At 63.5% G+C, this 56,743-nt stretch carries 51 protein-coding genes (2 of these 51 running past the window's edge); 37 read left to right on the top strand and 14 right to left on the bottom strand.

The features are described from left to right. The 19 genes from DMO17_RS02285 to DMO17_RS02375 all read left to right on the top strand — a co-directional run. Positions 1–792: the 3' portion of a PIG-L deacetylase family protein gene (locus DMO17_RS02285; RefSeq protein ID WP_110680684.1), read on the top strand. The gene continues 609 nt to the left of window position 1, outside the view; only the last 792 of its 1,401 coding nucleotides appear in the window; the start codon falls outside the window, past its left edge; its stop codon occupies positions 790–792. A gap of 62 nt (positions 793–854) precedes the next feature. After that, positions 855–2,279 carry a bifunctional D-glycero-beta-D-manno-heptose-7-phosphate kinase/D-glycero-beta-D-manno-heptose 1-phosphate adenylyltransferase HldE gene (gene hldE / locus DMO17_RS02290; protein WP_110680685.1) on the top strand — a complete coding sequence of 475 codons (1,425 nt, stop codon included), beginning with the start codon at positions 855–857 and terminating at the stop codon, positions 2,277–2,279. Between the two features lie 154 nt (positions 2,280–2,433). Further along, the gene (locus DMO17_RS02295) at positions 2,434–5,298 is read left to right on the top strand and encodes a lipid II flippase MurJ (protein WP_110680686.1); all 2,865 of its coding nucleotides are present in this window, start codon (positions 2,434–2,436) and stop codon (positions 5,296–5,298) included. Positions 5,299–5,489: 191 nt separating this feature from the next. Then, complete coding sequence (locus DMO17_RS02300; protein ID WP_220034060.1) at positions 5,490–6,563, top strand: DegT/DnrJ/EryC1/StrS family aminotransferase; 1,074 nt, start codon at positions 5,490–5,492, stop codon at positions 6,561–6,563. Beyond that, entirely contained in the window at positions 6,553–7,059 is a 507-nt protein-coding gene (locus tag DMO17_RS02305) for an acyltransferase (protein ID WP_110680688.1), read from the top strand. Before DMO17_RS02300 ends, DMO17_RS02305 begins: the two co-directional genes overlap by 11 nt. 4 nt (positions 7,060–7,063) lie before the next feature. After that, on the top strand, positions 7,064–8,020 hold the full coding sequence (locus tag DMO17_RS02310) for a Gfo/Idh/MocA family oxidoreductase (protein WP_110680689.1): 957 nt from the start codon (positions 7,064–7,066) through the stop codon (positions 8,018–8,020). Further along, entirely contained in the window at positions 8,017–8,994 is a 978-nt protein-coding gene (locus DMO17_RS02315) for an NAD-dependent epimerase/dehydratase family protein (protein WP_110680690.1), read from the top strand. Before DMO17_RS02310 ends, DMO17_RS02315 begins: the two co-directional genes overlap by 4 nt. Beyond that, a complete protein-coding gene (locus tag DMO17_RS02320) occupies positions 8,991–10,088 on the top strand; it encodes a DegT/DnrJ/EryC1/StrS family aminotransferase (RefSeq protein WP_110680691.1) in 1,098 nt (365 codons plus the stop codon). Before DMO17_RS02315 ends, DMO17_RS02320 begins: the two co-directional genes overlap by 4 nt. Next, a complete protein-coding gene (locus DMO17_RS02325) occupies positions 10,085–10,990 on the top strand; it encodes a methionyl-tRNA formyltransferase (protein ID WP_110680692.1) in 906 nt (301 codons plus the stop codon). Before DMO17_RS02320 ends, DMO17_RS02325 begins: the two co-directional genes overlap by 4 nt. After that, positions 10,987–11,730 carry a polysaccharide deacetylase WbmS family protein gene (locus tag DMO17_RS02330; protein ID WP_110680693.1) on the top strand — a complete coding sequence of 248 codons (744 nt, stop codon included), beginning with the start codon at positions 10,987–10,989 and terminating at the stop codon, positions 11,728–11,730. The genes DMO17_RS02325 and DMO17_RS02330 overlap by 4 nt, the downstream gene beginning before the upstream one ends. 26 nt (positions 11,731–11,756) lie before the next feature. Further along, positions 11,757–12,725 (top strand): GNAT family N-acetyltransferase, encoded by a 969-nt coding sequence (locus DMO17_RS02335; RefSeq protein WP_110680694.1) that lies wholly within the window; start codon positions 11,757–11,759, stop codon positions 12,723–12,725. A 47-nt stretch (positions 12,726–12,772) separates the two neighbouring features. Beyond that, positions 12,773–13,522 carry a methionyl-tRNA formyltransferase gene (locus tag DMO17_RS02340; protein WP_258371114.1) on the top strand — a complete coding sequence of 250 codons (750 nt, stop codon included), beginning with the start codon at positions 12,773–12,775 and terminating at the stop codon, positions 13,520–13,522. A 57-nt stretch (positions 13,523–13,579) separates the two neighbouring features. Further along, the gene (locus DMO17_RS02345) at positions 13,580–15,046 is read left to right on the top strand and encodes a lipopolysaccharide biosynthesis protein (protein ID WP_258371115.1); all 1,467 of its coding nucleotides are present in this window, start codon (positions 13,580–13,582) and stop codon (positions 15,044–15,046) included. Further along, positions 15,040–16,548 (top strand): glycosyltransferase family protein, encoded by a 1,509-nt coding sequence (locus tag DMO17_RS02350; RefSeq protein WP_110680697.1) that lies wholly within the window; start codon positions 15,040–15,042, stop codon positions 16,546–16,548. Before DMO17_RS02345 ends, DMO17_RS02350 begins: the two co-directional genes overlap by 7 nt. Beyond that, the gene (locus DMO17_RS02355) at positions 16,545–17,693 is read left to right on the top strand and encodes a glycosyltransferase (RefSeq protein ID WP_110680698.1); all 1,149 of its coding nucleotides are present in this window, start codon (positions 16,545–16,547) and stop codon (positions 17,691–17,693) included. Before DMO17_RS02350 ends, DMO17_RS02355 begins: the two co-directional genes overlap by 4 nt. Then, on the top strand, positions 17,693–18,289 hold the full coding sequence (locus tag DMO17_RS02360) for a sugar transferase (RefSeq protein ID WP_110680777.1): 597 nt from the start codon (positions 17,693–17,695) through the stop codon (positions 18,287–18,289). The genes DMO17_RS02355 and DMO17_RS02360 overlap by 1 nt, the downstream gene beginning before the upstream one ends. Beyond that, a complete protein-coding gene (locus DMO17_RS02365) occupies positions 18,286–18,903 on the top strand; it encodes an acetyltransferase (protein ID WP_110680699.1) in 618 nt (205 codons plus the stop codon). The genes DMO17_RS02360 and DMO17_RS02365 overlap by 4 nt, the downstream gene beginning before the upstream one ends. 52 nt (positions 18,904–18,955) lie before the next feature. Continuing rightward, positions 18,956–20,131, top strand: coding sequence for a DegT/DnrJ/EryC1/StrS family aminotransferase (locus tag DMO17_RS02370; protein ID WP_110680700.1), 1,176 nt, complete (start codon positions 18,956–18,958; stop codon positions 20,129–20,131). A gap of 32 nt (positions 20,132–20,163) precedes the next feature. Then, positions 20,164–22,143: a polysaccharide biosynthesis protein gene (locus tag DMO17_RS02375; RefSeq protein ID WP_110680701.1), complete on the top strand. Its 1,980-nt coding sequence runs from the start codon at positions 20,164–20,166 to the stop codon at positions 22,141–22,143. 20 nt (positions 22,144–22,163) lie between these two features. Here DMO17_RS02375 and DMO17_RS02380 read toward each other — a convergent pair whose 3' ends face one another. From DMO17_RS02380 to DMO17_RS02395, 4 genes are read right to left on the bottom strand one after another with little or no spacing between them, the layout of a single operon-like run. Then, a complete protein-coding gene (locus tag DMO17_RS02380; protein WP_110680702.1) occupies positions 22,164–23,036 on the bottom strand; it encodes a metal ABC transporter ATPase in 873 nt (290 codons plus the stop codon). A gap of 54 nt (positions 23,037–23,090) precedes the next feature. Beyond that, positions 23,091–23,888, bottom strand: a complete 798-nt coding sequence (locus DMO17_RS02385) for an aldo/keto reductase (RefSeq protein ID WP_110680703.1) — start codon at positions 23,886–23,888, stop codon at positions 23,091–23,093. Next, positions 23,885–25,060, bottom strand: a complete 1,176-nt coding sequence (locus DMO17_RS02390; RefSeq protein ID WP_110680704.1) for an NAD(P)/FAD-dependent oxidoreductase — start codon at positions 25,058–25,060, stop codon at positions 23,885–23,887. The genes DMO17_RS02385 and DMO17_RS02390 overlap by 4 nt, the downstream gene beginning before the upstream one ends. A gap of 39 nt (positions 25,061–25,099) precedes the next feature. Beyond that, positions 25,100–25,432, bottom strand: a complete 333-nt coding sequence (locus tag DMO17_RS02395) for a DMT family transporter (RefSeq protein WP_110680705.1) — start codon at positions 25,430–25,432, stop codon at positions 25,100–25,102. Positions 25,433–25,560: 128 nt separating this feature from the next. On the opposite strand from DMO17_RS02395, the gene waaA reads away from it, so the two are divergent. Then, positions 25,561–26,835, top strand: a complete 1,275-nt coding sequence (gene waaA / locus DMO17_RS02400) for a lipid IV(A) 3-deoxy-D-manno-octulosonic acid transferase (protein WP_110680706.1) — start codon at positions 25,561–25,563, stop codon at positions 26,833–26,835. Here waaA and DMO17_RS02405 read toward each other — a convergent pair. Continuing rightward, positions 26,778–27,350 carry a metal-dependent hydrolase gene (locus DMO17_RS02405; protein WP_110680707.1) on the bottom strand — a complete coding sequence of 191 codons (573 nt, stop codon included), beginning with the start codon at positions 27,348–27,350 and terminating at the stop codon, positions 26,778–26,780. The genes waaA and DMO17_RS02405 overlap by 58 nt on opposite strands. Beyond that, on the bottom strand, positions 27,347–28,885 hold the full coding sequence (locus tag DMO17_RS02410; protein WP_110680708.1) for a histidine kinase: 1,539 nt from the start codon (positions 28,883–28,885) through the stop codon (positions 27,347–27,349). Before DMO17_RS02410 ends, DMO17_RS02405 begins: the two co-directional genes overlap by 4 nt. A gap of 146 nt (positions 28,886–29,031) precedes the next feature. Here DMO17_RS02410 and serB point away from each other — a divergent pair, with 146 nt between their 5' ends. Beyond that, positions 29,032–30,246, top strand: a complete 1,215-nt coding sequence (serB, locus tag DMO17_RS02415) for a phosphoserine phosphatase SerB (protein ID WP_110680709.1) — start codon at positions 29,032–29,034, stop codon at positions 30,244–30,246. A 54-nt stretch (positions 30,247–30,300) separates the two neighbouring features. On the opposite strand, the gene DMO17_RS02420 is transcribed toward serB, so the two are convergent. The 5 genes from DMO17_RS02420 to DMO17_RS02440 all read right to left on the bottom strand — a co-directional run bounded on the left by DMO17_RS02420 (position 30,301) and on the right by DMO17_RS02440 (position 37,695). Further along, a complete protein-coding gene (locus DMO17_RS02420; protein WP_110680710.1) occupies positions 30,301–32,367 on the bottom strand; it encodes an EAL domain-containing response regulator in 2,067 nt (688 codons plus the stop codon). 65 nt (positions 32,368–32,432) lie between these two features. Next, positions 32,433–34,244 (bottom strand): molecular chaperone, encoded by a 1,812-nt coding sequence (locus DMO17_RS02425; RefSeq protein ID WP_110680711.1) that lies wholly within the window; start codon positions 34,242–34,244, stop codon positions 32,433–32,435. A 181-nt stretch (positions 34,245–34,425) separates the two neighbouring features. Further along, a complete protein-coding gene (gene asd / locus DMO17_RS02430; RefSeq protein ID WP_110680712.1) occupies positions 34,426–35,289 on the bottom strand; it encodes an archaetidylserine decarboxylase in 864 nt (287 codons plus the stop codon). Between the two features lie 14 nt (positions 35,290–35,303). Continuing rightward, complete coding sequence (locus DMO17_RS02435) at positions 35,304–36,119, bottom strand: rhodanese-like domain-containing protein (RefSeq protein WP_110680713.1); 816 nt, start codon at positions 36,117–36,119, stop codon at positions 35,304–35,306. Positions 36,120–36,165: 46 nt separating this feature from the next. Then, a complete protein-coding gene (locus DMO17_RS02440) occupies positions 36,166–37,695 on the bottom strand; it encodes an HDOD domain-containing protein (protein ID WP_110680714.1) in 1,530 nt (509 codons plus the stop codon). Positions 37,696–37,814: 119 nt separating this feature from the next. Here DMO17_RS02440 and motA point away from each other — a divergent pair, with 119 nt between their 5' ends. Beyond that, the gene (gene motA / locus DMO17_RS02445) at positions 37,815–38,666 is read left to right on the top strand and encodes a flagellar motor stator protein MotA (RefSeq protein ID WP_110680715.1); all 852 of its coding nucleotides are present in this window, start codon (positions 37,815–37,817) and stop codon (positions 38,664–38,666) included. Between the two features lie 13 nt (positions 38,667–38,679). Next, positions 38,680–39,738, top strand: a complete 1,059-nt coding sequence (motB, locus tag DMO17_RS02450) for a flagellar motor protein MotB (protein WP_110680716.1) — start codon at positions 38,680–38,682, stop codon at positions 39,736–39,738. Positions 39,739–39,772: 34 nt separating this feature from the next. Here motB and rsgA read toward each other — a convergent pair whose 3' ends face one another. Further along, positions 39,773–40,804 carry a small ribosomal subunit biogenesis GTPase RsgA gene (rsgA, locus tag DMO17_RS02455; RefSeq protein WP_110680717.1) on the bottom strand — a complete coding sequence of 344 codons (1,032 nt, stop codon included), beginning with the start codon at positions 40,802–40,804 and terminating at the stop codon, positions 39,773–39,775. An 87-nt stretch (positions 40,805–40,891) separates the two neighbouring features. On the opposite strand from rsgA, the gene DMO17_RS02460 reads away from it, so the two are divergent. Beyond that, complete coding sequence (locus DMO17_RS02460; protein ID WP_110680718.1) at positions 40,892–41,662, top strand: class I SAM-dependent methyltransferase; 771 nt, start codon at positions 40,892–40,894, stop codon at positions 41,660–41,662. Between the two features lie 38 nt (positions 41,663–41,700). Further along, positions 41,701–42,246 carry an oligoribonuclease gene (orn, locus tag DMO17_RS02465; protein WP_110680719.1) on the top strand — a complete coding sequence of 182 codons (546 nt, stop codon included), beginning with the start codon at positions 41,701–41,703 and terminating at the stop codon, positions 42,244–42,246. Positions 42,247–42,263: 17 nt separating this feature from the next. Here the strand turns inward: orn and queG are convergent, their stop codons facing one another. Next, a complete protein-coding gene (gene queG, locus DMO17_RS02470) occupies positions 42,264–43,334 on the bottom strand; it encodes a tRNA epoxyqueuosine(34) reductase QueG (protein WP_110680720.1) in 1,071 nt (356 codons plus the stop codon). Positions 43,335–43,398: 64 nt separating this feature from the next. Here queG and DMO17_RS02475 point away from each other — a divergent pair, with 64 nt between their 5' ends. From DMO17_RS02475 to DMO17_RS02530, 12 genes are all read left to right on the top strand, one after another. Continuing rightward, positions 43,399–44,889: an NAD(P)H-hydrate dehydratase gene (locus tag DMO17_RS02475; RefSeq protein ID WP_110680721.1), complete on the top strand. Its 1,491-nt coding sequence runs from the start codon at positions 43,399–43,401 to the stop codon at positions 44,887–44,889. After that, entirely contained in the window at positions 44,877–45,338 is a 462-nt protein-coding gene (tsaE, locus tag DMO17_RS02480) for a tRNA (adenosine(37)-N6)-threonylcarbamoyltransferase complex ATPase subunit type 1 TsaE (protein ID WP_110680722.1), read from the top strand. The genes DMO17_RS02475 and tsaE overlap by 13 nt, the downstream gene beginning before the upstream one ends. 16 nt (positions 45,339–45,354) lie before the next feature. Further along, on the top strand, positions 45,355–46,803 hold the full coding sequence (locus DMO17_RS02485; RefSeq protein ID WP_181418716.1) for an N-acetylmuramoyl-L-alanine amidase: 1,449 nt from the start codon (positions 45,355–45,357) through the stop codon (positions 46,801–46,803). Next, a complete protein-coding gene (gene mutL / locus DMO17_RS02490; protein WP_110680724.1) occupies positions 46,800–48,674 on the top strand; it encodes a DNA mismatch repair endonuclease MutL in 1,875 nt (624 codons plus the stop codon). The genes DMO17_RS02485 and mutL overlap by 4 nt, the downstream gene beginning before the upstream one ends. A 150-nt stretch (positions 48,675–48,824) precedes the next feature. Beyond that, on the top strand, positions 48,825–49,796 hold the full coding sequence (gene miaA / locus DMO17_RS02495) for a tRNA (adenosine(37)-N6)-dimethylallyltransferase MiaA (RefSeq protein WP_110680725.1): 972 nt from the start codon (positions 48,825–48,827) through the stop codon (positions 49,794–49,796). A gap of 99 nt (positions 49,797–49,895) precedes the next feature. Then, entirely contained in the window at positions 49,896–50,150 is a 255-nt protein-coding gene (hfq, locus tag DMO17_RS02500; protein WP_110680726.1) for an RNA chaperone Hfq, read from the top strand. Positions 50,151–50,162: 12 nt separating this feature from the next. Further along, entirely contained in the window at positions 50,163–51,464 is a 1,302-nt protein-coding gene (gene hflX / locus DMO17_RS02505; RefSeq protein ID WP_110680727.1) for a ribosome rescue GTPase HflX, read from the top strand. 96 nt (positions 51,465–51,560) lie between these two features. Then, positions 51,561–52,709 (top strand): FtsH protease activity modulator HflK, encoded by a 1,149-nt coding sequence (hflK, locus tag DMO17_RS02510; protein WP_110680728.1) that lies wholly within the window; start codon positions 51,561–51,563, stop codon positions 52,707–52,709. Further along, positions 52,709–53,578 (top strand): protease modulator HflC, encoded by an 870-nt coding sequence (hflC, locus tag DMO17_RS02515; protein ID WP_110680729.1) that lies wholly within the window; start codon positions 52,709–52,711, stop codon positions 53,576–53,578. The genes hflK and hflC overlap by 1 nt, the downstream gene beginning before the upstream one ends. A gap of 110 nt (positions 53,579–53,688) precedes the next feature. After that, positions 53,689–53,874: a DUF2065 domain-containing protein gene (locus tag DMO17_RS02520; protein WP_110680730.1), complete on the top strand. Its 186-nt coding sequence runs from the start codon at positions 53,689–53,691 to the stop codon at positions 53,872–53,874. A gap of 34 nt (positions 53,875–53,908) precedes the next feature. Further along, positions 53,909–55,096 carry an ATP phosphoribosyltransferase regulatory subunit gene (locus tag DMO17_RS02525; RefSeq protein ID WP_110680731.1) on the top strand — a complete coding sequence of 396 codons (1,188 nt, stop codon included), beginning with the start codon at positions 53,909–53,911 and terminating at the stop codon, positions 55,094–55,096. Positions 55,097–55,151: 55 nt separating this feature from the next. Further along, complete coding sequence (locus DMO17_RS02530; protein WP_110680732.1) at positions 55,152–56,447, top strand: adenylosuccinate synthase; 1,296 nt, start codon at positions 55,152–55,154, stop codon at positions 56,445–56,447. A gap of 177 nt (positions 56,448–56,624) precedes the next feature. Here DMO17_RS02530 and DMO17_RS19665 read toward each other — a convergent pair whose 3' ends face one another. Beyond that, positions 56,625–56,743, bottom strand: partial view of a hypothetical protein gene (locus DMO17_RS19665; RefSeq protein WP_181418717.1) — the 3' portion only. 55 nt of this gene lie beyond the right edge of the window; the window shows 119 of its 174 coding nt (coding positions 56–174); the start codon falls outside the window, past its right edge; the stop codon is at positions 56,625–56,627.

The raw sequence follows: 56,743 nt of genomic DNA on the forward strand, positions 1-56,743 counted from the left end.
ATCGTCACCCTGACCCAGGGCGAGATCGAGGCCGAGCACTACCAGCGCCTGGGCCTGAGCCTGGCCGAGGCGGCCCGCCTCAAGGGTCGCCTGCGCGCCTGGGACAGCCTGGCCATCCCGCTCTGGGGCGGCGTGCCGCAGAACCGTTGCGTGCAGCTTGGCTACTACTGCCTGCAGCTGCCGGCGATGGCCGAGGCGCCGCAGCAGCCCTTCGCCTCGCGCGAGTCGGGCGATTGCGACGTGCGCGGTGTGCGCCGGCACAACCCGCTGGCGCTGCCGGGCGATGCCGACGGCGTACCGAGCTGGAGCAACCTGGTCGCCGACCTGGCCGCGCTGCTCGAGCACTTCCGCCCCGAGGTGCTGGTCACCCCGCACCCCGAGCTGGACCCGCACAGCGACCATGTCGCCGCTACCCGCGCGCTGCTGGAGGCGATCCAGCTCAGCGCCTGGCAGCCGCAGACCCTGCTGCTCTACGCCAACCACCTGCACGACAACGACCGCTGGCCGATGGGCCCGGCTGGCCATGGCATCGCCCTGCCGCCAGCGCTCACCACGCTGCCGGCCGATCTGCTGTGGAGTCCCTGCTTGCCGGCCGAGGTGCAGCTGGACAAGGCCATGGCCCTGGCCATGCAACATGACCTGCAGCTGCCGCTGCCGACCAAGAAGCGCCTGCGCCGCCTGATCCAGCGCCTGCTCGCCGGTCGCCGCTGGCCGGCCACCGGCGAGGACGAGTTCATGCGCAAGGCGGTGCGCCGCCACGAGCTGTTCTGGGTGCGGCCGCTGGGCGAGTGAGCCCCAGCCACGCAGACTCGCCATGCTATGATCCGCCCCGATTTTTCCACCCCGGAGTCCCCATGAAGCTGTCCATGCCCCGTTACGATCAAGCGTCCGTCCTGGTGGTGGGCGATGTCATGCTCGACCGTTACTGGCATGGCGGCACTTCGCGCATCTCCCCCGAGGCACCGGTGCCGGTGGTCAAGGTCGAGCAGATCGAGGATCGCCCGGGCGGTGCCGCCAACGTCGCGCTGAACATCGCCGCCCTCGGTGCGCCGGCCCTGCTGGTCGGCGTCACCGGGCGCGACGAGGCGGCCCACAGCCTGGCCGACAGCCTGCACGCGGCCGGGGTCGAGGCGCATTTCCAGCGCATCGACGAGCAGCCGACCATCGTCAAGCTGCGCGTCATGAGCCGTCACCAGCAGCTGCTGCGCATGGACTTCGAGGAGCCCTTCAATACCGACGCCGCGGCCCTGGCCGAAGATGTCGCGCGCCTGCTGGACGGGGTCAAGGTGCTGGTGCTGTCCGACTATGGCAAGGGGGCGCTGCAGAACCACCAGGCACTGATCCAGCTGGCCCGCGCCCGCGGTATCGCGGTGCTGGCCGACCCCAAGGGCAAGGACTTCTCCATCTACCGCGGCGCCAGCCTGATCACCCCCAACCTCAGCGAGTTCGAGACCATAGTCGGACACTGCCGGGACGAGGCCGAGCTGGTGGCCAAGGGCAATGCGCTGATGGCCGAGCTGGAGCTGGGCGCCCTGCTGGTGACCCGCGGCGAGCATGGCATGACCCTGCTGCGCCCCGAGCAGCCTGCGCTGCACCTGCCGGCGCGCGCCCGCGAGGTATTCGACGTGACCGGTGCCGGCGACACGGTGATTTCCACCCTGGCCGCCTCCATCGCCGCCGGCGAGGAGCTGCCGCAGGCCGTGGCCCTGGCCAACCTGGCCGCCGGCATCGTGGTCGGCAAGCTCGGCACCGCCGCCATCAGTGCCCCCGAGTTGCGCCGCGCGGTGCAGCGCGAGGAAGGTTCCGAGCGCGGCGTGGTCAGCGTCGACCAGTTGCTGCTGGCGCTGGAGGATGCCCGCGCCCATGGCGAGAAGATCGTCTTCACCAACGGCTGCTTCGACATCCTGCATGCCGGCCACGTGACCTACCTGGAGCAGGCCCGCGCCCAGGGTGATCGCCTGGTGCTGGCGGTCAACGACGACGCCTCGGTGGCGCGCCTCAAGGGCCCGGGCCGGCCGATCAACGCGGTGGACCGGCGCATGGCCGTGCTCGCCGGCCTTGGTGCGGTGGACTGGGTGGTGAGCTTCGCCGAGGACACCCCGGAGAACCTGCTGCGCCAGGTCAGGCCGGACGTGCTGGTCAAGGGAGGCGACTACGGTATCGACCAGGTGGTTGGCGCCGACATCGTCCGCGCCTACGGCGGCGAGGTACGGGTGCTGGGTCTGGTGGAGAACAGTTCCACTACCGCAATCGTGGAACAAATTCGCTCAAGCGTTTAGCGAAGAGTGATAATGGTTTTGTGCGGGACTATTGTTTGGAAATATAAGTGGCCGCCGCCTAATTGGCGGTCTTGGTCTTGGTCTTGGTTCGGGTGTTTTTTGTTGTTTGCATTGATTGATTTAATTTGTTTCTCTGTTAAAGAGTTTTTTAAATATGTTGGCTAATGCTTGCTCTGCAGATAAGAGTGTATTGGGGCGCGATTATATATCTGGGCGAGCGCTGCTTCTGCTGTGGTTGGGTGCTTTCAGCTATGCGTTGATTTTGGCGCTGGTTTTGCAAAAGCTTGTGCTTCCTATGATGCCGAGCATGCATGCGGGTCATGGTTTGATGCGAGATGATGCAATCTATTTCCACAGTGTTGCTGTGGAAATGGCTGAGCGTATTCGGATGTATGGTTGGGGGGAGTGGAGGTTAATTGCTTCTGGCTCATCCGCGGGGAATGTTGGATTGCTCGCTGCTTTGTATGCATTGCTGGGGAATGAGCCTGCATTTTTTCTGCCTCTGACATCTGCCTTTCATGCTCTTGGGGCGGTATTGATTTTGCTTATTGCGCTGCAGCTTCTTCCTGCGCGTGAGGGGCTATATGCGGGGTTTGTTGCGGGTTTTTTATTTCTTGCGTTTCCCTCGGCACTAGTCTGGTTTGGTCAGAATCACAAGGATTCTTTTTTGATCGCTGGCTTTTTGCTGACTTTATTGGCTTTTTTGAGATGCTTTGATTGCTCGGGGGGATATAGATTTTTGTGGGGGGTGGCTCTGTTTTTATTGGGCCTGGTTCTTGTTGCTATCATGCGTCCTCATTTGGTTCGTATATATCTTGTTGCTTATTCTTGTGCAATTTTATGCTTGTTTTTTGTGTCGGTGGTTTTTCGAGGTAAGGCATGGGGCTTGGGTCAAGGTAGGGCTGCATTTTTAATATGTCTTGGCTTTATTTTTATGAGTTTCCTGCCTTCAAGTGGTTCCCTGGCTGAGCAAGATTTACGCAATGTCGAGGGGAATTTCCTTGCGGGATGGCAATGGCGGCCATCGGAGTACCTTCCCGCTCGTCTAGACTCGCTTCTAGAGAAAGTTTCTGCGATTCGGGTGCATCTAATTAATTATGGTATTTCAGTGGAGGCGGGCTCCATTATTGATGCTGATGTGAGGCCGGAGACTGCGGCGCATGCTATTGGTTATTTTCCGCGTGCTTTGTTGGTGGGGGTGTTTGCCCCTTTCCCTGAGTTCTGGGTGGAGAAATTTGCTCTGCCTCGAGTTATAGGTGCGCTTGAGGCTTTGATTTTTTATCTTTTCTTTCCGGGCGTGATATTTCTTGCGCTTCGCCATATGAGCAATAAGTTGTTTGTTTGCTTGGTTGTTCTTGGTGTTGTGCTGGTTGTTAATAGCTTTGTAAGTCCCAATGTTGGAAGTTTGCATCGGGTTAGGTATGGGCAATGGCTTGTGGTGCTGCTAATTGGGGTGTGTGGATGGGCTGTTTTTATTAGGGAGGCGGTGTCTCGACTCCGTGCGGCTTCTTCGTCTTCGGTGGTTGAGAAAGTGGTGGTCAATAATCATGCGTCTACGCCAGATGCGTCTCGTGCAGTTGGCGCTGGTGTGCTGGTTATGATGGTTTCATTGGTTGGCTTTTTGGGATTGCTGGTTCGGGATTTGTTGCTTATAGATAAAGTGGGATTTGGTATTTCACTTGATAGTTATTACCTGGCGATAATGTTGCCGACTTTCTTTGTCTCTCTTTTTTCGGTGCCGCTGGGTGATGCTTTTTCTGCTAGGGTTTCTGCGATTCCTGATCGGTTGCAAGTTCAGCGAATGATTGCGGGCATGTCTACTCTTACCTTGCTGTTGTTCGCGCTTTTGGCGGTGGGTATGCTGTTTTTTGCAAGGGAGATTCTCTTGGTCTTTGCCCCGGGGGGGGATATTGATTTAACTGTTAATTTGTTTCCAGTTGCTCTTCTGTTGTTGGTTTTTTCTGGGGTTATAGTGGTTGCTAATAGTGTTCTGAATGTGCATGGTCGGCCGGTAATGGCTGCTTCGGCGCAATTGGCTGTTCCGGCTGTTGTTGTTGCTTTTATTCTGGCTGCCAATAAGGAGAGTGTTGTTGTGGCGGCAATGGTTGGTATGGCCGCTGGGCAGGTGGCTAATCTATTATTGCTGGCTTATTTTCTGCGGCGATGTGGGTTTAGCTTGGTGCCAGGTTCTCTGTGGGGATTGCAGAGGGAATATGGCATGCTTCAAAACCTCAAGTGGCTTGTGCTTTGCGCTCTTCTGACTGGTGCGGCGGTGCCAATGAATTACTGGTTTGCAGGGCAGATAGGTGTAGGGGCGCTATCAACATGGGCCTTGGGTAGCAAGTTGGTGCAGATATCTTCTTTGTTGGGAGCTGCGCTGATGACGGCGGTGTTTGTTCCTTACATGAGTAAGGTTGTGGCTCTTGGGCTGAGTTCTCGGGTGCGTGACGATATTTTTGTATCGCTGGTAATCGGTGGCTGGGGGAGTGCAATAGTTATTATTGGTATTTTTGTATTTGCAGAGCCTATGGTTTATGCCTTTTTGAGTGGTGTTGACGATCTTGGGGTTGCTGAGCGTTTGATCGGTATAGTTAAGCTCGGGGCGCTTCAGATTCCTTACGCGCTATCGGCAATTTTGCTGTTTAAGCTCTGCGCTGTTTCTTCGGTCTCGTTGAGGGCGGCTGGTGCGGCATTGGTCGGTTTTGTGGTGAGTCTTTTACTGAACATCCTTCTTGTTCCGGTTGTGGGGCTGGTTGGTCTTGCGTTGTCTTGGACCTTGTCTAGCCTAGTGGCTACTTTGGTTGTGATTGGGATGACGAGGGAGCAGTCTCATCTCAGTGCTTTCAATATTTTGCTTCTCTTGGCGACTTGGATTGTTCTTGGTGGACTGGCTGCAGCTATTCATTTTCGTAGCTGGTTTGGTGGGTGTGCGGTTTTATTCTTGGCAATCTTGGTTGTATTTTTCCAGTTGCGTTTGGTTTTGCGTCAGCGTCTGGTAGTCACTGCTCCCTCGGTATGACAGTTAAGTAGGCATTAAGTAAGTGGCTTCGTGTGTCTAGGGTGGCGGTATATTTTTATAACCTGACGACAGATCTATGTTGCTGATACATTAAATAAGTGTTGTGGATTTTTCCTTGTCAAGGAGAGTAGAAAATTAACGTTCCCTTTATCGATCTCAAGCGCTTGGAGCCCGGTTTCCACGCGGCACTGATGGAAAAATTCCATGCCATGACCTTGGGCGCCCAATTCATTGGTGGTGCCGAGGTTGCGACGCTCGAAAGCCGTTTGCAGGGCGAACTGCAGGTCGCACATGCGGTGAGTTGCGCCAACGGTACTGACGCCTTGCAGCTAGCGCTGCGTGCGGTCGGCGTGGGCGAGGGCGACGTGGTGCTGGTGCCGAACGTGACCTTCTGGGCGACCTTCGAGGCGGTGGTGAACGTGGGCGCCAAGCCGGTAACGGTGGACGCTGACCTCAGCGATGGCGGCGTCTGCTTCGATGCCTTTACCCAGGCCATTCGCGAGTCCCGGCCCAAGGCAGCGCTGGTGGCCCACCTGTACGGCTGGGGCAGCGCCCGTCTGCTCGAGCTGCGTGCGCTGTGTCGAGAACTGGGCGTGGTGCTGGTCGAGGACGGTGCCCAAGCCTTTGGTGTGCGCTACCAGGGTGAGCCCATCTACAAAGGGGCACACATCTCCACCACCTCCTTCTATCCGGCCAAGGTGCTCGGTGGTGCTGGTGACGGCGGTGCGATATTCACCGACGACGCCGAGCTGGCCGACAAGGTCCGCCGCTTGGGCAACCACGGCCGCACCGCACACTACGGTTACGGCGATGTGGGCTGGAACTCGCGCTTGGACTCGCTGCAGGCGGCTTTCCTAAATCTGTCGCTGGATTACATTCAAGCCCGCATTGCCTCGCGACGCGAAGCCGTTGCCTTCTACCAGAAGCACCTGCCCGCCACCGGCATCCGGCTTATGAACGCGCCGGCCGGCTATGAGGAAAACGGCTACTGCAATGTCTGTCTGGTGCCGGATGCGGCCATCAAGGCCAGCCTGGAGGCTCGCCTCAAGACCGAGGGCATCGGTTTTGGCAACATCTATCCCAGTGTCATGTCCAGCCAACCGGGTGCCGCGGCCTACCACAAGGGCCACTTCGGCGGCCAGGCCGGCGAGCAGCTGTGCGCCTCGGTGCTGAACCTGCCGCTGTTCCCCTACATGAACGAAGCCGAGCTGCTGCGCGTGGTCGAAGTGGTAGGTTCGGCTCTCGGAGGTGGCAATGTCCGCTAACGACATCTACATCCATCCCAGTGCCAATGTTTCGGACAAGGCCAGCATCGGTGCCGGTACCAAGGTCTGGATCAACGTGCAGATCCGCGAAAACGCGGTGATCGGTGAAGGCTGCATCCTGTCCAAGGACGTCTACGTCGACCACGCAGTGAAGATCGGCAGCCGCTGCAAGATCCAGAACAGCGTCTCGGTCTATAACGGTGTGGAGATCGGCGACGACGTGTTCGTCGGCCCCAACGCCTGCTTCACCAACGACAAGGTGCCGCGTGCCTTCAATGCCGACTGGAAGATCACTCCAACGCGCATCGACAATGGCGCCAGTATCGGCGCCAACGCCACCATCGTCTGCGGCATCACCATCGGCGAGTACGCCATGGTCGCCGCCGGCAGCGTGGTAACCAAGGACGTTGCGCCCTACACCCTGGTCATGGGCAACCCCGCGCGTGCGGTGGCCCGTATCGACCGCGAAGGCAATCGCGTTTCCGGAGACGTCTGACGCCATGCAAGAGAAAGTGCTCAAGGTAGGCCTGATCGGCCTCGGCAACATGGGGCGCAACCACCTGCGCGTATTGTCGATGCTCAAGGGCTTCGAGCTGGCCTTTGTCGCCGATGCCAATGCCGAGGTGGCCGCCAAGGCTGGCCAGGCGCACGGTATCCCCGGCGTGGTAGATCCCACGTCGCTGCTGGCTGAGGTCGATGCGGTGGTGATCTGCACGCCGACCGTTACCCACGCGGACTACATTCGCCAGGCCGCCGCCCATGTGAAGAACATCTTCGTCGAGAAGCCGCTGGCCGCCACCCTGGAAGAGGCGCAGGAGATCGCGGCTTTCGCCCGCGAGAAGGGGCTCAACGTGCAGGTGGGCTTCATCGAGCGCTTCAACCCGGCAGTGCAGGCGCTGAAGAGCGTGCTCGACCGTACCGAGCGCGTCATCAGTCTGGACTTCACCCGCACCAACAAGGTCAGCTCGCGAATCACCGATGTCGACGTTGTCACCGACCTGATGATCCACGACATCGACTTGGCCTTGTACCTCAACGGTCCGGCCCAGTCGGTAGCCGCCCACGGCTTCGCCCACGGCAGCATGATCGACTTCGCTTCGGCCCTCATCACTCACGAGAACGGCCAGTTCTCGCGCATCCAGGCCAGCCGCGTGACGGACAAGAAAATCCGTCAGATCGAAGGCACCTGCGTCGACATGTTCGTCGACTGCGACCTGCTGCGTAAGGAAATCCTGATCAACCGCCAGGCCGAGGCGCGTGACAGCGGTAGCCTGCCTTATGCAGTTTCCGCCATACAGGAAACTGTTGCCGTGCCGCCGCAAGAGGCGCTGCTCACCGAACTGCAGGCGTTCATGGCCAGCTGCCGCCAGTCGGGAAAAGGGTGGGTTCCGGGAGTCGACGCTGGCGTCGATGCAATGAAGATCTGTGCACAAATTCAAGCGGCGGTTCAGGCATGACGATTCGAGAAGGTTTCGCGGGCAAGGGCGTTCTGGTTACCGGTGGCGCCGGTTTTATCGGCAGTCACTTGGTTGATCGGCTGCTGGCCGAAGGCGCCGCGCACGTGGTGGTGATCGACAACCTATTCGTCGGTTCCGAAGACAACCTGGCCGAGGCCCTGGCCAGCGGCAAGGCCACCTTCTACCGCGACGACGCGGAGCTGAGTACCAGCCTGGAGTATATCTTTGCCAACCACGCCATCGACGTGGTGTTCAACTGCGCTACCAAGGCGCTGAACTACTCCTTTCTCAACCCCGCCAACGCCTTCGACACCAACGTCAAGGTGGTGCTGAACCTGCTCGAACTGCAACGCCGCGGGCTGTTCAAGACCCTCTGCCACTTCTCCACCTCGGAGGTGTATGGCTCGGCGGTGTACGAACCGATGGACGAGGCCCATCCGCGTAACCCCACCACCACCTACGCCGCCGGCAAGGCCGCGGCCGACCTGGCAGTGGAAAGCTATGTGCGCATGTTCGGCGTGGATGCCTACATCGTTCGCCCGTTCAACAACTATGGCCCACGGCAGAACCACAAGGGTATGCTGGCCGGGGTGATCCCGATCACCGCCGTGCGCCTGCTCACCGGCGGCACCCCGGAAATCCACGGTGAAGGGACCCAGAGCCGTGACTTCATCTACGTCCACGACACCGTGGACGCAGTGGTGAAACTGCACGACGTGCTGCCGTCCGGCGAAACGGTGAACATCTCCACCGATAACCAGACCACCATCAACGAGCTGATTCCGCGCATATGTGCCCACTACGGCTACACCGGCGAAATCCTGCGCAAGCCCGCGCGCCATTCCGACGTGCTGTCGCACAATGCCAGCAATGAGAGGGTGAAGGGGCTGATTCAGTACCGCCTGACCCCGTTCGAGCAGGGCCTGGCCGAAACCCTCGACTGGTACACCCATCTGATCGGAAAACGCGCATGAGCCAGATCCGTTTGATGAAGCCCTATATCGGCTTCGATGAAGTCGAAGCCGATATGCGGGCAATCTTTGACAGTGGCATCTTCACCCGTGGCCAGCACGTAGAGGCGTTTCGCAAAGAAATTTGCGCCTATACCGGCGCGCGCCACACACATCTGGCCACTTCTGCCACTACTGCTCTGAGCGTCTGCCTGAAGCTGATAGGTATCGAGCCTGGAGACGAGGTGATCGTCTCAGATTTCTCCTTCCCTGCAACTGCAAACGTTGTCGAGGATCTGGGGGCGCGTCCGGTTTTTGCTGATGTATCGCTCGACACCTACAACATGCTCCCCAGTGCATTGCGCGCTTGCATGAGTGAAAAAACCAAAGCTGTTATCGCTGTTGATGCGTTTGGTAATCCCAGCGGAATGCATGAAATCGCTGCAATCTGCAAAGAGCACAGTGTGCCGTTTATCGAGGATGCTGCTTGTGCTATCGGCAGCAGTGAACTCGGCGTCAAAGTGGGCAATATTGCCGATCTGACCTGCTTCAGCTTTCACCCGCGCAAGCTCTTGACGACGGGCGAGGGCGGCGCGATTACAACCAATAACGATGATTGGTCTGCATGGTTTGACGTGAAGCTCAATCATGGAGCCAGTGGCATGTTGGGCTACGGCTTGGACTTTATCGAGCAGGGCTACAACTACCGTCTTTCTGAACCCCAGGCGCTGATGGGGCGTGTGCAGTTGCGCAAGTTGGATGCAATTGTCGCTGAACGGAATGAAATTCGTGCAACCTATGTGAGTCTTCTGGAGAGGGCGGGGTTTGTGCCACAGGTCCGCAATGTCGACGTTGTGCACAATGTGCAATCTCTAGTTTTCCGGGTGCCGACGGGGATGAGCCGCGATGAGCTGATCCGTGGTTTGCGTGAAGACGGTATCGAAACCACAATCGGAACCTACTGTTTGAGTGGCACCACCTACTACCGTCAGCGGTATTCAGACGTGCAACCGAACGCAGCGCGTTTGCAGAAAGAGACCATCACTCTGCCGTGTTACCAAGGTGTGGATGTGGAACGCGTTTGCTCTGCGATCTTGCGTCGGAGCAATGCCGAGTGACCGATGCTGTAGTGTTCATGGGCAGTAAGGCGGCGGGATTGTTGTTGTGCGAGGCCATCTGCCAAATGTTGCACGGCAGCCTTGCTGCGATAATTTGCCCCGATGATTCTCAGGATGCGCGTTCCGAGTTGCCGGGCTTTCGTTCGCTGGCTGAGCGTCATGGGGTTCCGCTTAAGGTGGTCGCAACGCGAGCCGAAACATTGCGCTGGTTGGATCATTACCAAGCACGTCTAGCGTTCGTGCACGGTTGGTACCAGATCATTCCGGTGGATGGACCTTGTGATTTCTACGGCTTTCATTATTCATCTCTTCCCAAATATCGCGGTAATGCGCCTCTCGTGTGGCAGATCATTAACGGTGAGCCTGCAATCGGAGTGAGTTTTTTCCGCTTCAGTGAGGGGATGGATGAAGGGCTGCTGGTTGGGCAGGCGAGCGTCGAGCTGGCCACTGATGAGACTATTGGCGATGCCTTGAATAAGGCAAACGCGCTTATGCTTGAGCTTGCAGCACGATATGTACCGCAGGTTATAGGCGGTATTGCGAAGCTCTATCCGCAGCCAGCCGAAGAGGCTTCTTACTGCGGCCTCAGACGCCCTGAAGATGGTCTTATTGACTGGCGTGCCCCGGCTGAGCGAGTGCATGATTTCATCCGCGCTCAAACCCACCCCTATCCGGGTGCATACACGCGACTAGAGGGTGGCGGTGCACTTCGAGTCTGGCGCTGTGCGCTCGAACCTAGGCGCTTTTACGGGACTCCCGGTAGTGTGGTTGAGGTTTCCACCGATTGGGTCGTAGTGGCCTGCGGGGAAGGAGCGGTGCGGTTGCTCAGTGTGGCGCTGGATGGTGCTGCAGAGGTTTCGGCACCACAGGTACTCAGGTCATTGAAGACGAGGCTTATATGACGGCCACCCGCTGCCGTACGTTTTCCACGGTTTCGTGTATCAATATGAATGATCCAGATTCGTGGGAAGATAAAGTATTTCTCACCTTCGATATCGATTGGGCGCACGATGAAGTGCTGGCTGATTGTATTGATCTGGTTGAGCAGGCAGACGTTCCCGCAACATGGTTTGTTACCCACGAGACACCGCTGCTCGCGAGGCTGCGCGCCAATCCTAAGTTCGAATTGGGTATACACCCAAATTTCAACTTTCTCTTCAATCTGCAAACTCAGGCGGGCTCCTCTGCGGAGGAGGTGCTAGAGCGGACAATGGCGCTAGTGCCCGATGCAACCGCTGTACGCAGCCATCACATGACGCAGAGCTCAACCTTGCTGAGTTTGTTCCGCAGCAAGGGCCTGACCCACGACTGTAATCATTTTATCCCAATGACCGCAGGCATCACTCTCAAACCATGGTTGCTATGGAATGACATGTTGCGAGTTCCCTATTCATGGGAGGACGACATCATGTGCATTTACGGTCAACGGCAGAGTCTTCCCGATATTGGTGAGTTGCTGGGGCGGGATGGGCTGATGGTTTTCGATTTTCATCCTATTCATGTCTATCTAAACACCGAAAACCTGCAACGCTACGAGCGCACGCGTTCTCTACATTGTCAGCCGGGCGAGCTAATTCAAGAGCGATTTTCTGGTTCTGGTGCGCGTCAGTGGCTTCTTGAACTTCTGGAATCTTCCCATTGAATACTGTTGCATCTGTTGATGATTGCATGATGGTGCTCGAAGATGATCCTACTGCTATTGGCTGGGATGAATTTGTTGAGAGCTCCAACGAAGGAACGATTTTTCATCAATTACGTTTCCTGCGTTATCATGGAGACCGGTTTTCTGGTTGCGAGCATTTTCTTTCTATTCAGCGAAAAAACAAGCGAATTGGAGTTTGGCCGCTAGCATTCGTGGAGCGTGACGGCGAGCTTTGCGCGCTGTCGCCTTACGGTGCGAGCTATGGTGGTCCTGCGCTTCGAGAGGCGCTTGGCTTGTCTGCTTGTAGAGATGTGATTGGTGCGGCGCTCGCATATGTTGTAAGCGCTGGTGCCAGAGAGTTCCGTGTGACTCTGCCGCTGCGTGCCTGTAGTCGTGTTTATACTGAAACATTCCGCTTTGCACTCATGGAGGCGGGGTTTTCCTGTGTAAATCGAGATATATCTAGCGTTATCCCTCTTGATCCTAATCTCCCGGAGTTTGCTCAGGTGGCATCTCACCGAGCCGAGTGGGAGCGGCGGGCGCGCAAAGCAGCCAAGTCCGGTGTCACGATTCGTAGGAATCCGCCTATCGAGGATTTTTGGGAAGTTCTGGATGTGACCTTTGCCAAGCATGGCAGAAGCCCGACGCATAGCTTTGAAGAGTTGCAGTGGCTTGCGAGGGAGTTGCCAGAAAGTATTCTCTTTTCTTGCGCGTATCTTGCCGGAAAACCTGTGGCCAGTGTTTGCTATTTTGTGCAGAATCGGCGTGTGGTTGGAACATTTTATCTTTGCCAAGATCCAGAATATCAGGCGACCCAGGCGCAATCGGCATTGCTACTTGATGGCTTTCGGCATGCGCAAGAGTTGGGGTTTATGTGGATGGATTTAGGAACTTCATCGGTACAAATGAAGGCCTATGACTCCATTTTTCGCTTCAAAGAAACATTGGGGGCAGTAGGTCAATTCCGTGAGACATATTTGCTGAGGCTTGAGTAGTGATAACGCTGCTAACGACTTTGGAGGCGGGCTCTGACTTGCTCAAGGTGGTTGAGAGGACAGGATTAATATCTAGCGTATTGCGCTCTCGCGAAGAGCTTGAGCAAGTCAGCGATGCTAGTGTGTTGCTCATAAACTGGCCTTATATCTTGCGCGAAGACTTTATTAGTCGGCAGCGGGTTGTTCTCAATGTGCATAATTCGCTGCTTCCTAGGTATCGAGGAAGGCATGCCTTTACATGGGCCATTCTTAACGGTGAGACCCAGTTGGGATTCTCTCTGCATGAGGTAGTGGCTGAGGTTGATGCTGGAGCTGTTTTGGCTCAGGTCGCTTTTAGTTTGGGTTTCGATGAGGATGTTAATGACGCCTTCAGTCGAGGCGCAGTCTTACTTCGTGAGTGGTTGCCGTCAGTGCTGATTGAGTGGGCGAGCGGACGTTTGGTGGCGCAACCACAAGACGAGACTTGCTCAAGTCTGTTTCGCAGGCGCCATGCTCAAGACAATTTTTTGGTTTCTTTTGATCGCGCGGAGAAAGTCAGAGACTTTGTTCGGGCTGTGGCACCGCCGTATACGCAGGGAGCTATGTGCCATACAGCAACCGGAGAAATACTGCACTTCTGCTCTTCTGAAGTGGTCGATGATGCTGCAAGTACTGGTGCGCCAGGTTGCATCCTGAAAGTTGATGAGCAAGGGCTGTTTGTTGCCTGTGCTCAGGGAGTGGTTCGTCTCGTTCCCGTGGAGGCTGGATTACTAGCTGGACTACAGGCTGGAGATTCGCTTGTGGTAGCCGCACTTTGAGCCGTTTTCATGAGCATAGTTGACAGCCCGTTTCGTCTGTCAGCTACAGCTGCGCTTATGTTGGCACGTGCCGTGCGAGCCCCGCTGTGGCTGCTCGTATCGGCGTTAATGGCTCGTGTAATGGGCCCGGAGAGCCTGGGGTCCTGGGCCATGCTTCTTGCCGCAGGCATGTTCCTGAATCAGGTATTCGTGCTTTGGACTCAGTCGATTACCCAACGCTTTGGGCGACTGGAGTGGGAGGCTTCTGGGCAACTACGGAGAACGTGGGCAACGCGCTGGCCCTTATTATTGTTCGGTGGCGTGCTAGTTCTTGCTTGTTTCTTGCTGGCACCTTTGGAATGGTTGTCGGTCCGGTTGGGCGTGCCAGAGGATGGCTTGTGGTTGATCATTCCCATTTTCATCTCCCTATGGCTCATGGGCGAGACTCAGGGGCTCCAGCAAGTGCGAGAGCGCTATTTACGGCTAGCATGGTCTCCTCTCGCCGCTGACCTGCTCCTAATAGGGCTTCTAGGTGCTCTAGCTTTAATGGCCATTCTGGGCCAGCGTCTGACCTCGCTGCAGATTCTCACTGCCGTCAGTTTATCGGGAGCTGCAGCTTGGATTTTTATGCTTGCGCGAGAGTTAAAAGGGAGCTCTTTAGGTTGGGGGTTTCCAGAGGGTAAGCAAGTTCGCTTGGCGCTTACTTTTTCTCTTCCGCTCCTGCCGGGATATTTGGTTGGGTATCTTTCGGAGTGGTGTGATTATGTTCTGATAAGCCGCTTTATTGATACTAAGGCCGTAGGTGTTTATCACCCTGCCTATCAGTACATGTTGATCATGGTCGGCCTGCCCACTGCTGTGGTTGCTGTTTTGATGCCCCAGTTGGTTTCTCGAGTAGAGAAGGTTGGTGTAGAAAGTGAGCGGCAACTAATTGGTCGCGTTGCGCCGCAGATAATGAGTCTTTGGGTGCTTGCAACTATTGGGGTTATCGCTTTTTTGCCTGCTCTCTTTTCATGGTTAGTGGGCAGCTCTTTTGAAGACAGTCGGGTGATACTTCAAATCCTGTTGGCGGCGGTGCCGGGTGCTGCAGCTACGCATCTATATGGTTTGGGGCACTTCGTGCAGGGGCGGCTGTTAACCGCCAATGTTGGTCTGTTTGGGCTAAAGTTGCTGGTCAATATACTGCTGACTTTAATTCTACTGCCAATTTTTGGGGTTTTAGGTGCCGCGATTGCGGCATTGGCTGGTTTCATTCTTGTGCAGTGGCTTTTTTTGATTGATCAACATCGCTATCTTAAATTGCCTTTCGCTGGAGGTGCTATGGCTCTGCTGCTGGCTCACCTTGGAGGGGTGTCATTGGTTGTTGTGGATGGTTTTTGGGCTCGGTCTCTGGCCTCGGCACTAATCATACTATGCATGCTTGCTCTAGTTAGGCGTGCTAACTTTTTTTCTCCAGAGGAAGTGTCGGCAATGGTGCCGGCTTCTCTGTCTCGTACTGCTCCAGTTTTGGTGCGGCTCTTATGTAGAGAAGGAATGCCATGGTGATGGTGCTGTTTTTGGTTTTTCTATGTGCGCTGATTCTACGTCTCGCACCGGTATTGCTTTCCTCCCATGGTTCTGGTGTGGACCAATGGTATTGGAGGGCTTATATCGAGACCTTGCGTCGCGATGGCTCATTACCCGTCAAGATGCCACAATTTCTCTTGGATGAGGGGCACTGGTACCCCCCCTTCTTTCCATGGTTGATGTCGAAGTTGCCTGCTTCGATGTTTGATCGTTTCAGTGTTCAGTTCGCGGTTTTTATAGACATGCTGCGAATGGTTCTTTTGGTTTGGGCTGCCTGGTGGTTGACTGCGGATCTGGTAGTGGCTGCAATTGCTGGAATGGTCTATGCGGTTACGCCTCTTCTTGTTACTTATAATATGCAGTTGAATCCGCGGGGCATGGGTGCGCTATTTCTCGATGCGATGTGGTTGTTGGTGGGTGCCGTTTTTCTATATGAAGCCTCGCCTTGGTTTTGGCTGGGCGTATTCTTCCTTGCTGGCATGGTTATGATTACGCATAAGATGGCCATGCAGTTATTTTGGTTCATATCTTTGTTTGGAGCGGGTCTAGCTGGTGATTTCCGCCTTTCCTTGTTGGTGCCGGGTAGTGTCTTGGCTGCGCTTCTGTTAAGTAGGGGGTTTTATCGCCTGACGATGAGGGCTCATTGGGATACCGTTAAGTTCTGGGCTCGAAATTGGCGTGGAAATGGCGTTCATCCGTTGCTGGAATCTCCGATTTATGGTGAGGCGGGATATGAAACCCCCAGCAAATTCTATCGGTCCGGGCTCAAAGCTTGGATTCGGCGACTGCAGTTTGTGGTCGGGTTTAATCCCTGGATGCCAATTGCATTGGGGGTGGGGCTCTTTTCTCTTTTCAAGGGGCACGACTTTGCTGCGTATGAGGTGTGGATATACGCCTGGCTTGCCTTGATATTCTTGTTTGCGCTTCTTACTACCTTGGTTCCGATGTTTCGTTCGCTCGGCCAAGGTTACTTGTATGGCTATAATGGAAGTTTTCCAGCTGCGCTGGCTTTGGGTATCGGTTTTTTGTCGTTGGGGCAGGCTTGGTACTGGTGGTTGGCACTTGGGGTTGGCTTATTGATGTGTATGTCGGCTCTCATTGCTTTTTTCAGAGCCTTGCGCACAAGTCGGACAATGAAGGTTGACTCTAAACTGGATGAGGCCGTTAGCCGTTTGGCTGCTCTTGAAAACGGTCCTGTAATGTGTTTTCCACAGCATTGGCATGATTTGGTTGCTTATCGGACAGGCAAGCCGGTTTTATTCGGCGGTCATGGTTATGGATACCATTTGTTAGAGCCGGTGTTTCCAGTTTTGCGTGTTCCTATTCGGGAAATATTTGAAAAGTATCATGTGCGCTATTTGTTGACATATGAAGGATATTTGCCAGAGCGCTTTTGCAAAGATTTGCCCTCTGCTGAGGTAGAGAGCTTTGGTGACTACCACCTATACAAATTTCATGCAGCGAGGGAGGGCAAGATATGACGCGTAAGCGGCTCTGCTTCATCACCACCGTGCCCATGGCCGTTTCGGCCTTCCTGCGTCTGCATATCGAACGTCTGGCCAATGACTATGACGTCTTCGTTATATCGAACTATGGTGCGGAGCCGGTTCCGCAGGATGAGCGGGTGACCTACCTCAGCGTCCCTTTGGCGCGGGATATTTCACCGATTGTAGATCTGAAGACGCTCTTCCAGCTGGTTCGGCTCTTTCGCCGTCATCGCTTCGATGCGGTGCATTCGGTGACGCCTAAGGCCGGCCTCCTTGGAATGCTGGCTGCGTGTATGGCCGGTGTGCCTGTGCGGGTGCATTGGTTTACTGGGCAGGTATGGGTCACGCGCATGGGGGCAGCACGGTTTGTGTTGAAGAGTGCGGATCGGCTGATTGCCGCTACGGCGTCGCATCTTCTGGCGGATAGCCCGTCACAGCGGGATTTTCTGCTTGCGGAGGGGGTTTGTCGTGCCGGTGCGCTAGAGGTCATCGGAGATGGTTCGATCTGTGGCGTGGATGGTGAACGTTTTCGTCCCGATCAACAGGCGCGTGAGCGTGTGCGTGCCGAACATGGCATTCCCCTAGACGCGCCGCTGGTGCTTTTCCTCGGTCGTCTGAATACCGACAAGGGCCTGCGCGAGATGGCCGAAGCCATGCTGGCGTTGGATGAGCGCTTTCCTTCCTTGCACTGGCTGGTTGTAGGGCCGGATGAGGGCGGGATGGTTGAGCACATCCTTTCGGTCGCCGGGCGGCTGGGCGAGCGTCTGCATTTCCAGGGGTTCACCAGGGAGCCCGAGGCCTACATGGCGGCGGCGGATATTTTCTGCCTGCCGAGCTATCGCGAAGGCTTCGGTAGTTCGGTGCTGGAAGCGGCGGCGGCGGGCGTGCCTTCCGTGGCCACCCGGATCTACGGGCTTACCGATGCGGTAGAGGATGGTGTGACCGGGTTGCTGGTGCCACAGGCGAAAGTGCCGGAGTTGGTGGGCGCGTTGCAACGTTTGCTCGATGATGGCGCATTGCGTGCGGCAATGGCAGAGGCTGCGCGCGCTCGCGCCTTACAGCGCTTCTCGCGTGAGCGGATTGTAGAAGGTCTGGGTGCTTTCTATGTGCGGGTATTCGCCCAGGGGAAAAAGGCATGATGTTGAAGCGCGCGTTCGACATTTTTTGCAGCGCATTGGCGCTGTTGCTGCTGTGGCCGGTGTTGCTGCTTCTGTATGTGCTGGTGCGTGTGAGCCTTGGCTCGCCTGCTCTGTTTCGCCAGCAGCGTCCCGGCTTGCACGGGCGACCGTTCATAATGATCAAGTTTCGCACCATGCTCGATGCGCTGGACACCGATGGCAATCCACTACCAGACGATGTTCGCCTCACCCGGTTTGGTCGATTGCTACGCGCGACCAGCCTGGATGAACTCCCCGAGCTGTGGAACGTATTGAAGGGTGACATGAGTCTGGTCGGGCCGCGCCCGTTGCTGATGGAGTATCTGCCCTTGTACAGCGCCGAGCAGGCTCGGCGGCATGAGGTGCGCCCGGGCATTACCGGCTGGGCACAGGTGAATGGTCGCAACGCTTTGAGCTGGCCGGAAAAATTTGCGCTGGATGTCTGGTACGTGGACAACCGCTCGTTGCTGCTGGATATCCGCATTCTTCTGCTGACCGTGAAGAAGGTGTTCGTGCGCGAAGGCATCAGTGCCGATGGGCAGGCGACTACCTCTCGCTTCACGGGGGAGGAAAAGTGAAGCGGCTGGCGATTTTAGGTGCTAGTGGTCACGGCAAGGTTGTCGCGGATGTCGCCGAGCTGTGTGGTTGGGAAGTGGCATTCTTCGACGATGCGTTTCCGGATGTGCAGCGCAACGGTGCCTGGGCGATCGCGGGTCGTACCGACGAGCTGCTGCAGCAGATGGACCGCTTTGCCGCGGTGATTGTGGCCATCGGTCACAATCGTACTCGTCTGGCCAAGCTGAGGCTGTTGCGGGAGAAGGGCTTTTCCATACAGACGCTCGTACACCCCCAGGCCTGTGTCAGCCGGCACGCTATCGTCGAACCTGGCTGTGTGATTTTTGCTGGCGCGGTGGTCAATGCGTTCGCGCGAGTCGGCGAGGGCTGTATCCTCAACACTCTTTGCGGTGTGGAGCATGATGCGGTGCTCGGCGCCGGTGTGCATGTCAGCCCGGGTGCCTGTCTTGCCGGCGGAGTGCAGGTAGGCGAGGCGACTTGGGTCGGCATCGGTGCCAGCGTGCGCCAGCTGGTTCGCATTGGTGCTGATGTGGTTGTCGGAGCCGGTGCTGCAGTGGTCGGCGAAGTGCCGGATAATGTCACGGTCGTGGGTGTTCCTGCCCGGATCGTTCGTTAGTCAAATTCGTGTCGGCGCTGGCTGCCACGCTCAACGTGATAGAGATCTGCTTGTGTTGAATACGCCTTTTTCGCCTTGGCCTTCCTTCTCTGTTGAAGAAGCTGATGCCGTGCGCGACGTCATTCTTTCCAATCGGGTGAACTACTGGACTGGCGAGGAGTGCAGGCACTTCGAGCGTGAGTTCGCCGCCTGGGCTGGGGCCCGTCATGCCATTGCGCTGGCCAACGGCACGGTTGCCCTCGACCTGGCCCTTAAGGCGCTGGGGGTGGGGCCTGGGGACGAGGTCGTAGTGACTCCACGCACTTTCCTGGCCTCGGTCTCGTGCATTGTCAACGCGGGCGCCGTTCCGGTCTTCGCGGAGATTGACCGCGACTCACAGAACATCACGGCAGATACTATCCGTGCGGTACTGACGCCGCGCACCAGGGCGGTAATCTGCGTGCATCTGGCCGGTTGGCCGTGTGACATGGACCCGATCATGGCGCTCGCCAAGGAGCACGATCTCAAGGTCATCGAAGACTGTGCCCAGGCTCACGGCGCCTCCTACAAGGGGCGTGCGGTGGGCTCGATCGGCCATGTCGGTGCGTGGTCGTTCTGCCAGGACAAAATCATGACTACTGGCGGAGAGGGTGGCATGGTTACCACCAACTGCCCCGAACTTTGGTCTCGTATGTGGTCATTTAAGGATCACGGTAAAAGCTGGCGGGCTGTTTATGAAAAAGAGCATCCCCCTGGTTTTCGCTGGTTGCATGAAAGCTTTGGTACGAACTGGCGAATGATTGAGGTGCAGGCTGTTATCGGTCGCATTCAGCTTCGCAAGATGCAGCAATGGCATTCAGCTCGTTTGGGTAACGCTAAGCAGATATGGATGGAAGCAAGCCAGATATCGGGTTTACGTGTTCCCTGCATCCCTAATGACATCGAGCATGCCGCATATAAGTGTTATGTATTCGTAAGGCCTGAAAAACTGCGCCCTGAGTGGTCCCGGGACCGTATTTTGGATGCCATTAATGCGCAGGGTGTCCCTTGTTTTTCTGGCTCCTGTTCAGAGGTCTATCTGGAGCGCGCTTTTGATAATACTGGATGGCGCCCGGCCAAGCGCTTGCCAATAGCTCGGGAGCTCGGGGAGACCAGCTTGATGTTTATGGTACACCCTACTCTTTGCAGGGCTGAGTTGGATAAGACGGCTCGTGTGTTGAGGCAGGTTATGAGTGAGGCGACCGTTTGAAGTGTCGCTTATGCAATGAGTCGGAGTCTTCTATGAGAGGTTTTGTAGGGCAAGTGCGTAAGCAGTTGCTCCTGCTGTCGCTTGGGCAGAAACGTCTGCTGCAGGTCGTAGCGGATGTGTTGTTGATCTGGCTGGCATTGCTCATGGCCTTCATGCTGCGCTTGGGCTGGGATGATCTGCCGCGCTGGGAAAGCGGTTTTCTCTGGTTGTTTTTCTTTGCGCCGCTCACGGCCTTGCCCTTTCTTGTGCGGATGGGGCTTTATCGAGCGGTGCTGCGCTACATCGGCAACGAGGCGCTGCTGACCATTTTCAAGGCGGTCAGCCTGGGGGTGCTGTTGTTCGCTGTGGTGCTGTTCGCCTTCAACAACGAGTTTCTCATTCCGCGCTCGGTGATCTTCAGCTACTGGTGGTTGTGCCTGGTGTTCCTGGGCGGGCTGCGGCTGGTATTGCGTCAGTTTTTTCTGGGCGACTGGTTCTTTTCTGACCAGCATCCGCGTTCCCGTACAGATATACCCAGAGTGGCCATCTATGGCGCTGGAGCGGCTGGAAATCAGTTGTTGGCTGCGCTGCGCCAGCAGCACTCCGTGCTCCCGGTTGCCTTTATCGATGACGATCCGGCTCTGCACAAGCGCGTCATCGCCGGTTTGCGAGTTTACGGCTCGGCGGATGTCGAGGCGATGGTTGGCGAATTGGGTGTGAGTGAGATCCTGCTGGCTTTAACCTCAGTGTCCAGGGGGCGCCGTCGAGAGATTCTCGAACAGCTGGAACCCTTGCCAGTGCATGTTCGCTCTATTCCGGGAATCGTGGATATCGCAGCAGGGCGTGTCAGTGTCGCAGACTTGCAGGAGGTCGATATCGCCGATCTGCTCGGTCGTGATGCAGTTGAGCCTCGGGTAGACCTGCTGAATCGTTGCATCGAACGACAGGTCGTGATGGTGACGGGGGCGGGCGGCTCGATCGGCTCGGAGCTGTGTCGGCAGATACTGCTGGGGCATCCGCAGACGTTGCTGTTGTTCGAGCACAGCGAGTTCAACCTCTATGCCATCCATGCTGAATTAGAGCAGCAGATAAAGCACCAGGCTTTGTCGGTTGAGCTTGTGCCCATCCTGGGTTCAGTTCAGGACTTCGCTCATCTGCTCAAGGTGATGCGTCTGTGGCGGGTGGATACTATTTACCACGCTGCGGCCTACAAGCATGTGCCCATGGTTGAGCACAATGTGATTGAAGGTGTGCATAACAATGTCATGGGTACCTTGAATGCGGCTCGGGCTGCCATCGAGACGGCGGTTGCCAATTTCGTGCTTATCAGCACCGACAAAGCGGTTCGCCCCACCAATGTCATGGGGGCTACCAAGCGCTTGGCGGAGATGGTGCTGCAGGCATTCGCCCGGGAAGCCGAACTCGGTCGTCTTGATGGGGATACAGTGCCGATGCGTACGCGCTTCACCATGGTGCGCTTCGGCAATGTCTTGGGGTCGTCGGGCTCCGTGATTCCGTTGTTCCGCCAACAGATTGCACGAGGTGGCCCCGTGACGGTGACTCATCCGAATATCACGCGTTACTTCATGACCATTCCCGAAGCAGCGCAGTTGGTGATTCAGGCCGGTAGCCTGGGTGAAGGGGGCGATGTTTTTGTGCTCGATATGGGCGAGTCAGTGAAGATCGTTGATCTGGCTCGGCGGATGATCCAGCTCACTGGACTTTCCGTGCGTGATGAGAGCAACCCGGACGGTGACATCGCCATCGAGTTCAGTGGCCTTCGCCCCGGCGAGAAGCTCTACGAGGAGTTACTGATCGGCGACAAGGTCAGTGGTACCGAGCATCCCAAGATCATGCGTGCCTATGAGGAAATGCTTGCTTGGCCAGAGCTTCAAACGCTCCTGGAACAACTGGAAGCGGCGTGTGGTACTGGTGATTGCGAGCGAATTCGCAGCCTGCTGCGCGCCGGTGTCAAGGGCTATGTGCCGGAGAGCGGGATCGTAGATTGGCAGCATTGCAGGCGTTTGGGTTGAGCCCGGACTAGCTCAGTCCTTCAACTATCCGGCAGGTTCCCCTGCCAGTCCTTCCAGCGGATGCGCTCGTCGCGCACCAGCCAGCCATCCTGCTCGGCGAAGCCTTCGGAGAGCCACAGCCCGCGGGTGCTGGCGGGAAGGAGTTCGCCACGGCGAAGGCTGAACAGTTCGCTACCGGGCCGGCCGTCATGCAGCGGCAGCAGGTAGAGGTCCGGACGACGGCGCTCCAGGCGTGCCACCAGTTCGCCGTCTTCCAGGCGCTCGTCGACATGGAACAGGCTGGGCGCGCGGCATTCCCTGGGCAGTTCCAGGCGTAGGTCATAGACCAACTGCAGCGAGGCGGTCGGCAGGTGCACATAGGCGCGCGGCCGCTCCATCAGCATCAGATTGCCGCATTGTACCGGCCGGGCCGCACCGGACAGCGGGCCGAGGCGGAAGTGACAGTCCTCGCGGTAGCGCAGCGGGTAGGGCGTCGGCAGCCAGGTATCGGCGTAGCGCCCGCCCAGCCAGCCGCCGGCGCATTCGATCAGGCATTCCTCGGCCACCTCGGCGATGGCGGTGAGCAGCGGCAGATTGAGCTCGTGGGCCGGCACATAGCCGGAGATCAGCTTGAGCACGGTATCGCCGCGATCGGGCCGGCGCTGGCGTACCAACACCCAGTAGTCGCGACCCTGCCAGGCCAGGGTCAGGCGCACCGAGACACCGAGGTTGGCCAGCTCCAGGGCGAAGCGCTGGCAGTCGGCGGCCTGCACCGGGCGGCGGCGTTCCAGCATCTGTGCGAAGTTCAGGGGCAGGCCGAGGGCACGGTAGTTCAGGCCTTCCGCCGTGGCTTCGACATACAGCGGCAGGGTCTTGAAGGTTCCCGGGGCCTTGCGGGCCAGCAGTCTCGACATCTCGGCTCCTCGCGGGGGCGGTGCGGCGCCGGTGCGCCGCGCGAGCCTTGCAGTTTAGCCGCGGATCACCGCGGCGGCGGTGGCAGCGTTTGCCGCCAGATGTTGCGGGTTGATGGTGCCGACGATGGCGGCGGTCACGCCGGGATGGCCGAACACCAGCTCGAAGCTGGCGCGCAGCGGGTCCTGCCCGGTCAGCACCGCATGGCCGCTGGCCAGCGCTTTCTTCACCAGGATGCCCTTGTGATGGGCGGCGGCATGGTCGAGCACCGGTCTTTCGCCCTGTTCGGCCAGGTTGTAGGTGACCATGGCGCAGTCGCCGCGCTCCAGGGCCAGCAGGCCACCCTCGACCGTCTTGCCGGACAGGCCGAAGGCACGGATCTTGCCCTCGCGCTTGAGTTCGGCGAGGGTCTCGTACACGCCGCTGTCACGCAGGATGGCCACGTCGTTGCCGTCCGAGTGCACCAGCACCAGTTCGATGCGGTCTGTCTCCAGGCGCTGGAGGCTGCGCTCGACCGACAGGCGCGTGTGCTGTGGTGAAAAGTCGAAGCGCGACTGGCCGTCCTCGAACTCCTCGCCGACCTTGCTGACGATCACCCAGTCCTCGCGCTGGCCGCGTAGCAGCGGGCCGAGGCGCTGCTCGCTGACACCATAGGCCGGCGCCGTGTCGATCAGGTTGATGCCCAGTTCGCGGGCCTGGTGGAGCAGGGCGCGGGCGGCGGCGTCATCGGGGATGCTGAAGCCGCTGGGGTACTTCACCCCCTGGTCGCGGCCCAGCTTGACGGTGCCCAGGCCCAGCGGCGAGACGATCAGGCCGCTGTCGCCCAGCGGCCGGTGCAGGTCGTGCAGGCTCATGGCAGCAGCTCCTCCCACACCGGTTGGGCCTGCGGCGGGCGGGGCAGTTCGGGCAGCGCTGCGTGGCTGCCGGGGACGATGCCGTCGCGCTCAAGCGCGGCGATGACCCGGTCGGCGAAGTCCGGCGACAGGGCTAGCTTGGTCGGCCAGCCGACCAGCAGGCGGCCCTGGTCGGCCAGGAAGGCGTTGTCCGGGCGCACCAGGCCGGACTGCGCCGGCTCGGCGCGGTCCACGCGCAGGGTGGCCCAGCGCGCATCGGCGAGGTCGATCCAGGGCAGCAGCTGGCGCACCTCCTGCTGCGCCGCGGCGATCTGTGCTGCCTCGCCGCGGGTCACGCCGTCGGCCTCGGCGATGTCGCCGCCGAGGTACCAGACCCACTGGCCGTCGGCGGCCGGGTGGCTGGTCACGGTGATGCGCGGCTTGGGCCCGCCGCCCAGGCAGTGGGCATACAGCGGCTTCAGTCCGCGGCCCTTGACCAGCACCATGTGCAGCGGGCGCAGCTGCTGCCGGGGCTGCTCCAGGCCGAAGCTGGCGAGCAGCTCGGAGTTGCCCTGGCCGGCACTCAGTACCACGCGGCTGGCGCGGATCTCGCGGCCGTCGACGCACAGGCCGAGCAGCTCGTCGCCCGCGCGCAGCGGTGCGATCTCGCGGCCGGCCAGCAGGCTGTCGCCGGCGAGCGTGGCCAGGCGCGCGATCAGACTGGGTACGTCGAGCACCAGTTCGGCCAGGCGATAGACCTTGCCCTTGAATTTCGGGTGCTGCAGGGCCGGGGGCAGCTGCTCGCCCTTGACCTGGTCGACCCGCCCGCGCACCGCCTTGCTGGCGAAGAAGCTGGTCAGGTTGCCGGCCAGGCTGCCGGGCGACCACAGGTAGTGGGCCTCGGACAGCAGGCGCACGCCGGACAGGTCAAGCTCGCCCTGGCCGGCCAGCGCCTCGCGCCAGCGCCGCGGCATGTCGGCGATGGCCTCGGAGGCGCCGGTCAGCGCACCGTGCAGGGCGTACTTGGCGCCGCCATGGATGATGCCCTGGGACTTCAGGCTCTGCCCGCCGCCGAGGCTGGCGCGTTCCACCAGCAGGGTGGAATAGCCGAGCCGGCGCAGGCGGGCGTTGAGCCAGAGGCCGGCGACACCGCCGCCGACGATCAGGATATCGGTGCTGAGAGACTGGGACATGCTGGAGCTCGCTATGAATCAGGCGCGCAGTATACCGGCTCAGTGGCCGCTGCTGCCGGAGAACAGCTGGATCACCAGCACCCCGGCGATGATCAGGGCGATGCCGAGCAGGGCCGCCAGGTCGAGCTTCTGGTCGTAGACCAGCAGCCCGGCGATGCTGATCAGCACGATGCCCAGGCCCGACCAGATGGCGTAGGTGACGCCCACGGGAATGCTCTTCATCACCAGGCTGAGCATCCAGAAGGCGATGCCGTAGCCGATCACTACCAGGGTCAGCGGTAGCGGCTTGCTGAAACCCTCCACGGCTTTCAGCGCGGTGGTGGCGATCACTTCGGCGACTATGGCGATGGCCAGGTACAGGTATCCGCTCATGGGCATTCTCCGGGGGCTCGGCGCGCATTGTGGCATGCCGCCCTGGCCGTGGGCCGCTGCCAAGCCCTGGCGAGGCGTAACGGTGGCAGCGTAGGTAGATCGCCGGTGGCCTGCTAAGCTGCGCGCCCATGAACAGAACCCTCTATACCCTGATCCTGCACCTGGCCCTGCCGTTCATCTTCCTGCGCCTGCTGTGGCGCGCCTGGCGTGCGCCGGCCTACGGCAAGCGCATCGGCGAGCGCCTCGCCATCGGCCTGCCGGCCTTCAGAACCGGCGGCATCTGGGTCCATGCGGTCTCCCTGGGCGAGAGCATCGCCGCCGCGCCGCTGATCCGCGAGCTGCTGGCGCGCCATCCCGAGCTGCCGATCACCGTCACCTGCATGACGCCGACCGGTTCCGAGCGCATCCAGGCGCTGTTCGGTTCACGCATCCAGCACTGCTACCTGCCCTACGACCTGCCCTGGGCCTGCGCGCGTTTCCTCGGTCGCCTGCAGCCGCGCCTGGCGGTGATCATGGAGACCGAGCTGTGGCCCAACCATATCCACGCCTGTCATCGGCGCGGTATTCCCGTCGCGCTGGCCAATGCGCGTCTGTCCGAGCGCTCGGCGCGTGGCTATGCGCGCTTCTCCCGGTTGACCGCGCCGATGCTCGCCGAGCTGTCTCTGATCGCCGTGCAGACCGCCGCCGAGGCCGAACGCTTCCGCCAGCTGGGCGCGCGACCCGAGCGGGTCGAGGTGACTGGTTCGATCAAGTTCGACCTCAGCGTCGATCCCGAGCTGCCGCATCGCGCCGCCGAGCTGCGTGGGGCCTGGGGTGCGGCGCAGCGGCCGCTGTGGATCGCCGCCAGCACCCATGCCGGCGAGGATGAGGTGATCCTGGCGGCTCACCGCCAGCTGCTCGCCGAGCGGCCGGATGCGCTGCTGATTCTGGTGCCGCGCCACCCGGAGCGTTTCACTCAGGTGTTCGAGCTGTGTCGGCGCGAGGGCTTCACCACGCTGCGTCGCTCCACCGGCGAGGCGCTGGCGGCGGATGTGCAGGTGCTGGTCGGCGATACCCTGGGCGAGCTACTGTTCCTCTATGCGCTGGCCGACCTGGCCTTCGTCGGCGGCAGCCTGGTCGCCAATGGCGGACACAACCTGCTGGAGCCGGCGGCGCTGGGCAAGCCGCTGCTGGCCGGCCCGCACCTGTTCAACTTCCTGGAGATCGCCGCCCAGCTGCGCGAGGCCGGCGACCTGCTGGAGGTGGCGGATGCCGGGCAGTTGCATGCGGCCTTGCGCCGGCTGTTCGCCAACCCGACCGAGGCGGCGCGGCGGGCGGAGGCCGGGCTGGGCGTGCTGCGTGCCAATCAGGGCGCGCTGGCGCGCCTGCTGGCCGGGCTGGAGCGCTTGCTGAGTCGAGTGTAGAGGCCGCGCAGGGCGATGCCGCCGAGCCCCAGGGCCAGGCACGGTAGCCACACCCAGCGTGCCTCGGAGAGCAGCACCTCCAGGCCGCGTGCGCTGAAGAAGCCCTGGACGAAGGGCGAGACCTCGATCGGTCGCCAGGGCAGGAAGAAACGCTGCTCGCTCCACGGCCACAACCAGGCCACGCCGAGGCCGCCATCGGTGGCGGCATCCAGCAGGCTGTGCGAGACGGTGGCCAGGGCCAGCCAGATGAAGGCCCTGAGCGGCCCGCAGCCAAGCAGGCGGCAGCTCAGCGCGGCAAGCATCCCGACGAGGCCGGCAAACAGCAGCGAATGACTGAAGCCGCGGTGGCCGAAGGCATCGGCGTAGGCGATGCCGAACTTGAAGGCCAGCATGTCGGCGTCCGGCAGCAGGCTGCACAGCAGGCCGGCGAGCAGCAGGCGTGGGGGGATGACGCGCGGGCCGAGGGCCAGGCCCAGTGCCAGGGTCGGCAGCGGGTGGCTGATCAGGGTGGTCACGAGTGTTCGTGCATACGCGCCAACTGGCGCTCCAGCAGGGAGGGGTAGGGGTCGAGCAGGCGCTCGACGCAGCTGGCACCCTCCGGGCTGGCGATGGCGCGAATGCGCGCACGCTGGCGCAGCAGCGGATCATCGGCAACGCTGCGCTGCACCAGCAGCAGGTTGCGGCTGTGCTGGGCCAGGGCCAGGGCGTCCTGGGCTGCCTCGCTGAGCAGCAGTTCGGCCTGGCTTGGGCTGATCTCCTCGTCACTACGGGTCAGGCCCAGCTGCAGCTGCAGGGTGATGCCGCTGTCGGCCACCTCGATCTGCAGGGCGTGGCCGAGGGCGCGCATCAGCTCGCCACAGCACAGGGCGTGGGTCAGGTAGTCCTCGCCGCTGTGCTCGCTGCTGAACAGCATCAGGCTGCTGCCGTCGTTGAGGGTGAACAGCTTGCCCTGGTACAGCGCCGCAGCCTGCTCCAGGCAGTCGCGATAGCTTTGCAGCAGTTCCAGCAGGCGTGCGCGCGGTAGATGGCGCAGCTGTTCCTGGGCGCCCAGCTGGATGGCCAGTACGGCACTGCTGATGTGCTGTTGCGGCTCATGGGGCGCGGCGGCTGCCGGGGTGGGCGCGAATTCCGGTGCCGGCATCTCGGCCTGCAGGTCACGCAGGTCGGCGAAAGGATCGTCTTCGTCATGCTGGGCGACGGCCGCAGGGCGCTGTGCGGGCGGGGCGAGTTCATCGGCGTGGTCGACGTCGGCGCGCAGGTCCGGCATGTCGAAGTCGGGTTCGCGCTCTGCCTGCTCGTCGACGAAGTGGTCTTCGTCATCCAGTTCGGCGTAGTGGTGCGGCTCGGGCTCCGGCTTCTCCGGCACCAGGCGAGCTTGCAGCTGGCGCGCCAGATCGCCGATCTCGTCCTGGCGACCGGCGCCGGGGGCGGGGTCGTCCGGGTCGCGCAGCCACACGCGCAGCTGCAGCAGCGGGGTGGAGATGTGCCGGCCCAGGCGCAGGCTGAGCGACAGGGCCAGGGCCAGCAGGATCAGGCTGAGCAGGCCCATGCTCTGCAGGCTGATGGTCATCGGCTGCTGGAACTGCTGCATGTCCAGGCTGATGCGCAGCTGGCCGGCGATCACTTCCTGAAAGGTGATGGGGGTGGAGTAGAGGCCCTCGGTCTCGCCGAGGATGCTCTGGGTCGGGCGCGAGCCGGCCTCGGCGAGGATGCGGTTGTCCACGCTGTAGATGGCCGCGTGGGCCACCAAGGGGTTCTTCGCCAGGTTGCTGAGCAGCACGTTGAGGCTGAGGATGTCGTTGGACACCAGCAGTTCGGTGGCTGAGGCGGCGGTCTGCACGGTCAGGCTCTGGCCGAGGGCGTCGGCCTGCTGCTGCATGGCCTGCTTGAACTGCATGCCCATGACCCAGGCGTATATCACTAGGGCCAGGGCGACCAGCAGCAGGCTGTGACTGGCGATGCGCAGGGCCAGCGGTACGCGGCGCTGGCGCAGGGCATTGAACAGCAACAGGAAGAAATTGTCGGGCTTGACCTGGGCGGGCCGGTTCACAGAGCGCGGCTCTTCTCGAATGGAATTGCCGCGCAGTATAACCAGCACCCCCAGGCGGGCAAAGCGCCGCCCGTGCCCTGCCAAGGCTGAAAACGGTTAGAATGTGCGCCTTTTCGCCGACCCTTTTGTACGCCTGGAGTGAAGCCTTGCGCGAAATCGTCCTGATCAACATCACCGGGGAAGATCGCCCGGGCCTGACCGCGGCCATCACCGGCGTGCTGGCGCAGGGCGGGGTGAACATCCTCGACATCGGCCAGGCGGTGATCCACGACACCCTGTCGTTCGGCATCCTGGTCGAGATCCCGGACACCGAGCAGGCCTCGTCGGTGCTCAAGGATGTGCTGTTCACCGCCTATAAGCTGGACCAGCAGGTGCGTTTCACCCCCGTGTCGGAAGATGATTACCAGCAGTGGGTCGGTGGCCAGGGCAAGCCGCGCTACATCGTCACCCTGCTGACGCGCAAGGTCACGGCCGAACAGCTGCAGCGGGTCAGCTCGATCACCGCCAAGTACGGCCTCAATATCGATCATATCGACCGTCTGTCCGGGCGCATGCCGCTGGACATGCCGGCCGATCAGGGCAAGGGCTGCATCGAGTTTTCCGTGCGCGGCGAGCCGGCCGATGCCGCCGCGCTGCGTGCCGAGTTCCTCAGCGTGGCCCAGGAACTCAACGTCGACATCGCCTTCCAGCGCGACTCGGTGTTCCGCCGCAACCGTCGCCTGGCGGTGTTCGACATGGACTCCACGCTGATCGAGGCCGAGGTCATCGATGAGCTGGCCAAGGCTCACGGTGTCGGCGAGCAGGTGTCCGAGATCACCGAGCGCGCCATGCGTGGCGAGCTGGACTTCCGCGCCAGCTTCAAGGAGCGCCTGGCGCTGCTGCAGGGGCTGTCCGAGGATGTGCTGGAGGAAATCGGCGCCTCCCTGCGCCTGACCGAGGGCGCCGAGGTGCTGTTCGCCGAACTCAAGCGCCTGGGTTACAAGACCGCCATCCTCTCCGGCGGCTTCACCTATTTCGCCAGGCAGCTACAGGCCAAGCTGGGAATCGACTACGTGTTCGCCAACGAGCTGCAGGTCGTCGATGGCAAGGTCACCGGCCAGGCTGTGGAGCCGATCGTCGATGCCCAGCGCAAGGCCGACCTGCTGCGCGAGTTGGCCGAAAAGGAAGGCCTGCGCCTGGAGCAGACCATCGCCGTGGGCGACGGCGCCAACGACCTGCCGATGCTCGGCCTGGCCGGTCTCGGCGTGGCCTTCCGCGCCAAGCCGCTGGTCAAGCAGTCGGCCAAGCAGGCGATTTCCACCCTGGGCCTGGACGGCATTCTCTACCTGCTCGGCTTCCGCGACCGCGACGGCCAGGAGTGACGGCAGCTGCAATGAAAAAAGCCCCGCATCCGCGGGGCTTTTTCTGGTCGCAACTCACTCCTCGCCGGCGGAGAAGTCGTAGTCCATCGACTGGCTGGGGCCCTGCAGGTAGTGGCCCTGGATGTAGTTGACCCCGGCCTGCCAGAGGGTGGCCAGCACGCTGGCGCTCTCGACGAAGGGCACTATGGTCAGTTTGGCCTGGGCATGCAGGCTGGCCAGCAGGGTCTTCAGTGCCTCCTGGTTGTCGGCGTTGGACAGGTCCTGGGAGAAGGAGCCGTCCACTTTCACGAAGTCGACGTGCAGGTGCTTGAGCGTGTTGAAGGGGTTCAGTGCGCAGCCGAACTGGCCGAGGGCGACCTTGCAATGCAGTTCCGCCAGACCCTGGGTGAGCGTCTTGACCTGTTTGAGGTAGGCCACGGCATCCGCCTCGCCAATCTGGAATACCAGACAGTCGGAGGGTAGGCGCGCCGCCTTGAGCGCGACACTGAGCCAGGGCAGCAGGGTCTGATCCTGCAGGCTGTTGGCCGACAGGTGGACGAACAGGCGCGTGTTGTGGCCCTTGCTGCGGTGCTCGGCGAGCAGCTTGATCGAGTTGAGGATCACCCAGCGATCGATCTTTTCCGCCAGCCCTGCGCCCTTGGCGGCGCTCAGGAAGTCTGCCGCCGGCACTTCCTGGCCCTTGGGGTCGAGCAGGCGCAGCAGCACTTCGTAGTGCTCGTCGCTGTCGCCGCGCAGGCTGATGATCGGCTGGAACAGCAGGCGGAAGCCGTTGTTCTCCAGGGCCTGCTGGACCATGGCCACCAGGCTGCCGCGGTTGGCGGCGGCAGCCAGCTCGTCGGCCGGGTTGTAGATCTTGATCGCATTGCCTTCGAGTTCGTCGGCGCAGCGGTGGGCGCGGTCGACGACCTCCTGGGCCTTGCTGGTCTGCTCGCTGAGACCGGCCACGCCGATCGATAGGGTCGCTTGCACGGTGCGACCGCTGACGTCGAACAGGTGACCCTCGACCTTCTTCAGCAGGCTGCTCAGCGAGTCCTGGCATTGCTGGGGCGCGACGCCGGGCAGCAGTACGGTGAATACGTCGTCACCGAAGCGGGCCAGCTGGCTGTCATCGCCAAAGTGGCTGCGCAGCAGGTTGGCCAGATCGGTGAGCAGAAGGTCGATGCCGGCCAGGCCGACTTCCCCGACTTTCTCGTTGTAACGATCCAGGCGGATGTAGGCCAGGCTGGCGATCTGTCCGTCGTTGACCGCGCGCTGGGCCGCGCCGTCCATCAGCTCGAGGAAGCGTGCGCGGTTGAGCAGGCCGGTGACTAGGTCCTGGCTGCTGATCTCGCGCAGTTTCTCTTCCAGTTCGGCGTTGTCGCTTTCGGCGCGGATCACCACCTGGATGCAGGGCTCGCCATCGTAGGTCGCCGGCGAGAAGTTCATCCGCGCCTGGAAACGCTGGCCATTGGGCTTGACCCCACCGCAGCTGAGCTCGGCATTGCCTTCGCCGCTGGCGTAGTTCTTCAGGAAGTCCTTGAATGCGGCCTGATCTTCGCTGGCGATCAGGTCGATCATCGGCATGCCCTCAAGCTCCTCGGCGTCTTCGTAGTCGAACAGCTTGAGGTAGGCGCGGTTGGCATAGATGTGCATGCCGTCGTGGACGTAGGTGATGGCGTCCACCGAGCTTTCCAGCAGCAGCTGGCAGCGTTTCTCCGCCTCGCGCAGGGCGACTTCGGCGGCGCGGCGGGCGCGGCGCTCCTCGAGGTTGGCCAGCTCGCGGTTGGCCACCAGGATCAGGCGCTCGTCGTCACCCTGGGGCAGGGCATCCTGGGCGCCCAGCATCAGCGCTTCGGTGATGGATTCGGAGTCGTTGTCGGCGACCAGCTGGATCGCCGGGATGTCCTTGGCCTGGCGACGGATCGCGGTGATCGCCTCGCTGGGCTCGAGGTGTTCGCTGGAAGGTGCGCAGATCAGCAGGTCCCAGCTTTGCTGCAGGGCTTCGGCCAGGTTGTCGCTGGAGGTGACGCGGTGCACTCGGGTCGCGCGCCCGGCATTGCGGAACAGGCTGACCAGGCGTTCAGCCTCGTTCTGCGAGTCTTCAAGAATCAGCAGCCGTATGGTTTTTTTTTCGATGGCCATGGGGTGTGTTCGGAGTGCGCCGAAGAACGGGCGCAAAAAGGCGACGGATGGTCTGTCTCGGCAATCTACAGCGACTTCCAGAGTGAGTCAAAGTCTTCCTCGCCGCCCTTGCCGGGCTCCTGCGCTGCTGTGACCGAGGTCCCGCTCGGCGGTTTTTCTTCGCCTAGCACGCGATATTCGAACTGGCTGAAACTGCCGCTGCCGGCCTGCTTGCGGCTGAGTATGGCGCGGGTTTCCCTGCCGTTGTGGTTGATCTGTACCTTGTGGCTTTCCTGGAATGGCAGGCGTGGGGTGATCAGCGTGGCCGGGCGCGAAATCACGCGGATCTCAGGCAGCAGCAGGGCGCGCAGGTACTGGCTGTTCTGCTCGCTCTTGCGCACCAGCTGCACGCCGCAGGGCTGAGCGTGCGGAGCGATCAGCTCGATGCCCATCTGCGTGCCGCCGCCGCGCACCTGGCGAATCCAGCGCACCACGGCCACGCTCCAGGGTTGGTCGGCGGCGTCCTGGATGCCCAGCAGTTCGCCGGCCTGCAGCTGCGCGGGGACTTCCCGCGGCCAGCTCAGGCAATAGCCGCCGGGGCTGTGGTTGATGATCGACAGCTCGTAGGACGGGTAGCTCTCGGACTTGTCCTCGATGCCCGGCTCGCCGTTCTTCGCGGCACTCTTGTACTGGATCTCCTCCAGCGGCATGCCGGGTTCCCAGCGGCTCTCGCGCTGTGCGTCGAAGGCGCTGGACCAGATGTCCGGCCCGCTCTTGGCTCCGCCAGGGCCGAACTGGGCGCTGCGCGGTGCTTCCGGGTGCTGCAGCAGGTCGCTGAAGCTGCGTCTACCGGCCAGGTTGAAGTGCAGCGCCGACATGCCAATGCACAGGGTCAGGTTGCCGCGCCCCGGGGTGCGCTGGAAGGTGCGCTCGGCGATGTCGCCCCAGGCCGAGGCCAGGTGCTGCAGTAGCTCCGGCGACATGCCCTCGGGCACTTGCAGGCGATGCGTGGCGAGTTCGTGTGGCGGCAGCAGGAGGTATTCCTTGATGGCATCGACCAGGTCATGCGGGTCGAGGCCCAGCAGGTGGTGCAGTTCCGCCTCGCCGAACAGCGACTTGTAGCGCGGCGGACCATCCAGCTGCGGGGCGATGACGAACAGGCTGTGCGGCTCGTCGGCCGGCTGCAGGCTAGCGAGTGTACTCCAGTGCTCCAGTGCCTCGGCCAGGCGGGCGATGCCGTTCTGACGCAGCTGGTTGCAGCGCGCGCAGCCGAGCAGCAGGGCGCCGATGTAGGCCTGCTCCTGGCTCAGGCTCTGGCCGTTGCGGGCCAGGCCGTCGCGGACCTGTACCCGCTGCAGACCGTGCTGGCGGGCCAGGCGATGGAGCTGGTGCAGTTCCAGCCAGAGGCCTTCGGGAACCGGGCAGTAAAGCTGGCTGGCCCGCACCAGTGGCGCGCACAGGCTGTGGCTGGCGCGCTGCAGGGCGACGGTCAGCAGCTGCGGGCGCTCCTTTGCGAAGCGCGGCAGCTCTTCGACGATGATCTGCTTGTAGCCGCTGGCCAGGTGGCTCTGCAGCGCTTGGCAGAGGTTGGCTACCTTGCGCGGGCGCTCGTCGAGCACGATGGACTGGTTGAGGAAGTGGCGTTCCAGGTGGTTGCAGACGAAGTGCACTTCCGGGCGCAGCAGCTCCAGCAGCTGCAGGCGATTGTCCGCAGGGGTGATCAGCTGGTTCAGCTCGATCAGGCCCTGGTACAGCTGGCGAGCGGTTTCACCGATATTGGCCTTGGGCAGGCCGGCGATCCAGCGCTTCATCTCCCGCGGGCTGGCATCGCAGAACGACAGACCTCGCCTGGCGGGGGTGGGGGCGCGCAAGAACAGGTGAGGGCTTTGTTTATCCATTCAGGGGTCAGCGTCTATGCAGGCAGGCGGGCCATCCCTTTCTGACGAAGGGCTTCCTGTGACTCTAGCAGCATCGTATCGCACTGACAGCCATGCTTTTGTCAGGCAATCCGCAGCATTCGACCCAAGTGGTTTGCCGGATGTTCCGCAGCCGCCCGTTGCGGCGGCTGCGCCACCGGGCTCAGGCGCTGCGCGGCAGTGCCAGGGCCTGGCCCATGCGTACCGGGCTGCCGGCAGCGAGGCCCTCGGCCCATTGCACCTGCTGTGGGCCGAACAGCACGATAGCGGTGGAGCCCAGCTTGAAGCGGCCCAGCTCGCCACCCTTGGCCAGTTCGATGGCGGCGCGGGAGGCTGCGTCGTAGCGGGTGGTCTTCAGTTCGCGTTTGGGTGGGGTGACCAGGCCGGCCCAGACCGTCTCGATGCTGGCCACTATCATGGCGCCGACCAGCACCACGGCCATCGGCCCGCGCTCGGTGTCGAACAGGCAGACCACTCGCTCGTTGCGGGCGAACAGCTCGGGTACGTTCTCCGCGGTGGTCTGGTTGACCGAGAACAGCCGGCCCGGCACATAGACCATTTCCCTCAGGGTGCCGGCCAGCGGCATGTGCACGCGGTGGTAGTCCTTGGGCGACAGGTAGATGGTGGCGAAGTCGCCGCCCATGAAGGGCGCCGCGCGCTCGGCATCGCCGCCGAGCAGTTCCAGAACGCTGAAGCTGTGGCCCTTGGCCTGGAAGCAGCGGCCCTGTTCGATCGGGCCGAGCTGGCTGACCGCGCCGTCGGCCGGGCAGAGGATGGCGCCGGGGGCTTCATCCAGCGGGCGGGCACCGTCCTTCAGGGCTCGGGTGAAAAAGGCGTTGAAGTGCTCGTAGGCGGTCAGGTCCTCGACCTGGGTCTCGGCCATGTTCACCTGGTACTGCCTGGCGAACCAGCCGATCAGGCGATCCTTGAACCAGGCGGCACGGCACTCGGCGGCGCAGCCGATCAGGCGCGACAGCAGGTGGTGCGGCAGCAGGTACTGGCTGAGGATAAACAGGCGCTCTTTCATCGGTTTTCCTTGCATCAATGTTCGATCGGGGTGTCGGGCAGGTTGCCCCATTCGGCCCAGGAGCCGGCATAGGCCTTGATCCGCGGATAACCCAGCGCCTTGGCCACCAGGTAGGTGAAGCCGGAGCGGCGATGGGTCTGGCAGTGGGTGATCACTTCCTTGTCCTTGCTGATGCCGAGGCTCTCCAGGACCTCGGCCATGTCGGCGCGAATGCGCAGGCCGCGTTGCGCATCCATGCCGGCGGTCCACTCGAAGTTGATGGCGCCGGGGATGTGGCCGCCGCGCGCGGCCAGCACCTTCTCGCCGCTGAACTCGGCGGGCGAGCGGGCGTCCCAGATCGCCAGGTCGGCCGCGCCCAGGCGGCTCTGCAGGTAATCGCGGCTGGCGGTGGGCTCGTCGTGCAGGGTGAGGGCAACACTGGCGGCGACCGTTGCCGGCATCGCCTGGCTCAGTTCTCGACCTTCCCCCAGCCAGGCCTGCAGGCCGCCATTGAGATAGTGGTACTGCGCGTGGCCGATCACGTCGAGCAGCCAGATGAAGCGCCCGGCCCAGCCACCGCCCTCGTCGTCGTAGACCACGTAGACGGCCTCGGCGCGATGCCCCAGTTCGCCGAACAGCGCCTCCAGCTGGGTTTGTTCCGGCAGCAAGCCGGGCGCCGGCGGCTGACCCAGCTGGGTGCGCTTGCCGTCGACCCAGCGAGCACCCGGGATATGCCCCTCGGCGTAGCGGACGGCGGCGCTGAGGTCGACCAGGATCAGCTCGGGTGCCTGCAGGCGGCTGGCCAGCTCGGCCGGTTCGATCACCAGCGGCAGGCCGGAGAAGGCGGACATGCGGAGTCTCCGAGGTGGAATGGAAAGGCGGATTGTAGCGGAAAGGTCAGGCGCCGCGGCGGGCGAAGGTGGCCAGGGCGCGCTCGATGCATTGCACGGTCTTGCCGAACACCTGTGCCGCCGCGGCGCCGATGTCGCCGCCGCCCTGGTCGGCGACCAGCAGCATCACCACCCGGCCGTTGCTGGCCAGCGAACGCAGGATCAGGTGTTCGCCGCTGAACAGCGCCTTGAGGCTGCCCGGCAGCAGGGCGGAGACCTGGGCCAGGTTGGCCGGGCTCAGGCGCAGCTGTCCGGGTTCGGCCAGCAGGCGGCGCAGTACCTGGCTCTGCGCCGGCTCCAGGCGCAGCTGCGCCGCCGCTGCGGGCAGGCCGGCCGCCTGCTGGGCCAGCAGGCGGCTGTGCGTGCGGTCGGCCAGCAGGATCAGCACGCGCTGCATGCCGCCGGCCTGCAGGGCCTGGCTGGCGCAGTCGGTCAGCTGCAGTACGTTGGCAAAGGACGAGGGCTGGGCCAGCAGGCGTGCGCAATGCTGTTTCCACTGCTCCAGCTGTGGATTCGCCGCAGGCTTGGGCGCCGCAGGCGGAGCCAGGTGCTTCAGGCGGCAGGCATCCCAGGGCCACAGCAGCGCTTCGGCCGGGTGCCACAGCTCGCCCCGATCATGCAGGCGCGCGCTCTGTGCGGCCTGCTGATGCACCAGTTGCTGCAGTTCCGGCAGGGCCAGCTGCAGGTAGAGTCCGGTCAGGCGCTGCCAGCGCAGATGGTGCTCGCAGCTCCAGTTGTGATGGCTGGACAGGGCCAGGCCGTTCGCCAGCAGGATGCTGTTGCCCGGCTGGGTCAGCCAGCGGCGCAGCGGTGGGTCGGCGTCGAGCATCTGCTGCTGGTGCAGCGGGTGCTGGTTGTCGCGGGCGATGTGCAAGGCCTTGACCAGCAGGCGCCGGTCCTCGACCAGCAGGCGATAACCCCGGATGATCCAGTCGGGCAGGCGCCACTGCCGGGCCAGCGCCAGGCACAGCGCCAGCAGCGGTGTGCCGAGCAGTTCGCGTTCGACCTTGGGCGCCGGCTCGCCGCAACCCAGGACGCGGCGTTCCCAGGCCTCGAACAGCTCGGGATGGGCCGCCACCAGCGGCCACAGCGGGGCGAGAAACAGCAGGCTGCCCCAGTGGATTTCCTGCCACAGGCGCGCCAGGCGCCCGGCGAACAGGCCGCTGGCCTGCTGCGAAGCATGCAGGCTGATCAGTTGCAGTTGGCGCAGCGGCAGGGGTATCTGCGCCTCGTCCAGCAACGGCAGCTGCTCCAGCAGGGCTTCCGCACGCTTCAGGCCGAGGCGGTTGAGGGCCATCTCCAGGCTTTCCGCCGGTTCGCCGAAACTCCCGGCGCTGCGGTTGGCCTCGCGCAGCATGGCCAGGGCGATGGCCGGGCTGTGCTGCATCTGCTCGGCGATGTCGCGCAGCGACTTGCGGCCGTCCTGCAGGGTGCGGCGCACGGTCTCGTGGTGGTGGCGGGCGACGGGCAGGCGCACCTCGTCCAGCTGCTTGAGCCAGGCGTCGAGACTGCGAGGACGGCTTGCGGATATGGGCATGCGGGTTGAGCCAAACTGGCTTTTCGCCTTTACTGCCTATAGTCTGGCGCAATACTTCCGATAATTAGAAGGGTTGTTTGAAATAACCCTTTCGACTGACTCATCAAGCTCAATTCCCCATGATCAAGATCATCGGCATCCTGGTAGTCCTCGGCTGCGTTCTTGGCGGTTTCATTCTGTCCGGTGGCAAGTTCATGGCCCTGGTGCATCCCTTCGAGGTGATGATCATCGGCGGTGCGGCCCTCGGCGCCTTCCTCCAGGCCAACCCCAGCAGCGCCTTCATGACGGTGTTCAAGAAGTCGCTGAAGATGTTCAGCAGCCGCTTCACCCATGCCTTCTACTTGGAAGTGCTGAAGCTGCTCTACGAGATCCTCAACAAGAGCCGCCGCGAGGGCATGATGGCCATCGAGGCCGATGTCGAGGATCCCAACGCCAGCCCGATCTTCAGCAAGTACCCGGCCATCCTCAAGGATGCGCAGATGACCGCCTTCATCTGCGACTACCTGCGCATCATGTCCAGCGGCAACATGGCGCCCCATGAGCTGGAGAACCTGTTCGACATGGAGCTGGCCAGCCTCAAGGAAGAGCTGGAGCACCCGGCCCACGCGGTGGCCAAGGTCGCCGACGGCATGCCGGCCATGGGTATCGTGGCGGCGGTGCTGGGCATCGTGATCACCATGTCGATCCTCGCCACCGCCGACAACGCGCAGATCGGCGAGAAGGTGGCCACTGCGCTGGTCGGCACCTTCCTCGGCATTCTCGCCTCCTACGGCTTCTTCTCGCCGTTGGCGGGAGCCCTGGAGCACGATGCCAAGGAAGAGCTCAATCTGTACGAGGCGATCAAGGCCACCCTGGTCGCTTCCGCCTCCGGCATGCCGCCGACCCTGGCCGTGGAGTTCGGTCGCAAGGTCCTGCTGCCGGCGCACCGGCCGAGCTTTACCGAGCTCGAGCAGGCCATGCGTGGCAACTGATCAAGGCTGAGCCATGGAGAACAACCAGCCGATTCTGGTCAAGCGGGTCAAGAAGGTTGCCGGCGGCCACCACGGTGGTGCCTGGAAGATCGCCTTCGCCGACTTCGCCACGGCCATGATGGCGTTCTTCCTGGTGATGTGGCTGATGTCCTCGGCCACGCCCGAGCAGAAGAAGGCCATCTCCGGCTACTTCCAGGACCCTATCGGCTTCACCGAGAGTGCCAGTCCTTACGTCATCGACTTGGGCGGTACGCCCACCCCGGCCCCTGACCGCACCCTCAACCCGGAGCTCAAAGATGCGCCGGATGCCCAGGAAGCGGCAGTCGACTCGCAGGACGACAAGGTTGAGGTCGATGCGCAGCAGGCTGAAAGCCTGGCCGAGCAGATCGAGCGCGAGCGCCTGGAGCTGCTGCTGCAGGAACTGCAGACCAAGGTCGAGGAAAATCCCGAGCTGCAGAAATTCAAGGACCAGATTCTCTTCGAGATTACCCAGGACGGCTTACGCATCCAGATCATGGATGCCGAGAACCGGCCCATGTTCGCCCTCGGCAGCGCGCGCCTGCAGCCCTATTTCGAGGACATCCTGCTGATCCTCGCCGAAACCATCAAGGCGGTGCCGAACAAGATCAGCGTCAGCGGCCACACCGATGCCAAGCCCTTCGTTGGCGATGGCGAGTTCGGCAACTGGGAGCTCTCGGCCAATCGCGCCAACGCCGCGCGGCGCACCCTGGTGGCCGGCGGCTACCCGGACGAGCGGGTGGCACGGGTGGTGGGCTACGCCTCCTCGGCGCTGTTCGACCGCAACGATCCGTTCAACCCGGTGAACCGGCGCATCGACATCATCGTCCTGACCAAGAAGGCCCAGCGTGCCATCGAGGGCGAGCAGGATGGCGATGGCCAGGGAGAATCCACAGAGCCGCCGTCCCCCGTCGAGTCGCGTGTGCCTACCGAGGTGGTGGCTCCGGGTTCGGTCCCGACGGCGCCCGACGAGCCGGCGCAGCCGGAGGAGCTGCGCCAGCGCCTGAACATCTTCGAGGATGGCGCCCTGCAGTTCGACCAGCCGCAGGAATAAACCAAGAGGCCGCGATCATCGCGGCCTCTGTGTATCAGTATTCCGGCTCGGGCAGGCTGGCCAGGATGTGCCGGTAGCTGGCCATGCGCTGCGGCTGGATGCGCCCGTCTTCCAGGGCCTGCAGCAGGGCGCAGCCGGGCTCGCGATCGTGCTTGCAGTCGCGGAAACGGCAGGTGCCGAGCAGGTCGCGGAATTCGATGAAACCGTCCTCCACGTCGGCCCGGCTGACATGGCCCAGGCCGAATTCGCGGATGCCGGGCGAGTCGATCAGCTCGCCGCCGCCGGGGAAGTGGAACAGGCGCGCCGTGGTGGTGGTATGGGTGCCCTTGCCGGTGACCTCCGACAGCTCGCCGACGCGGGTATCAACCCCCGGCAGCAGGCTGTTGACCAGCGACGACTTGCCCACTCCGGACTGGCCGACGAACACGCTGACGTGGCCGTCCAGGCGTGCCTGCAGCAGCTCCATGCCGCCGCCCTGGCGGGCCGAGACTTCCAGCAGCTCGTAGCCGAGCTGGCGGTAGGTGGCGATCAGCCCCTCCACGTGCGGTGCGTTCTCGTCGTCGATCAGATCGGCCTTGTTCAGCAGCAGCAGTGGCGTGATGCCGGCGTGTTCGGCGGCGATCAGGTAGCGGTCGATCAGGTTGGCGTGCGGGTGCGGCAGCGGGGCGAAGACGATGACGATCTGGTCGACGTTGGCCGCCACCGGCTTGAGCTGGCCGCGCATGTCCGGGCGGCACAGCTCCGAGGTGCGCGGCAGCTGCGCGACGATCACGCCGTGGCCCTGGTTGCCGGCGCGCCACACCACCCGGTCGCCGGTGACCAGCGCCGGCAGGTTGGCGCGCAGGTGGCAGCGCTGGATCTGCCCGGTCAGCTCGCCTTCCAGCGCCTCGACCTCGACCTGCACGCCGAAGTGGGCGATCACCAGGCCGGTCTGCTCGGGCCCGAGGTCGCCACCTTCCAGCTCCTCGAGCAGGCGCGATTCGCGCTTGGCTGCACGGGCGGCGCGCTCTTCCTGGACTTTCTCGATGCGCCAGCTCTGCCGGCGGGTCAACTGGCGTTTGGCCATGGCCTTTCCGAAGGATAAGAAAACGGCGGCGAGTTTAGCACGGGGGGCGGCTGGTTCTGCCGGCGGCCTGCTGGTACAACAGGCGCCATGCTCGAACACCTGCGCTCCCGCTACCCGGCACTGCTCGCCCTGCTGGCCCAGCTCCTGGCCCTGGCCGGAGTGGCGGCGTTGCTGCTGGCCCTGGCGCGCCTTGGCGGCTGGCGCCCGACGCTCGCCCAGGCGGCCCTGGCCCAGGGCATACTGGCCGCGGCGCTGGGGCACTGGCTGGGGCTGCGCCGCTGGTGGCTGCTGCTGAACCTGGCGTTCGTCCCCGGCCTGCTGGCGCTGCACAGCCGGCAGTGGCCGGCCTGGTGGTTCCTCGCCGCCTTCGTGCTGCTGCTGCTGGTCAACTGGAACAGCTGGCGCGAGCGGGTGCCGCTCTATCTCAGCGGGGCGCGCACGCGCCAGCGCCTGAGCGAGCGCCTGGCCAGGCTGCCGGCGGATTTCCGCTTCGTCGACCTGGGCTGCGGCCTGGGCGGTGCCCTGGTGCAGCTGGCGCGCGACTACCCGCGGGCGCGCCTGGTCGGGGTGGAAACCGCGCCGCTGGTGTTTGTGCTGGCCTGGTTGCGCTGCCTGCCGTACCGCAACTGCCGGGTACGCTACCGCAGCCTGTGGGTTGAGCCGCTGGGCGGCTACGACGCGGTCTACTGCTTCCTCTCCCCGGCGCCCATGGCGAGGCTCTGGACCAAGGCCAGGGCCGAGATGCGCCCGGGCAGCCTGCTGGTCAGCAACAGCTTCGACATCCCCGGCGTGCCGGCTGACGAGGTGATCGAGCTGCACGACTGGCGCGCGTCGCGGCTGCTGCTCTGGCGGCTGTGAGCGGCTAAACTGCCGGCATTCGCAGAGGAGCAGAGAGCATGCCGCAGAATCCCAACAACCTGATCTGGATCGACCTGGAAATGACCGGGCTGGAGCCGGAGCGGGACGTGATCATCGAGATCGCCACCATAGTCACCGACAGCGATCTCAATGTGCTGGCCGAAGGGCCGGTGATCGCCGTGCACCAGAGCGATGCGGTGCTGGCCGGGATGGACGAGTGGAACACCCGCACCCACGGCGAGAGCGGGCTGACCCGGCGGGTGCGCGAGAGCAGCATCGACACGGCGGCGGCCGAGGCGCAGACCATCGCCTTCCTCGAGCAGTGGGTGCCCAAGGGCAAGTCGCCGATCTGCGGCAACAGCATCGGCCAGGACCGGCGCTTCCTCTACAAGTACATGCCGGCGCTGGAGGCCTACTTCCACTACCGTTACCTGGACGTGTCGACCCTGAAGATCCTCGCCGGCATGTGGGCGCCGCAGGTCAGGGACAGCTTCCAGAAGCAGGGCACCCACCAGGCGCTGGACGACATCCGCGAGTCCATCGCCGAGCTCAGGCACTATCGCGAGCACTTCCTGAAAGTGTGAGATGGCCCAAGGCCCGCCTAGCGCGGGCCTTTTTCATGGCGCGCCAGCGCCCACTCGACATGTTCGCGCACCAGGGCGGACGGATGCTCGCGCCTCGCCTGCAGGGCTTCGAGCACCGGGATGGTCGATGGGGCATTGCCCAGGCCCACGGCCAGGTTGCGCAACCAGCGCTCGTAGCCGGCGCGACGTAGCGGCGAGCCTTCGGTGCGGGCCAGGAATTCCTCTTCGCTCCACAGGAACAGCTCGGCCAGGCCGCCGCTGTCCAGGCCGTGGCGCGGCCGGAAGTCGGACTGCTCGGTGGGGCGGGCGAAGCGGTTCCACGGGCAGACGATCTGGCAATCGTCACAGCCGAACACGCGGTTGCCGATCGGCGCGCGCAGCTCCTCGGGGATCGGTCCCTTGAGCTCGATGGTGAGATACGAGATGCAGCGCCGCGCGTCCAGCACATAGGGGCCGACGAAGGCCTGGGTCGGGCAGATGTCCAGGCAGGCCGAGCAGCGCCCGCAGTGCTCGCTGCCGTGCGGCGCATCCAGCGGCAGCGGGATATCGACGAACAGCTCGCCGAGGAAGAACCAGCTGCCGGCCTTGCGGTTGATGACCAGGGTGTTCTTGCCGATCCAGCCGAGGCCGGCTTGCTCGGCGATAGCCTTCTCCAGCACCGGCGCGCTGTCGACGAAGGCGCGGTAGCCGAACGGGCCTATGGCGCTCTGGATGCGTTCGGCCAGCTGCTGCAGGCGCTTGCGCACCAGCTTGTGGTAGTCGCGGCCCAGGGCGTAGCGCGACACGTAGGCGCTTTCCGGTTCGGCCAGGCGCTCGGCCATCCGGGTATCGCCGGGCAGGTAGTCCATGCGCAGCGACACCACCCGCAATGTGCCGGGCACCAGTTCATCGGGGTGCGAGCGTTTCGAGCCATGGGCGGCCATGTAGTCCATCTCGCCCTGGTAGCCGGCCTCCAGCCAGCGCTGCAGGTGCGCCTCGTGCTCGCCCAGCTCGATCCCGGTGATGCCCACCTGCTGGAAGCCCAGCTCGCGGCCCCAGTCCTTGATGGACTGCGCCAGTTGCGCGAGATCGGGGAGGGAGTCGGACATGACGGGGCGGCGAGGCAGGGGAGATGGGTATAATTCTGCCAGACCTCGCCCGAATCGCCGAACCATGTCCGATCCCTTGCCCCTTCCTCTCTACAGCGCTGCCCAGGTGCGCGACCTGGATGCCCGCCTGATCGCCGCCGGTACGCCCGGCTTCGAACTGATGCAGCGCGCCGCCCATGCCACCTGGCGCGCGCTGCGCCGGCGCTGGCCGCAGGCCGGCGAAATCAGCGTGCTGGCCGGCGCCGGCAATAACGCCGGCGACGGCTACCTGATCGCCGAGCTGGCCCAGCGCGCCGGCTGGGCCGTGCGCGTGCTGGCGGTCGGCGAACCGGAGCGGCTGCAGAGCGATGCCGCCGCGGCCCGCGACGCGGCGCTGGCCGCCGGCGTGGTGGTCGAGGCCTGGGGCGAAGACGCCGAGCTGCGCGGGGTGCTGGTCGATGCCCTGCTCGGCACTGGTTTTGCCGGCGAACTGCGGCCCCATTACGCCAAGGCTGTCGAGGCGATGAACGCCTCCGGGCGGCCGGTGCTGGCGGTGGATATACCGACCGGCCTGTGCACCGATACCGGAGCGGTGGCGGAGCAGGTGGTGCGCGCCGACCTGACCGTGACCTTCATCGGCCTGAAGCTCGGCCTGTTCACCGGCGATGCGCCGGACTGGGTCGGAGAACTGCTGTTCGACGACCTGCAGGCCGACCCGGCGCTGGTCGCCCGGCAGCCCCATGTCGCCCTGCGCCTGGCCGGTGAAGCGCTGCCGCGGCTGGCGCCGCGCGCCCGCACGGCGCATAAGGGCAGTTTCGGCCAGGTGCTGGTGATCGGTGGCGACCACGGCTTCGGCGGTGCCGCCCTGCTCAGTGCCGAAAGCGCCCTGCGCGGTGGCGCCGGCCTGGTCTCCCTGGCCACCCGCCCCGAGCACCTGGCCGCCAGCCTGGCCCGACTGCCCGAAGTGATGTGCCAGCCCACCGAGTCCACCTACCAGCTGCCCGGCCTGTGCCAGCGCGCCGACGTGCTGGTGGTCGGCCCCGGTCTCGGCCAGCAGGCCTGGGGTCGCAGCCTGCTCAGCGCGGCGGCGGCCAGCGCGCGGCCGCAGGTGTGGGATGCCGACGCCCTCAACCTGCTGGCGACGGGCTGCGTCGAGCTGCCGGCCGACAGTCTGATCACTCCGCATCCCGGCGAGGCGGCGCGCCTGCTCGGCGTCACCATCGCCGCCGTGCAGGCCGATCGCCCGGCGGCGGCTCTGGCCCTGGCGCAGAAGTACCAGGCGGTGGTGGTGCTCAAGGGCGCCGGTAGCCTGGTGGCCGCGCCGGATGGCCGCCTGCGCCTGTGCGATTGCGGCCATCCGGCCATGGCCGGTGCCGGCCTGGGCGATGTGCTGGCCGGCCTGCTTGGCGCCCTGCGCGCGCAGGGGCTTGAGGCGTTCGAGGCGGCCTGCCTGGGCGTCTGGCTGCACGCCAGCGCCGGCCAGCGCCTGGGTGCACAGGGCCGCGGCCTGGCGGCCAGCGACCTGATTCCGACCATTCGTCAGCTGCTGGAGGAGCATGCGCCATGTCTGCAGTGACCCTGACCCGCTACGCCGAAGGCGAGGACGCCATGCTCGAGCTGGGCGCGCGCCTCGCCCGGGCCACCGGCGGTCGTGGGGTGATCTACCTGCACGGCGACCTGGGCGCCGGCAAGACCACCCTGTCGCGCGGTATCCTGCGCGGCCTGGGCCATGGCGGGGCGGTGAAGAGCCCGACCTTCACCCTGGTCGAGCCCTACGAACTGGGTGAGGCGCGGGTCTACCACTTCGACCTGTACCGCCTGGCCGACCCCGAAGAACTGGAGTTTCTCGGCATCCGCGACTATTTCGAGGGCGACGCCCTGTGCCTGATCGAGTGGCCGCAGCGCGGCGTCGGCGTTTTGCCAAAGGCGGACCTGGACATTACCATTAGCCCGCAAGGAGTCGGCCGTGCGCTGCAGTTGCAGCCACATAGCGCGCGGGCCGAGGCGTGGTGTGCTGCCTTATAAGAGTCTGTATATAAAAATGGGGAAGGCTATGCGCATGCGGGCGCTGTTCAGTGGGGTGGGGCTGATGTTGGCGGCCTTCGCTGCCGACGTGCTGGCCGCCACGGAAATCCGCAGCGTGCGCCTGTGGCGCGCACCCGACAACACCCGCCTGGTCTTCGACCTGTCCGGGCCGGTGCAGCACAGCGTGTTCACCCTGGCCGCGCCCAACCGCATCGTCATCGACGTCAATGGTGCCCAGCTGTCCACCCGCCTGGACCAGCTGTCGCTGAGCAACACGCCGATCACCGGGGTGCGCTCGGCACAGCGTTCGCCGACCGACCTGCGCCTGGTGCTCGACCTCTCTGCCAGCGTCACGCCGAAGAGCTTCAGTCTGGCTCCCAACCAGCAGTACGGTCATCGCCTGGTGGTCGACCTGTTCGACCAGGAAGCCGGCGCCGTGCCGGGTGCTCCGCAGGCGCCGCAGGCCAGCCAGCCGCCGGTCGCCAACACCGCGCCGCCGGTGGCGTCCGCGCCCGCACAGCCGAGCAAGCTGCCGCCGGTGCCGGGCGGCAAGCGTGACATCGTCATTGCCATCGACGCCGGGCACGGCGGCGAGGACCCCGGTGCCCTCGGCCCGGGCCGCAAGCTCTACGAGAAGAACGTGACCCTGGCCATTTCCAAGGAGCTGCAGCGGCAGATCAACGCCGAGAAGGGCTTCCGCGCCGAGCTGGTGCGTACCGGCGACTACTTCATCCCGCTGCGCAAGCGCACCGAGATCGCGCGCAAGAAGGGCGCCGACCTGTTCGTTTCCATCCATGCCGACGCCGCGCCGCGCGCCGCCGCCTTCGGCGCCTCGGTGTACGCCCTGTCCGAGCGCGGCGCCACCTCCGAGACCGCGCGCTGGCTGGCCGATGCCGAGAACCAGTCCGACCTGATCGGCGGCGCCGGCAACGTCAGCCTGGACGACAAGGACCGCATGCTCGCCGGCGTGCTGCTCGACCTGTCGATGACCGCCTCGCTGTCGTCCAGCCTCAACGTCGGGCAGAAGGTGCTGAGCAACATGGGCCACATCACCCCGCTGCACAAACGCCGCGTCGAGCAGGCCGGCTTCATGGTGCTGAAGTCCCCGGACATCCCGTCGATCCTGGTGGAAACCGGCTTCATCTCCAATCCCAACGAGGCCAAGAAACTCTCCACCATCAGCCATCAGCAGGCCCTGGCGCGTTCGATCACCGCCGGTGTACGGCAGTTCTTCCAGCAGAATCCGCCGCCCGGCACCTACATCGCCTGGCTGCGTGACTCCGGCAAGATCGCCCCCGGCCCGCGCGAGCACGTGGTCAGCTCCGGCGAGAGCCTGGCCCTGATCGCCCAGCGCTACCAGGTCAGCCTGGCTTCGCTGCGCAGCGCCAACTCGCTGAAGAGCGACACCATCAAGGTCGGCCAGACCCTGAGCATCCCGGCGACCGCCCTGGCGGCGCAGCCATGAGCGAGCCGCGGCGCATCCAGCTGCTGAGTCCGCGGCTGGCCAACCAGATCGCCGCCGGCGAAGTGGTCGAGCGGCCGGCCTCGGTGGCCAAGGAGCTGCTGGAGAACAGCCTGGACGCCGGCGCCCGGCGCATCGACGTCGAGGTCGAGCAGGGCGGCATCAAGCTGCTGCGCATCCGCGACGACGGCTCGGGCATCCCGCCGGATGACCTGCCGCTGGCCCTGGCCCGTCATGCCACCAGTAAGATCCGCGAGCTGGAGGACCTGGAGGCGGTGGCCAGCCTGGGCTTCCGTGGCGAGGCGCTGGCCTCGATCAGCTCGGTGGCGCGCCTGACCATGACTTCGCGCACGGCCGATGCCGAACAGGCCTGGCAGGTGGAGACCGAGGGGCGCGACATGGAGGCGCGGGTGCAACCCGCGGCGCATCCGGTCGGTACCTCGGTGGAAGTGCGCGACCTGTTCTTCAACACTCCGGCGCGGCGCAAGTTCCTGCGCGCCGAGAAGACCGAGTTCGATCACCTGCAGGAAGTCATCAAGCGCCTGGCCCTGGCCCGCTTCGATGTGGCCTTCCACTTGCGCCACAACGGCAAGACGGTGTTCGCCCTGCACGAGGCGCCCGACGAGATCAGTCGTGCCCGCCGGGTGGCCAGCGTCTGCGGCCCGGCCTTCCTCGAACAGGCCCTGCCGATCGAGGTGGAGCGCAGTGGCCTGCGCCTGTGGGGCTGGGTCGGCCTGCCGACCTTCTCGCGCAGCCAGGCCGACCTGCAGTACTTCTACGTCAATGGCCGCATGGTGCGCGACAAGCTGGTTGCCCACGCCGTGCGTCAGGCCTACCGCGACGTGCTGTTCAACGGTCGCCACCCGACCTTCGTGCTGTTCCTCGAGATCGATCCGGCGGTGGTCGACGTCAACGTGCACCCGACCAAGCACGAGGTGCGCTTCCGCGACAGTCGCATGGTTCACGACTTCCTCTATGGCACCCTGCACCGGGCGCTCGGTGAGGTGCGCCCGGAGGACCAGCTGGCGGCGCCGGCCGCGGTGCAGCAGATCGTCCGGCCGAGCGGCCTGGCCGCCGGCGAGTTCGGTCCCCAGGGCGAAATGGGCCTGGCCGACCAGGTGCTGGAGCGGCCCGCGGTCGAGCCCTCCGTGTGGCGTTCGCCGGGTGCCGGCTATCAGGCGCCGCGAGCGCAGCCGGCCATTCCCCAGGCCGAGGCCCAGGGTGCCTACCGCGAATACTTCGCGCCGCTGCCCGAGCAGCCGGTCGCGCTGCCGCAGAGCCAGGGCGACATCCCGCCGCTGGGCTACGCCCTGGCCCAGCTCAAGGGTGTGTACATCCTCGCCGAGAACGCCCAGGGCATGGTGCTGGTGGACATGCACGCGGCCCATGAGCGCATCACCTACGAACGCCTGAAGAGCGCCATGGCCTGCGAGGGCCTGCGGGGCCAGCCGCTGCTGGTGCCCGAGACCCTCGCCCTGAGCCAGCGCGAGGCCGATTGTGCCGAGGAGCATGCGCAGTGGTTCCAGCGCCTCGGTTTCGAGCTGCAGCGCCTGGGCGAGGAGAGCCTGGCGATTCGCCAGATTCCGGCCCTGCTCAAGCAGGCCGAGGCCACCCAGCTGGTGCGCGACGTACTCGCCGACCTGCTGGAGTACGGCACCAGCGACCGCATCCAGGCCCATCTCAACGAGCTGCTGGCGACCATGGCCTGCCACGGCGCGGTGCGTGCCAACCGGCGCCTGACCCTGCCGGAGATGAACGCCCTGCTGCGGGACATGGAGCAGACCGAACGCAGCGGCCAGTGCAACCACGGCCGGCCGACCTGGACCCAGCTGGGCATGGACGATCTGGACAAGCTGTTCCTGCGTGGCCGCTGAAATCGCTCCCCCAATCGCTGCGCTTAAAATCGGTTCGGAATGCTCATTTACAGCGAGTAAACTGCGCTTTCTTTGACCAGCCGAAGGCGGTTACTGCTTAGCGCCTTGCCTGAGCTGTGCTCGCGACGCTTGGAGAGCGATTTCAGAGTTATGACCGAGCGCCTGCCCCCCGCCATCTTCCTGATGGGCCCGACCGCCGCCGGCAAGACCGATCTGGCCCTGGCCCTGGCCGATGCGTTGCCCTGCGAGCTGATCAGCGTCGATTCGGCGCTGATCTACCGCGGCATGGATATCGGCACGGCCAAGCCGGACAAGGCCACGCTGGCGCGTTATCCGCATCGCCTGATCGATATCCGCGATCCGGCCGAGAGCTACTCGGCGGCGGAGTTTCGCGCCGATGCCCTGGTCGCCATGGCCGAGATCAGCGCGCGCGGGCGCATCCCGCTGCTGGTGGGCGGCACCATGCTGTATTACAAGGCGTTGCTGGAGGGGTTGGCGGACATGCCCAGCGCCGATCCGGTGGTGCGTGCCGAGTTGGAGGCCTGGGCCGCGGCCGAGGGCTGGGATGCGTTGCACCGGGAGCTGACGCGCATCGACCCGGAGTCGGCGGCGCGCATCCATCCCAATGATCCGCAGCGCCTGACCCGGGCGCTGGAGGTACAACGGGTCAGCGGCCTGAGCATGAGCGAGCACCGTCGGCGCCAGGCGGCGCAAAATAGCGGGCCAGAGGCGCCCGGCGCCGGCCATTTCCCTTATACTGTGGCGCAATTCGCCATAGCTCCGGTCGAGCGCAGGGTGCTGCACGAGCGCATCGCGCAGCGTTTTCGCCTGATGCTGGAACAGGGCTTCGTCGAAGAGGTCGAAGCGTTGCGCCTGCGGGGTGACCTGCATGCGGGGCTGCCGTCGATCCGCGCGGTGGGCTATCGCCAGGTATGGGATTACCTGGACGGGCGCCTGAGCTGCGAGGACATGGCGGAGCGGGGCATCATCGCCACGCGCCAGCTGGCCAAGCGCCAGTTCACCTGGCTGCGCGGCTGGGACAAGCTGCATTGGTTGGACAGCCAGGCCGATGACAATCTGGCGCTCGCCTTGAAATACCTACAGACGGTCTCCATATTGTGATGAGACCCGTCTATTCGCCGTCTATCCTTGGCTTTTGGGGCTGATACGGCATAAGCCATCTTTGCTTTACTACATTTGACACCTTAAGGAGTGCGGCACATGTCAAAAGGGCATTCGCTACAAGACCCTTACCTGAATACCCTGCGTAAGGAACGCGTACCGGTTTCCATCTATCTGGTGAACGGCATCAAGCTGCAGGGCCAGATCGAATCCTTCGACCAGTTCGTGATTTTGCTGAAGAACACTGTCAGCCAGATGGTCTACAAGCACGCCATTTCCACCGTGGTGCCGAGCCGTCCGGTGCGCCTGCCCAGTGCTTCCGAAGGCGAGCAGGTCGAGCCGGGCAACGCCTGATAGGAGCCTGACTTGTTCTTCGAGCGTCACGGCGGTGGTGAACGGGCCATCCTTGTCCATCTGGAAGGCAGCAACCCCGAGGCGGCCGAAGACCCGCAGGAGTTCCAGGATCTCGCGCTGTCTGCCGGTGCGGACATGGTGGCGCTGGTCACCGTGCCGCGCCACATGCCCACGGCCAAGTTCCTCATCGGCAGCGGCAAGGTCGAGGAGCTGCGCGACCTGGTCAGGGAGTCCGAGGCCGAGCTGGTCATCTTCAATCACACCCTCACGCCCAGCCAGGAGCGCAACCTGGAGCGGGTGTTCGAGTGTCGTGTGCTCGACCGCACCGGCCTGATCCTCGATATCTTCGCCCAGCGCGCGCGTACCCACGAAGGCAAGCTGCAGGTCGAGCTGGCTCAGCTCGATCACATGAGCACCCGCCTGGTGCGCGGCTGGACCCACCTGGAGCGGCAGAAGGGCGGTATCGGTCTGCGCGGTCCGGGTGAAACCCAGCTGGAAACCGACCGCCGCCTGCTGCGCGTGCGCATTCGCCAGATCAAGCAGAAGCTGGAGAAGGTGCGCAGCCAGCGCGAGCAGGCCCGCCGTGGTCGTCGTCGCGCGGATATTCCCTCGGTGTCGCTGGTCGGCTACACCAACGCCGGCAAATCCACCCTGTTCAATGCGCTGACCACCTCCGCGGTCTACGCGGCCGACCAGCTGTTCGCCACCCTCGACCCGACCTTGCGCCGTCTCGAGCTGGACGACCTGGGGCCGGTGGTGCTGGCCGATACCGTGGGCTTCATCCGTCACCTGCCGCACAAGCTGGTCGAGGCCTTCCGTGCCACGCTGGAAGAGTCGAGCAACTCCGACCTGCTGTTGCACGTGATCGACTCCCATGAGCCGGAGCGCGACCAGCAGATCGAGCAGGTCATGGCTGTACTCGGCGAGATCGGCGCCAACGAGCTGCCGATGCTCGAGGTGTACAACAAGATCGACTTGGTCGAGGGCGTCGAGCCGCAGATCCAGCGTGACGGCGACGGCAAGCCCGAACGCGTGTGGCTGTCGGCGCGCGATGGCAAGGGCCTGGAGTTGCTGCGCCAGGCGGTCGCCGAGTTGCTCGGCGAGGACCTGTTCGTCGGCACCCTGCGTCTGCCGCAGCGTCTGGGGCGCCTGCGGGCACAGTTCTTCGAACTCAATGCGGTGCAGAGCGAGGCGCACGACGAGAAGGGTGACACGCTGCTGGCGATCCGCCTGCCGCGTGCCGAGCTCAATCGCCTGGTCAGTCGGGAAGGGCTGAAGCCGCAGGACTTCCTCGCGCAACACACTTTGCAATAAAGCCCGTGCCGCCGTTTTTGCGGCGGTTCGGGCGCTTTCGGTAGCATGGGCTGGCGCGCCGTGGGCGCGTCTTCGCTTTATCAGATGGAGAGCGCTATGGCTTGGAATGAGCCGGGTGGCAACTCGAACAACCAGGATCCCTGGGGCGGCCGCAAGGGCGGTGGACGCCAGGGCCCGCCGGACCTCGACGAAGCCTTCCGCAAACTGCAGGAGAGCCTCAATGGCATCTTCGGCGGCGGCAAGAAACGCGATGGCGATGGTCAGGGCGGTGGCTGGGGCATGCTCGGCATCGGTGCCGCGCTGCTGGTGGCCGTGTGGCTGTGGAATGCGGTGTACATCGTCGATGCCCAGGAGCAGGCGGTGATCCTGCGTCTCGGCAAGTATCAGGAAACCGTCGGCCAGGGTCTGAACATCTACTTCCCGCCCTTCGAGAAGAAGTTCCAGGAGAACGTGACCCGCGAGCGCTCCTTCTCCAAGGAAGGGCAGATGCTCACCGAGGACGAGAACATCGTCGAGGTGCCGCTGACCGTGCAGTACAAGATCAGCAACCTCAAGGACTTCGTGCTCAACGTCGATGCCCCCGAGGTCAGCCTGCAGCATGCCACCGAGAGTGCCCTGCGCCACGTCGCCGGCTCCACCTCGATGGACGAGGTGATCACCCTCGGCCGCGAGCAGATGGGCCAGGAAGTCAGCAAGCGCCTGCAGGGCTTCCTCGACGACTACGGCACCGGCATCACCGTCACCCAGGTCAACATCCAGCGCGCCACGGCTCCGGCCGAGGTCAAGGATGCCTTCGACGACGTGATCCGTGCCCGCGAGGACGAGCAGCGCGAGAAGAACCAGGCCGAGACCTACGCCAACGGCGTGGTGCCCGAGGCCCGCGGCCAGGCCCAGCGCATCATCGAGGACGCCAACGGCTACCGCGACGAGGTGGTGGCCCGTGCCCAGGGTGAGGCCGATCGCTTCAGCAAGCTGGTGACCGAGTACCGCAAGGCGCCCGAGGTCACCCGCCAACGCTTGTACCTGGACACCATGCAGCAGGTCTTCAGCAACACCAGCAAGGTCCTGGTGACCGGCCAGGAAGGGCAGAACAACCTGCTGTACCTGCCACTGGACAAGATGATCGACAACCGTGGCGCCGCCGGTGTCAATCAGTCGGGCGCCCCGAGCGCCAGCGGCGAGACCGCTACCCGCATCATCAACACTGTCGAGCGTGGCGATCTGCGTTCTAGGGAGAGCCGCTGATGAGCAACAAGTCGCTGTTTGCCCTGATCGGGGGCGTGCTCTTCGCCATCGTGGCGTGGAATAGCCTGTACATCGTCTACGAGACGGAAAAGGCCGTACTGTTGCAGTTCGGTAAGATTCAGGTGGCCGACGTGAAGCCTGGCCTGCACCTCAAGGTGCCGGTGATGAACCAGGTGCGCAAGTTCGACGCGCGCCTGCTGACCCTGGAGTCGCCGATCCAGCGTGTACTCACCCTGGAGAAGAAGGCGGTGATGGTCGATGCCTTCGCCAAGTGGCGGGTGGCTGACGCCGAACGCTATTACACCGCCACTTCCGGTATCCGCCAGATCGCCGACGACCGCCTGTCGCAGCGCCTGATCACAGCCCTGGCCAACCAGTTCGGTACCCGCACCCTGCATGAGGTGGTGTCCGGCGAGCGCGATGCGCTGATGGCGGCGATCACCAAGTCGCTCAACGGCATGGCGCAGAAGGAGCTGGGCATCGAGGTGGTGGACGTGCGCGTCAAGGCCATCGACCTGCCGAAGGAGGTCTACCGCAGCGTGTTCGACCGCATGAGCTCGGAGCGCGAGCGCGAGGCCCGCGAGCACCGTGCCAAGGGTCGCGAGCTGGCCGAGGGTATTCGCGCCGACGCCGACCGGCAGAAGCGCGTGATCCTCGCCGAAGCCTATCGCGAGGCCGAGGAAATTCGCGGTGACGGCGATGCCAAGGCGGCTTCGATCTACGCGGCCGCCTATGGCCAGGACGCCGAGTTCTACGCCTTCTACCGTAGCCTGGGCGCCTACCGCGACAGCTTCTCGAGCAAGAACGACGTGCTGGTGCTGGATCCGAAGAGCGAATTCTTCCGCTATCTGCAGCAGTCCAAGCCCTGATGGCAGCATCCCGGCGCGGCCGTTCGGCCGCGTCGGGGTGACCTCCGGGGAAAACGTGTTATCATGGGTCAGCCGGGAAAATGCCCGGCTTTTTTGCGTCTGCGGGAATCATGTGGCAGGAACTGGGCATCGCCTTTTGTCTGATGTTGGTGCTGGAAGGCATCCTGCCCTTCCTCTGTCCGCGGCGTTGGCGCGGCGCGATCGCGCAACTGGCACAGTTGCCCGACCGTCAGCTGCGCCTCATGGGGCTGGCCAGCATGCTGCTGGGGACCGCCCTCCTGTATCTGCTTCACTGAAGGCTGCCGCCCGTACCGAGAGGGGAATGGCGAAATGGCAACGGTAGACCGCTGGCTCCTGCCAGATGGCATCGAAGAAGTACTGCCGCCGGAAGCGGCACTGATCGAGGCGGCACGCCGCCAGGTGCTGGATCTGTTCCAGCGTTGGGGCTACGAGTTCGTCGTCACCCCGCACATCGAATACCTCGAGTCCCTGCTCACCGGTGCCGGCCAGGACCTGGACCTGCGCACCTTCAAGGTGACCGACCCGCTGTCCGGGCGGCAGATGGGCTTCCGCGCCGACATCACCCCGCAGGTGGCGCGGATGGATGCCCACACCCTGCGCCGCGAGGGCCCGAGCCGCCTATGCTATGCCGGCAGCGTGCTGCACGCCAAGCCGCGCGCCCTGGCTACCTCGCGCAGCCCGATCCAGCTGGGCGCCGAGCTGTACGGCGACGCCAGCCCGGCCAGCGACGTGGAGGTCATCAGCCTGATGCTAGACACCCTGGCCCTGGCCCGCGTGCCGGACGTGCACATGGATCTCGGCCATGTCGGCATCTATCGCGGCCTGGCCCGTGCCGCCGGCCTGTCCGGCGAGGCCGAGCAGCAGCTGTTCGACGCCCTGCAGCGCAAGGCGGTCGACGAGGTCGATGCCCTCACCGAATCCCTGCAACCGCACCTGGCCAGCATGCTGCGCGCCCTGGTCGAGCTGTGCGGCGGCCGCGAGGTGCTGGACCTGGCCCAGGCGGCCCTGGTCGAGGCCCCGGCCGAAGTGCACGCTGCGCTGGACCAGCTGGTGGCCATCGCCGACCAGCTGGAGCTGCGCTATCCCGAGCTGCCGCTGTACTTCGACCTCGGCGAGCTGCGCGGCTATCACTATCACACCGGTGTGGTGTTCGCCGCGTTCGTCCCGGGCGTCGGCCAGTCCATCGCCCAGGGCGGCCGCTACGACGACGTCGGCGGCAATTTCGGCCGGGCGCGTCCGGCCACCGGTTTCTCCACCGACCTGAAGACCCTGGTCACCCTCGGTGACATGCAGGTCGAGGAGCCGGCCGCCGGTGTGTGGGCGCCGGATCACCACGACCTGTACCTGTGGCAGGCCGTACAGCGCCTGCGCGGCGAAGGGGTGCGCGTGGTCCAGGCTCTGCCCGGACAGGATGTGAGCGCGGCGGGCGAGGCGGGCTGCGACCGCCAGCTGCAGCTGCGCGACGGACGTTGGCAAGTGGCGCCGCTGGCGTCCTGACGAGTTTTCCGCCGGCTGCGGCCGGCATCGAGCTTCCGAATAGAGGACAAGTGTTATGGGTAAGAATGTCGTGGTCCTGGGCACCCAGTGGGGTGATGAGGGCAAGGGCAAGATCGTCGACCTGCTGACCGAGCAGGCCGCCGCGGTAGTGCGCTATCAGGGCGGCCACAACGCCGGCCATACCCTGGTCATCGACGGCGAGAAGACCGTGCTGCACCTGATCCCGTCCGGCATCCTGCGCGAAGGCGTGCGCTGCCTGATCGGCAACGGCGTGGTGGTCGCCCCCGACGCCCTGATGCGCGAGATCACCAAGCTGGAAGAGAAGGGCGTGCCGGTGCGCGAACGCCTGCGCATCAGCCCGTCCTGCCCGCTCATCCTGTCCTACCACGTGGCCCTCGACCAGGCCCGCGAGAAGGCCCGTGGCGACGCCAAGATCGGCACCACCGGTCGCGGCATCGGCCCGGCCTACGAAGACAAGGTGGCCCGTCGCGGCCTGCGCATCGGCGACCTGTTCCACCGCGAGCGCTTTGCTTCCAAGCTGGGCGAGCTGCTGGACTACCACAACTTCGTGCTGGTCAATTACTACAAGGAGCCGGCCATCGACTTCCAGGCCACCCTGGACGAGTGCATGGCCTACGCCGAGCAGCTGCGCCCGATGATGACCGACGTCACCGCCGAGCTGCACGAGCTGCGCCGCGCCGACAAGGACATCATGTTCGAGGGCGCCCAGGGCTCGCTGCTGGACATCGACCACGGCACCTACCCCTACGTCACCAGCTCCAACACCACCGCCGGCGGCACCGCCACCGGTTCCGGTTTCGGCCCGCTGTACCTGGACTACATCCTCGGCATCACCAAGGCCTACACCACCCGCGTCGGCTCCGGCCCGTTCCCCACCGAGCTGTTCGACGAGACCGGCGCCTTCCTGGCCAAGCGCGGCCACGAGTTCGGCTCCACCACCGGTCGCGCCCGTCGCTGCGGCTGGTTCGACGCCGTGATCCTGCGCCGTGCCATCGAGATCAACAGCATCTCCGGCCTGTGCCTGACCAAGCTGGACGTGCTCGACGGCCTGGACACCATCCGCATCTGCACCGGCTACAAGGACGCCGCCGGCAAGCTGCTGGTCGACGCGCCGACCGACGCCGACAGCTACATCGGCCTGCAGCCGGTGTACGAGGAGATGCCCGGCTGGAGCGAGTCGACCCTGGGCGCCAAGACCCTGGAAGAGCTGCCGGCCAACGCCCGCGCCTACATCAAGCGCGTGGAGGAGCTGGTCGGTGCGCCGATCGACATCATCTCCACCGGCCCGGACCGCAACGAGACCATCGTCCTGCGCCATCCGTTCGCCTGATCCTGCCGTAACGGAAAAGGCCGCCTCGAGCGGCCTTTTTTGTGGGCGCGGTTTCTGCGGGGCAAATCGCAGGCAATAAAAAGGCCGGCTTGTGGCCTTTTTATTTTCATATCAAGCTATTGATTTAAAAGAAAAATATTCTAAGAATTTCGCTCAAACCCACACTTTGACCCACACCTATTTAGGGCAAAAAAGCCGGCCTTTTTCGTAAAAAAGGCCGGTACTTTTGGCTGGAAATTCTGTGAGATCTTGCGATGGATTGACGAGATTCTGCCATGTCAATTTCAAGGAAAGCT

The sequence above is a fragment of the Aquipseudomonas alcaligenes genome (assembly GCF_003205495.1).
Taxonomy (GTDB): Bacteria; Pseudomonadota; Gammaproteobacteria; order Pseudomonadales; family Pseudomonadaceae; genus Aquipseudomonas; species Aquipseudomonas alcaligenes_B.

What these genes read in the sequence shown, in the direction of transcription:
- hldE (WP_110680685.1), top strand. Translation starts at nt 855, where the DNA reads ATGAAGCTGTCCATGCCCCGTTACGATCAAGCGTCCGTCCTGGTGGTG.
- DMO17_RS02295 (WP_110680686.1), top strand. Translation starts at nt 2,434, where the DNA reads ATGTTGGCTAATGCTTGCTCTGCAGATAAGAGTGTATTGGGGCGCGAT.
- DMO17_RS02300 (WP_220034060.1), top strand. Translation starts at nt 5,490, where the DNA reads ATGGAAAAATTCCATGCCATGACCTTGGGCGCCCAATTCATTGGTGGT.
- DMO17_RS02305 (WP_110680688.1), top strand. Translation starts at nt 6,553, where the DNA reads ATGTCCGCTAACGACATCTACATCCATCCCAGTGCCAATGTTTCGGAC.
- DMO17_RS02310 (WP_110680689.1), top strand. Translation starts at nt 7,064, where the DNA reads ATGCAAGAGAAAGTGCTCAAGGTAGGCCTGATCGGCCTCGGCAACATG.
- DMO17_RS02315 (WP_110680690.1), top strand. Translation starts at nt 8,017, where the DNA reads ATGACGATTCGAGAAGGTTTCGCGGGCAAGGGCGTTCTGGTTACCGGT.
- DMO17_RS02320 (WP_110680691.1), top strand. Translation starts at nt 8,991, where the DNA reads ATGAGCCAGATCCGTTTGATGAAGCCCTATATCGGCTTCGATGAAGTC.
- DMO17_RS02330 (WP_110680693.1), top strand. Translation starts at nt 10,987, where the DNA reads ATGACGGCCACCCGCTGCCGTACGTTTTCCACGGTTTCGTGTATCAAT.
- DMO17_RS02335 (WP_110680694.1), top strand. Translation starts at nt 11,757, where the DNA reads ATGATGGTGCTCGAAGATGATCCTACTGCTATTGGCTGGGATGAATTT.
- DMO17_RS02345 (WP_258371115.1), top strand. Translation starts at nt 13,580, where the DNA reads ATGTTGGCACGTGCCGTGCGAGCCCCGCTGTGGCTGCTCGTATCGGCG.
- DMO17_RS02350 (WP_110680697.1), top strand. Translation starts at nt 15,040, where the DNA reads ATGGTGATGGTGCTGTTTTTGGTTTTTCTATGTGCGCTGATTCTACGT.
- DMO17_RS02355 (WP_110680698.1), top strand. Translation starts at nt 16,545, where the DNA reads ATGACGCGTAAGCGGCTCTGCTTCATCACCACCGTGCCCATGGCCGTT.
- DMO17_RS02360 (WP_110680777.1), top strand. Translation starts at nt 17,693, where the DNA reads ATGTTGAAGCGCGCGTTCGACATTTTTTGCAGCGCATTGGCGCTGTTG.
- DMO17_RS02375 (WP_110680701.1), top strand. Translation starts at nt 20,164, where the DNA reads ATGAGAGGTTTTGTAGGGCAAGTGCGTAAGCAGTTGCTCCTGCTGTCG.
- DMO17_RS02380 (WP_110680702.1), bottom strand. Translation starts at nt 23,036, where the DNA reads ATGTCGAGACTGCTGGCCCGCAAGGCCCCGGGAACCTTCAAGACCCTG.
- DMO17_RS02385 (WP_110680703.1), bottom strand. Translation starts at nt 23,888, where the DNA reads ATGAGCCTGCACGACCTGCACCGGCCGCTGGGCGACAGCGGCCTGATC.
- DMO17_RS02390 (WP_110680704.1), bottom strand. Translation starts at nt 25,060, where the DNA reads ATGTCCCAGTCTCTCAGCACCGATATCCTGATCGTCGGCGGCGGTGTC.
- DMO17_RS02395 (WP_110680705.1), bottom strand. Translation starts at nt 25,432, where the DNA reads ATGAGCGGATACCTGTACCTGGCCATCGCCATAGTCGCCGAAGTGATC.
- waaA (WP_110680706.1), top strand. Translation starts at nt 25,561, where the DNA reads ATGAACAGAACCCTCTATACCCTGATCCTGCACCTGGCCCTGCCGTTC.
- DMO17_RS02420 (WP_110680710.1), bottom strand. Translation starts at nt 32,367, where the DNA reads ATGGCCATCGAAAAAAAAACCATACGGCTGCTGATTCTTGAAGACTCG.
- DMO17_RS02425 (WP_110680711.1), bottom strand. Translation starts at nt 34,244, where the DNA reads ATGGATAAACAAAGCCCTCACCTGTTCTTGCGCGCCCCCACCCCCGCC.
- asd (WP_110680712.1), bottom strand. Translation starts at nt 35,289, where the DNA reads ATGAAAGAGCGCCTGTTTATCCTCAGCCAGTACCTGCTGCCGCACCAC.
- DMO17_RS02435 (WP_110680713.1), bottom strand. Translation starts at nt 36,119, where the DNA reads ATGTCCGCCTTCTCCGGCCTGCCGCTGGTGATCGAACCGGCCGAGCTG.
- DMO17_RS02440 (WP_110680714.1), bottom strand. Translation starts at nt 37,695, where the DNA reads ATGCCCATATCCGCAAGCCGTCCTCGCAGTCTCGACGCCTGGCTCAAG.
- motA (WP_110680715.1), top strand. Translation starts at nt 37,815, where the DNA reads ATGATCAAGATCATCGGCATCCTGGTAGTCCTCGGCTGCGTTCTTGGC.
- motB (WP_110680716.1), top strand. Translation starts at nt 38,680, where the DNA reads ATGGAGAACAACCAGCCGATTCTGGTCAAGCGGGTCAAGAAGGTTGCC.
- rsgA (WP_110680717.1), bottom strand. Translation starts at nt 40,804, where the DNA reads ATGGCCAAACGCCAGTTGACCCGCCGGCAGAGCTGGCGCATCGAGAAA.
- DMO17_RS02460 (WP_110680718.1), top strand. Translation starts at nt 40,892, where the DNA reads ATGCTCGAACACCTGCGCTCCCGCTACCCGGCACTGCTCGCCCTGCTG.
- orn (WP_110680719.1), top strand. Translation starts at nt 41,701, where the DNA reads ATGCCGCAGAATCCCAACAACCTGATCTGGATCGACCTGGAAATGACC.
- queG (WP_110680720.1), bottom strand. Translation starts at nt 43,334, where the DNA reads ATGTCCGACTCCCTCCCCGATCTCGCGCAACTGGCGCAGTCCATCAAG.
- DMO17_RS02475 (WP_110680721.1), top strand. Translation starts at nt 43,399, where the DNA reads ATGTCCGATCCCTTGCCCCTTCCTCTCTACAGCGCTGCCCAGGTGCGC.
- tsaE (WP_110680722.1), top strand. Translation starts at nt 44,877, where the DNA reads ATGTCTGCAGTGACCCTGACCCGCTACGCCGAAGGCGAGGACGCCATG.
- DMO17_RS02485 (WP_181418716.1), top strand. Translation starts at nt 45,355, where the DNA reads ATGGGGAAGGCTATGCGCATGCGGGCGCTGTTCAGTGGGGTGGGGCTG.
- mutL (WP_110680724.1), top strand. Translation starts at nt 46,800, where the DNA reads ATGAGCGAGCCGCGGCGCATCCAGCTGCTGAGTCCGCGGCTGGCCAAC.
- miaA (WP_110680725.1), top strand. Translation starts at nt 48,825, where the DNA reads ATGACCGAGCGCCTGCCCCCCGCCATCTTCCTGATGGGCCCGACCGCC.
- hfq (WP_110680726.1), top strand. Translation starts at nt 49,896, where the DNA reads ATGTCAAAAGGGCATTCGCTACAAGACCCTTACCTGAATACCCTGCGT.
- hflK (WP_110680728.1), top strand. Translation starts at nt 51,561, where the DNA reads ATGGCTTGGAATGAGCCGGGTGGCAACTCGAACAACCAGGATCCCTGG.
- hflC (WP_110680729.1), top strand. Translation starts at nt 52,709, where the DNA reads ATGAGCAACAAGTCGCTGTTTGCCCTGATCGGGGGCGTGCTCTTCGCC.
- DMO17_RS02520 (WP_110680730.1), top strand. Translation starts at nt 53,689, where the DNA reads ATGTGGCAGGAACTGGGCATCGCCTTTTGTCTGATGTTGGTGCTGGAA.
- DMO17_RS02525 (WP_110680731.1), top strand. Translation starts at nt 53,909, where the DNA reads ATGGCAACGGTAGACCGCTGGCTCCTGCCAGATGGCATCGAAGAAGTA.
- DMO17_RS02530 (WP_110680732.1), top strand. Translation starts at nt 55,152, where the DNA reads ATGGGTAAGAATGTCGTGGTCCTGGGCACCCAGTGGGGTGATGAGGGC.